Genomic DNA, 57,671 nt, shown 5'->3' with positions numbered 1-57,671 from the left:
TCCTGCTCCAGCCCGACCCCGGCCTCGTGAACAGCCTCCTCGGCGGAATCGGCCTGGAAGCGCTCCAGCACGACTGGCTCGGACAGCCCGGCACCGCCATCTGGGGCGTCATCGGGATGAGCCAGTGGCAGTCGTTCGGCTACACCACACTGCTGCTCACGGTGGCCGTGCAGCGCATCCCGCGCGAACTGTTCGAGGCCGCGTACGTGGACGGGGCCGGCCGCATCCGTACCTTCTTCACGGTCACCGTGCCGATGGTCCGTCAGATGACCACCCTGCTCATCATCCTCACCGTCTCCGGGGCGTTCCTGGTGTTCAACGAGGTGATGGTGATGACCGGCGGCGGCCCCTCCAACTCCAGCCAGGTGCTCGGCACATGGCTCTACACCAGTGCCTTCACCGGCGACGACATGGGCTACGCGGCGGCGGTCGGCACCGTGCTGTTCGTGCTCACCTTCGTCGCGGGTGCGGCACAGCTGTACTACTCGCGGCGGAAGGCGGTCGAAGCATGAGCCTCACTCTCGACGGCGAACGGCACCGGGGCCGGCAGCAGGAGACCGGCGGCACCCGGAAGGTCCCCGCACCCCGTACCGGCGGCCGCCGTGGGAGCGGCGTCTCCTCCGTACGGCAGCGGCCCGGCGTGCTGCTCCGGGTGTTCGCGTACTGCGGGCTCGCCGCGCTCGCGGTGGCCGTCCTCTACCCGCTGTGCTGGATGGCGCTGTCCGGTCTGAAGACCAACGGCGAGCTGTTCTCCGCCCCTTGGTCGCTGCCGTCCGACCCGCACTGGGACACGTACGCGGAGGCCTGGAACCAGGGCGTGCTGCGCTACCTCCTCAACAGCGCGCTGGTGACCAGCGCCAGCGTGCTGGCGGTCGTGCTCATCAGCGCCTGGGCCGCGTACGGGCTGACCCGGCTCGACATCCCGCTCGCGCAGCCCGCGCTGCTGCTGGTGCTCGGCGGCATGATGCTCTCGCCGACGGTCGCCCTCGTCCCGCTCGCGCAACTGCTCCAGGCGCTGCACATCTACGACACGTACTGGGCGCTGATCGTGCTCTACACCGCGTTCAAGGTGCCGTTCACGACGTTCCTGATCCGGGCCCATCTGATGAGCCTGCCCGCCGAGGTGGAGGAGGCGGCGCACCTCGACGGGGCGAGCCGCTGGCAGACCTTCTGGCGGGTCGTCGTGCCCATGTCGCGGCCCATCCTGGTGTCGGCGGCGATGCTGCAGACGCTGTTCTGCTGGAACGAGTACGCCTTCGCGCTGGTCTTCGTGACCGACGACAAGCTGAAGACACTGCCCGTCGGCCTCGCCGACATGGCCGGCCGCCTCAACTCAGACTGGCCCATCCTCTTCGCGGGCCTGACGATAGCGGCCCTCCCGATGATCGCCGTCTTCCTCCTCGGCCAACGCCACTTCATCCGAGGCCTGGCCGAGGGCGTAGGCAAATAAGGGGCGCGGGGAACTGCGCAGAGGGGCGAAGCCCCGAAAAGGGGCGCGGGGAACTGCGCAAACCCCAGCGCAAGCCGCACCCGCGCAGCATCCGCACGCAGGCACAAGAGGCGGCGCTTGTAAGGGGCGCGGGGAACAGCGCGAACAAGGGGCGCGGGGAACGGCGCGGAAAGGGGCGCGGGGAACTGCGCAACCCCGGCATGGGCCGCCCCCGCAAGGGCCCCGTTCACCGCGCGGACGCCAGAAGGATTGAGGGAGGTCACCCCGCGTGGCTACCGTGCTCACGCTTTCACCACATCCCCCACCCCCCACAGGAGCCCCTCATGGCCCCGGACATGACACGCCGTCGAGCCCTCACCCTCGCCGCAGGCGCAACGGGCACCGCCGCAGCCGCCTCGCTGCTGCCACCCTCGCTGCGCCAGGCGATCGCGGCCCAGCCGGACGGGCCGGACGGGCCGGACGGGCCGGACGCGGGCACGGCCGGCGGGCTGGACGGGATACGGCACGTGGTCGTCCTGATGCAGGAGAACCGGTCCTTCGACCACTACCTCGGCATGCTGCGCGGCGTCCGCGGCTTCGGTGACCGCAACGCCGTACAACTGCCCGGCGGCAAGAGCGTGTTCGAGCAGCCGGGCGCGCTCGGCGTCGGCACCGTGCTGCCGTTCTCCGTGCGCGAGGCCGCCGAGAAACAGAAACAGGAGCTGCAGTACATCGGCGCCCTCGACCACTCCTGGGGCGGCGCCGTGAAGGCCTGGAACAAGGGCTGGTCGGACAACTGGGTGACCGCCAAGACCGCGGCCACCATGGCCCATTACGACCGCAAGGACGTCCCGCTGCACTACGAGCTCGCGGACACGTTCACCGTCTGCGACGCGTACCACTCGTCCATCCACAGCTCCACCAGCCCCAACCGCAACCACCTCGTGAGCGGCTGGACCGGCTTCGAGCCCGGCGGCAAGGGCCGGGCGGTCAACAACGACTGCTACGAGGAGGACACCCACCCCGGCTACGACTGGACCACCTACCCGGAGCGGCTGGAGAAGGCCGGCCACAGCTACCGGGTCTACCAGGAGTGGGACAACTTCACCGACAACAACCTGGAGTTCTACGCCACGTACAAGGCGGTGATGAAGAAGGCCCTCGCCAAGGTCGACGGCGTCACCAACATGACCGCGTACTACGGCAAGCTGAAGGACGCGGACGAGGCGGAGCGCAAGGAGCTGGACGGCAGGCTCCAGGAGGGCCTGAAGGCGCTCACCCCGGTGGAGCGGCGCACCTTCGACCGGGCACTGTTCCGCGGCGAACCGGGCAGCACCGCGCGGCAGTTCGCCGCCGACGTGGCCGCGGGCGAGCTGCCCGAGGTGTCGTACATCGTGCCGTCCGAGGCCGACAGCGAGCACCCCGGCGGCTCCTCGCCCATCCAGAGCGCCACGCTCGTCTACAAGATCCTCGACGCGCTCGGCAAGCACCCCGAGGTGTGGCGGCACACCGCGCTGTTCCTCACGTACGACGAGAACGACGGCTTCTTCGACCACGTGCCGCCGCCCGTCCCGCCGGAGGGCACCGAGGACGAGTTCTGGGAGGGCAGCCCGACGGGGCTCGGCATGCGCGTGCCGATGACCGTCATCTCGCCCTGGACCGTGGGCGGTTACGTCTGCTCGCAGGTCTTCGACCACACGTCGATCATCCGGTTCCTGGAGGAGTGGACCGGCGTCCGCGAGCCCAACATCAGCGACTGGCGGCGCACCGTCACCGGCGACCTCACCGCGGCCTTCGACTTCGGCCGCGGCCGGAAGCTCCCCGAGGCCGAACAGCCCGGCCCCGTACCGGAGTTCACCCGCCGCTGGCACCCGCTGCCGCCCGCCGACCAGCGGCTGCCCCGCCAGGAGGAGGGCACCCGGCCGGCTCGCGCACTGCCCTACCAGCCGGACGCCGACGGCACGTTCGACGCCGGCGCCGGGGTGTTCCGGCTCGCCCTGCGCAACGGCGGCGCACAGAGCGTCCACTTCACGCTCTTCCCGTACGCGAAGGAGTACGAGACGCCGCGGCACCACGACGTGACCGGGAGCGCGGGCGCCCGGGTGCCGGTGCGGGACGGCGCGTACGACTTCACGGTGACCGGGCCGAACGGGTTCCGCCGCGAGTTCGCCGGCAGCGCCCGGGGAGCGGCGGCCGGAGCACAGGTGGGCACCCGGCTCGACGCGGAACGGCGCGAGCTCCACCTGACTGTCGCCAACAAGGGGAAGCAGGAGCTCACACTGACCCTGGAGCCCCTCGCGTACAGCGAAGCGAAACCGCGCACCGTCCGTGTCGCCGCGGGCGCCGCCCGTACGGTCGCGCACTCCGCCGACGGTGCGCACGGCTGGTACGACCTGCTGCTCACGGCGCGCGGCGACGACACGTTCCGGCGCCGTCTGATGGGGCACATAGAGAACGGCGACGAGTCCGTTTCGGGCTGATCCGAGGGACGGCGGAGTCCGGTGCGGAGCCCTGCGCAGCGATTTGTGGGTATTGCCACAACACTCACAAAGGATCATTTCGGGCTGTAATTCTGCACCGGACACATCCGCCGCATGACCGCGCTCGGCACCCCCGCACCCCCACTGGGACGGGCCGCTCGACGCCCCCGACCCGGAGGAGGACGGCCGTCATGACCGCCCTTGCCCACTGGTGCCTGCGCCGCCGCAGGCTCGTCGTCGCCCTGTGGCTGGCCGTCCTCGTGGCGGTCGGCACCGCGGCGGGACTGACGGGTTCGGCGTACTCGAACGACTACGAGGTGCCGGGCACCGAATCGGGCCGCGCCACCCAGCTCCTGGAGTCCGGATTCCCCGACAGGGCCGGCGACAGCGACACCGTGGTCTGGCACATCCGCAGCGCCGGAGCGGACGCCGCCACCTCCGTCGTCGAACAGCGGATGGCGGGCACCCTCGACGAGCTGGCGAAGCTGCCCGGCGTCGCCGCGGTGCACAGCCCGTACGAGGCCGGCGGCGCGGGACAGATCAGCGCCGACTCCCGTACCGCCTACGCCTCCCTCACCTTCGACGCGCCCGCCGACGAGCTGGACGAGAAGCAGGTGCAGGCCGTCGTCGACACCGCCAAGCAGGCGGAGGGCGGCCCCGCCGGGCTCGAAGTGGAGCTCGGCGGCGCGGGCATAGCCACCACCGAGGGCATGAGCGGACACCTCAGCGAAGCGGTCGGACTCGCGGTCGCCGCGGTCGTCCTGCTGCTCGCCTTCGGCTCGTTCGCGGCGATGCTGCTGCCGCTGATCACCGCGGTGGTGAGCGTCGGCACGGCCACGCTCTCCATCGGACTGCTCAGCCGGGCCATGACCGTCGCCGACTTCGCGCCCATGCTGGGCACCCTCATCGGGCTCGGCGTCGGCATCGACTACGCGCTCTTCATCGTCACCAGACACCGCGCGGGCCTGAAGGCCGGACTGCCCGTCGCGGAGGCCGCGGGACGGGCCGTCGCCTCCGCGGGACGCGCCGTCGTGTTCGCGGGAGTGACGGTCTGCATCGCGCTCCTCGGCATGCTCGTGCTGCGGCTCGGCTTCCTCAACGGCGTCGCCATCGCCGCCTCGCTCACGGTCGTCCTCACGGTCCTCGCCTCCGTCACCCTGCTCCCCGCCCTGCTCGGAGTGATCGGCCCCCGAGCCCTCAGCCGCCGCGAACGGGCCCGCCTGCTCAAGGGGCGCGGGGAACTGCGCGAAAAAGGGGCGTGGGGAACTGCGCAAACCACAGCGCAAGCCGCACCCTCCCGCGCAGGCCTGGCCGCACGCTGGTCCGCCTTCGTAGAGCGCAGGCCCCGCCTGCTAGGCGCCCTCGCCGCGACCTTGATGGTCGCCCTCGCGCTCCCCCTCGGCGCCCTCCACCTCGGCACCTCCGACCAGGGCAACGGGCCCGCGCAGAGCACCACCCGGCAGGCGTACGACCTGATGGCGGACGGCTTCGGGCCCGGCTCCAACGGCCCGCTCACCCTCGTCGCCGAGATCGACGGCGCCGCCGGCAAGGTCGCCTTCGACGAACTGCCCGACCGGCTGCGCGGCAGCTCCGGCGTGGCACAGGTCTCGGACGCCGAGCTGAACACCTCCGGCACGACCGGCGTCATCACCGTCGTCCCCGACAGCGCCCCGCAGGACGAGAAGACCTCCCAGCTGGTGGAACGGCTGCGCACCGACGTCCTCCCGGAAGCGTCCGAGGGTAGCTCCCTCCAGGTGCGGGTCGGCGGACTCACCGCGAGCTACGACGACTTCGCGTCCGTGATCCTCGGCAAGCTGCCGCTGTTCGTGGGCGTCGTCATCGCCCTCGGCTGTGTGCTGCTGCTCGTCGCCTTCCGCAGCATCGGCATCCCGCTCAAGGCCGCGGCCATGAACGTCCTCGCGGTGGCCGCCTCGTTCGGGATCGTCATCGCCCTCTTCCAGTGGGGCTGGGGCAGCGGCGCGCTGGACGCCGTCGGCCTCGACTCCCTCGCCGGCACCCTCGGCGGCGGCGGGCCCATCGAGCCCTTCCTCCCCGTGATCATGGTGTCGGTGCTCTTCGGGCTGTCCATGGACTACCAGGTCTTCCTGGTCAGCCGGATGTACGAGGAGTGGCGCAGGACCGGCGACAACGCCCGCTCCGTACGGGTCGGCCTCGCCGAGACCGGCCGGGTCATCAACTCGGCGGCCGTCATCATGATCGCGGTGTTCGGCGCGTTCGTCCTCAGCGGCGACCGGGTCATCGCGATGTTCGGCACGGGGCTCGCCGCGGCCGTGGCACTCGACGCGTTCGTCCTGCGTACGCTGCTGGTCCCGGCCCTCATGCACCTGCTCGGCGGCGCCAACTGGTGGCTGCCCGGATGGCTGGAGAAGCGGCTCCCGCGGGTCAGCATCGAACCTCCGGAAACCCCGGACATCACGATTCCGGAACAGCGTCCCGCGGTTCTCATGGGAAATTCAGGTATGGCCCTTACGGTCGGGCCTCATGGCTACCGAGAGCAACACCAAGACCGAGCAGAAGAAGGCGGCGGACTCCGCCGCCGAGCCGAAGACCGATGAGCGCGCCGAGGGCACGGACAAGACCGAGCCGCAGGACGCCGTGAAGGTCACCAAGACGGCCACGGCGGAGAAGTCCGGCAAGGACGAGCCCGCCGCGGAGTCCGAGGCCGTCGCGCACGCCGGGGACGAGGACGACCTGCTCCTCGACGACGCCGACGAGTCCACGGAGCGCCGCGGCGGCATCTTCGCCGGCGCCGCCGCCATCGTCAGCGCCGCCCTCGGCGTCGTCTCGCTGAGCGGCACCTCGCTCGGCGAGATGATGCAGGCGCGCAAGCAGCTCATGGGGCAGATCCAGTCCCAGATGGGCGGCGGTGGCGGCGACCAGATCCAGTCCATGTACGGCGGCCCCTGGCACATGACCGCGGTGTTCAACGGCGGCTTCGCCCTCCTCGCGGTGCTCGTCGGCGGCGTGGTCCTCGCCGCGCTGTCCGGCCGCGGCCGCAGCACCGCCGCCTGGGTCCGGCCCGTGGCGCTGGGCGGCCTGATCATCGGCGTCATCGGCATCGTGGTCTCCGGCGGCATGTTCCTCGACCTCTTCGCCCCCGCCCCCAAGCTCCCCGGCCAGTAAGCACACCGGCCGTCGCGCCCCGGTGAACGGGCCCCGCCCAGGCGGGGCCCGGGGTGTCCCCGTACGGGTCCCGGCCGCCTGTCCGTCCGCGGCCGCGTACCCGTCTAAGGCCCCCGGGGCGCGGGACTAAGGCACCGGGGGCGTGCAGGCGGGGCACGTGGCCGATGTGGCGGGGCCGCCTGGGCGAGCAGTGTGGAGTCATCGCACACAGCGATGACGACACCACCGCCCAGGGAGCCCCTCATGTCGCACAGCCACTTCGCCCACTACAGCCACGAAGCCGCGTTCCTCCGCATCGCCGACCTCCGCCGCGCCGCCGCCGCACACGAGCTCGCGGTCCGCGCGAAGAACACCGGGGCCGAGGACGCCAAGTCCGCGGACGGGACGCACAGTTCCGGCGCCGGGCCCCGCTCCGGTACGGGAACCGGCGGCGCGTCCCGGTCGCACACCTTCCGGCACCGGAAGGGCCGTTCACGGTGGATCAGGGCCGCGTGACCCGCGGATGTCAGTTCCCGCTGTCATTCTGGACAGCGTGACCCCGTACTCCGCACAGGCCGGATTCCCCGCGCTCAGCCCCGTGTTCGTCGGCCGTGAGGCCGAGCTCGCGGCGCTGGACGACGCCCTCGACCGGGCCGGCCGGCCGGATGCCGCCGAGCCGCAGTCGCTGCTGCTCGGCGGCGAGGCCGGGGTCGGCAAGACCCGGCTGCTGGAGGAGTTCCTCGCCCGCGCCCGTGACCGGGGCGCGGTCACCGCCACCGGCGGCTGTCTCGAACTGGGCGCGGACGGCCTCCCGTTCGCGCCCTTCGCGACGGCGCTGCGCGGACTGCACCGCGCGCTCGGCGGCGCGGAGCTGGCCGCCGCAGCGGGCGGCCGGGAGCAGGAGCTGGCCCGGCTGCTGCCCGACCTCACCCGTCCCGAGCCGGCCCCCGGCACGCCCTGGCCCGAGGGGCCGGGCCCCCGCGAGCCCGCCCATGTCTCCGCACACGACGAACAGGAGGCGCGGGCCCGCCTCTTCGAGCTGACCGCTCAGCTGCTGGAGCGCCTCGCCGGGTCGCGTACGGTCGTGCTCGCGATCGAGGACCTGCACTGGGCCGACCGGTCCACCCGCGAACTGCTCGGCTATCTGCACCGGTCGGTCCGCTCAGCCCGGCTCGTGCTCCTCGCCACGTACCGCACGGACGACATCCACCGGCGTCACCCGCTGCGCCCGTTCCTCGCCGAGCTGGACCGGCTGCGCACGGTCGGCCGGATCGAGCTGGCCCGGCTCAGCCGCGCCGGGGTGCGCGCCCAGATAGCCGGCATCCAGGGCGTGCCCGACCCCGAAAACGCCCTGGTGGAGAGGGTGTTCGAGCGCTCCGACGGCAATCCGTTCTTCGTCGAGGAGCTCACCGCGCACCGCGGGGCGCACGCGGAGTGCGGCATCAGCGACTCCCTGCGGGATCTGCTGCTCGTCCGCGTCGAGGCGCTGCCGGACGATGCACAGCACGTGCTGCGCATCGCCGCCCAGGGCGGTTCGCGGGTGGAGCACGCGCTGCTCGCCGCGGTGTGCGAACTGCCGGAGGATGCCCTGCTGTCCGCGCTGCGCGCCGCCGTCGGCGCCAACATCCTGCTGCCCACCGAGGACGACGAGGGATACCGCTTCCGGCACGCGCTGCTGCGCGAGGCCGTCTCCGACGATCTGCTGCCCGGCGAGGGAGCCCGGCTCAGCAGGCGGTACGCGCGGGCGCTGGAGGCCGACCCGTCACTGGTGCGCGCGGAGGAGCACGCGACCCGGCTGGCGCACCACTGGTACCACGGCCGCGACGCGGCGCGCGCCCTCCCCGCGGTGCTCGCCGCCTCCGTCGCGGCCCGCCGCCGGCACGCCTTCGCCGAGCAGCACCACATGCTGGAGCGTGCGATCGAGCTGTGGCACGAGGTGCCCGAGGACGTCAGGGACGCGCTGCGGCCCATCGACGCCGCCGAGGTCTATCCGGCGTGCGCGGCCGAACCGGGCGCGGAATCCCTGGCGTTCACGGACCTGCTCGCGGAAGCCGTCGTCGCCGCGCGCGCCGGCGGCGAGCTGGAACGCGCCCTCGCGCTCACCCGGCGCGCCCTCGACGGCATCGACGGCATCGACGGGCAGGGCGTCGACAGTGACCGCGATCCGCTGCGCGCCGCGTGGTTCTGGATGCAGCGCTCCCGGCTGACCGAGGATCTGGGCCGGGGCGACGGCTGGGACGAGATCGGCCGGGCGCAGGAGCTGGTGCGCGGGCTGCCGCCGTCCGCCGTGCACGCCGAGGTGCTGGCCGGCGCCGCCGGCTGGGGCATGATGCACCATCCCGGCGTCGACGCGATGACCACCGCGGTCCGGGCCGTCGAGCTGGCCCGTACCGTCGGGGCGACCACCACACGGCTCCAGGCCCGCATCACCCTGGGCACGCTCATGGCCGACGCGGGCAACCTCCGCGAGGGCCTCGCCGAGATGGCCGCCGCCCGCGAGGAGGCCCTGGCCGCGCACGAGTTCGGGATCGTCGCGCGCGCCGGCGTCAACATCTCCGCCGAGCTGGAGAACTCCGGCCGCTCCGCAGAGGCGGCGGCAGCCGCGGCCCTGGCCGCCCGGGTGGCGCTGGAGCACGGCCAGCCCAACCACGCCTCGCTGGCCCTCGCCAACCAGGCCGACTCCCTGCTGGAGATGGGGGAGTGGCAGGAGGCGGAGCGGCTCACCGGGCAGGCCACGGTGGAGGCCCGCAGCTCGCTCACCCGGACGTGGGCGGCCCTGATGACGGCCCGGCTGGCGCGGCTGCGCGGGCAGTCGGAGCTGGCCGCTGCGGCGGCGGTGACCGTACGGGAAGCGGCCGGGATGCGGATGCCGCCCCAGTCGGCGGTCCCGCTGCGCCACATCGAGCTGGAACTGGCCTACGGGCGCGGCGACTTCGCCGCCGCCCGGCTGCTGCTGGAGGAACAGCTGGAGCTGGGCTTCCCGCCCGGTACGCACCGGCACGGCTGGCCCCTGCTGCACTCGGCGGCCGTCGGCGAGGCGGAGCTGCGCGGACTGCCCGCGGCGAAAGCGGGCCGGGACGAACTGCTCGGCCGGCTGCGGCAGTCGGCCCGCCGCCTCGCGCACCCGTCACCGGTGTGGGCGGCGTACGCGCTGCTGGTCCGGGCCGAACTGGGCCGCGCCGAGGGCCGGTCCGCGGTGGACGACTGGTCGGAGGCGGCGACGGCGATGGCCGGCGTGGAGCGGCCGTACCTGCTGGCGCTGGTGCGGCACAGGTGGGCCGAGGCGCTGGTGGAGTCCGACGGCGACCGCGCCCGCGCCGGCGAACTGCTGGGCCAGGGCCGGGAGACGGCGGAACGGCTGGGCGCCGCACCGCTGGTGGAGGAGATCGCCGGGCTCGCCGAGCGGGCCCGGCTGTCCCTGCGGGACGACTGCCCCGCGCCGGAGGAGACGCCGGACCCGGAGCCGTTCGGGCTGACCCGGCGCGAGCGGTCCGTGCTGCGGCTGGTCGCGGCGGGCCGCAGCAACCGGCAGATAGCGGAGGAGCTGTTCATCTCACCGAAGACGGCGAGCGTCCACGTCTCCAACATCCTCGCCAAACTGGAGGTCTCCGGCCGCGGCGAAGCAGCAGCCCTGGCCCACCGCCTCGGCCTGCGCTGACGCTCGCGGCGCGGCACCCGGACCTGCGGGGCACTCCACGTGCGCGGCACCGGCAGCCGCCGGGGCACGCGCCGCGCGGGGCACCCGACACCCGTACCGGACGGGCTACTTGACCTTCAGTTTCAGGATGCGGTCGTCGCCCGGTTCGGGCGAACCTCGGGAGTCCGTTTCGTTTGTGACCAGCCACAGCCCGTCGCTTCCGTCGGACACGACGGTCCGCAGCCGTCCGTACTTCCCGCTGAGGAAGGACTGCGGCTCCGCGGCCGGCTCCGCGCCGTTCAGGGGGATGCGCCACAGCCGTTCGCCGCGCAGCCCCGCCATCCACACGGAGCCCTTCGCCACGGCCAGTCCGCTCGGCGAGGAGTCGGCGGTCCGCCACTGCTCCACGGGGTCGGTGAAGCCTTTCCCGCCCTCCTTGCCCTCGGTCTCGGGCCAGCCGTAGTTCCGCCCGGGCTCGACGCGGTTGAGCTCGTCCCAGGTGTCCTGGCCGAACTCCGCGGCCCACAGCCGCTTGTCCGCGTCCCAGTCCAGTCCCTGGACGTTGCGGTGGCCGTACGAGTAGACGACCGAGTCGGGGAAGGGGTTGCCGCGCGGCGGCGGTTCGCCCTCCGGCGTCATCCGGAGGATCTTCCCGCCGGGCGACTTCTTGTCCTGCGCGAGCATCTGGTCCCCGGTCTCCCCGGTGCCGGCGTACAGCATCCGGTCCGGACCGAAGGCGATACGGCCGCCGTTGTGGACCTCGCCCCGGGGAATGCCCTTGAACACCGTGTCGGGGGCACCGAGCTGGCTGCCGGGGTCCTTCTTGTCGTCGTACAGCATCCGCGCGATGCGGTTGTCGGACTCCGTCGTGAAGTACGCGTACACCATCCGGTCGTTGCCGGGCTGTACGGCGATGCCGAGCAGCCCGCCCTCGCCGCCCGCCGAGACGCCGGGCACGGTGCCGAGTTCGGTCTTCTTGCCGTCGTCCCCGCCGATCCGGAAGATCTTGCCGGTGTCGCGGGAGGAGACGAGCAGGTCGCCGCCGGGCAACGGGGCAAGCCCCCAGGGCGACTTGAGCCCCTTCGTGACGGTGCGCTCCACCGTCACGGACCCCTTGGCGGGCGCGGGGGAGCGCTTGCCGGTCGGGGCGGCGGACGAGGAGGGCGGCGCGGAGGAGTCCTCCGCGGGCCCGTCACCGCCCCCGCCCTCCGACGAGCAGCCCGCGCTCAGCAGCAGGGCTGCGGCGATCCCGGTCAGGAGATGTCGTCTTCGCGAGAACGTCCAGGCGGCCATGGACCAACCCGACCGCACCCCTGCCCCGGACGCAACCCCGCCCCCGTACGAAACCGGGCCGCATCGCCGGGCCCCGTCAGTCCCAGGAGCCCTGCGCGGGCGGGAGGGCGGTGAGTTCCGTCATGTCCTCGGCGGTCAGCGTCAGCCGGTCCGCGGCCGCGTTCTCCACGGCCCACCGCGCCTTCTTCGTCCCCGGCACCGGCACCACGTGCCGCCCCTGCGCCAGCACCCACGCCAGCGCCACCTGTGCCTCCGTCACGGCGTCCCCGTGCCGCCGCGCGACCCTCCGCAGGCCCGCCACCAGCGGCTGGTTCGCCGCCATCATCTCGGCCGTGAAACGCGGATGCCGCGCCCGTACGTCGTCCGGCTCGAAGCCGCCGCCCGTCGTGAGCGTGCCCGTCAGATAGCCGTTGCCCAGCGGCATCGCGGCCAGCAGCCCGACGCCGCGGGCCTCGCACCACGGCACCAGGGAGCCCACCGCCTCCCGCGCGCCGAGGGACAGTTCGGCCTGCACGCTGCTCACGGGGAACACCTGCTGTACGCGCTCCAGCGTGCGTATCGTCGCGCTGTGTATGCCCGCCGTTCCCGAGCCCGCCCGCCGGTCGGCCCGCGCGCCCACGGCGCAGAAGCCCAGCGAGCGCACCTTGCCCGCGGCGACGAGTTCGGACATCGCGCCCCACGTCTCCTCGACGGGCACTTCAGGATCGGCGCGGTGCAGCTGGTAGAGGTCGATCACATCGGTCTGCAGCCGCCGCAGCGACGCGTCGCAGGCCCGTTTCACATAGCCGGGGCGGCCGTTGGCGACGATGTGCTGCTCGCCGGCGAGCAGCCCGCACTTCGTCGACACGAAGGCCTCTTCGCGCCGCTCCTTCAACACCCGCCCCACCAGCAGCTCGTTGGTGAAGGGGCCGTACATGTCGGCCGTGTCCAGCAGCGTCGACCCGGAGTCCAGCGCCTCGTGCACCGCGCGCAGCGACTCCTCGCCGTCCTGCTCCGACGTGGAGTACGCCCAGCTCATCGGCATACAGCCGAGGCCGACCGCGCCCACTTCGAGGGCTGCCGCACCGATTGTCCTGCGCTCCACCTGGAAGAGCTCCCTCCTGACCGGCCCCCAAACTAGCGGGTGCCTCCGACGGCCTCCGTACAGCATCTAGCCTGGCGACCATGGTCACACCACGTTCCGCAGACACCGCCCCCGAGGCCCCCGCCGAGGTCTGGCTCCCCGTGCCCGCCGACGAGATCGACGGCCTCCCCGACTCCCTGACCTACCGATTCTGGGACGGCGCCGAGGAGTTCCCCGCCGACCCGGCCCGCTGCGGCTTCTACGTCGTGCCGTACATGAAGGGCCCGGAGATCGCCGTACGGCCCCTGGAGCACATGACAGGGGTGCGGGTCGTGCAGACCCTCACGGCCGGCATCGACCACGTCGCGCCCGCCATTCCGGGTCTGCCCTCCGGCACGGTGCTGTGCAACGCCCGTGGTGTGCACGACGCCAGCACCGCCGAACTCGCCCTCACGCTCACCCTCGCGGCACTGCGCAACCTGCCGGACTTCGTCCGCGCGCAGGACAACGGCAGCTGGGAGCCCGGCATATACGACGCGCTGGCCGACAAGTCCGTGCTGATCGTGGGGTACGGGGCGATCGGCTCGGCCGTCGAGGACCGGCTGCTGCCGTTCGAGGTCGCGGACGTCACCCGCGTCGCCCGTACGGCGCGCGACGCTTCGCGCGGGCCCGTACACGCGCTCGCGCGCCTGCCCGAACTCCTGCCCGCCGCCGACGTGGTGATTCTCTGCACACCGCTCACAGAGGAGACCCGGGGCCTCGCCGGCGCCGACTTCCTGTCCCGGATGAAGGACGGCGCACTGCTCGTGAACGTCGCGCGGGGCGGCGTCGTGGACACCAAGTCCCTGCTGGCCGAGCTGGATTCGGGCAGGCTGCGGGCCGCACTGGACGTCACGGACCCCGAGCCGCTGCCCGCCGACCATCCGCTCTGGCACGCACCCGGCACGCTGATCACACCGCACGTCGGCGGGCCCACGACCGCCTTCCTGCCGCGCGCCAAACGGCTGTTGTCGGCGCAGCTGAACCGCTGGGCCTCAGGAGAACCCCTCGCACACTCCGTTGCCGTGGCAGAGTGACGGGACCGGCCTGGCAGAACGTCAGAAACCGGCCCAGGGACGCCTTTCGGCGCCTCCCGCACCCACAACGCCCCTGGTCGTCACGGTCCGTATCGTAACTATGTCCCTGAGTGACGGATCTGGTGTATCGTCCCGACGGGGGCGTTACCCGGACTCGAGGGGGGCAGCGGGCGAATGCACGGCCACAGGACTAACCTCCGACCCCGGACTAGGCAGCGTGCGCACCGCGCACGGTGCGCGCTGCGGGGCGCGCAGCCACCGAGGGCGAAGAATCCCCCGGCTGCCCGGGCGGCACGATGAGTGCCCACGGCGCGGCCCCGGAGCAGGGCCGGTACTGGACGCAGACCCGGCCGCAGTCGCACCACGCCGCGGAGGACACCGGAGGAGCCGGGCGCTCCTCCGGTGACGCCTGGAGTTCGCGGGGCGACAGCGGGCAGAGCGGACTGACGGGCATGCTCCCGCAGTTGGCGCTCGTCGTGCTGTGCGGCGGATATGCCGTGGGTGCGGCCGTGGGCTGGGGCTCGGCGGAGACCGCCGTGGTGATGGGCGACTTCGGACTGTCCGCGGCGGGGCTCCTCGCCGCGGGCTCCTGCCTGTGGTTCGGGCTGCGCCGCTGCGACCCGCCGACCCGGCCCGCCTGGCTGCTGTTCGGCTTCTCCTCGCTGATGGCGGGCCTCGGCAACGCCGTCTGGGGGTGGTACGAGGTGGTGCTGTCGCGCCCCGTGCCGAGCCCGTCCCTCGCCGACTTCTGCTTCCTGCTGTTCGCGCCGCCGGCCATCGTCGGTTTACTGGTGCTGGCCAAGCGGCCCGTCACCCGGGCCGGCTGGGTCTGCCTGAGCCTCGACGCCTGGCTGATCGGCGGTTCGCTGCTCACCCTCTCCTGGTCCCTCGCGCTCGCGCACACGCCGTACTGGCGCGCCGATTCGGTGCCCCGCGCCGCGCTGGACCTCTCGTATCCGCTGCTGGACATCGTGCTGGTGAGCATGGTGCTGGCGCTGCACTTCCGGCGCTCCTCCGGGCACCGCAGTTCGGTCAACACCGCGATCGGCGCGCTGGCGCTGACGGTGCTGTGCGACGCGCTGTTCACCTCGCCGCTGATGCGTGAGCACTACAGCTCGGGGCAGCTGCTCGACGCCGGCTGGTTCGCCGGATCGCTGCTGCTGGCGTACGCGCCGTGGGCCCCCCTCCGGGAGACCCCGCGCCGGGACGCCGCCCGCCGCGAAGGCACCCTGCGGTACGCCCGCTCGGCGGCCTCGCACGACGCCGCGCTGCGCGCCGGCGACCCGGCGGCGCCCGCCGCCGCGCACCGGCACACCGCGCACCCCGCGCTGCCCAGCCGCCCCATCGCGGGCTCGCTGGCCGCGCTCACCCCGTATCTCGCCGCCGCCGTCTGCACGTTGGGGATCCTCTACAACTCCCTCGACGGCCGGGAGATCGACCGGGTGGTGCTCTTCACCGGCTGCACCGTCGTGCTGGCCCTCGTCGTCCGGCAGGGCATCATGCTGCTGGACAACGTCACGCTCACCCAGGAACTGGCCCAGAAGGAGAACCACTTCCGCTCCCTGGTGCAGGGCTCCAGCGACGTCATCATGATCGCCTCGTCCACCGGCATGCTGCGGTACGTCTCACCGGCCGCCGCCGGGGTGTACGGACGGGACGGCGACGCCCTCGTCGGCTCCGAACTGGCCTCCCTCATCCACCCCGAGGACCTCGGCCGGGTGCTGCACGAGCTGCGCCGGTTTCTTGCCGCCGGGTCGAACAGCCTGGCCGCCGAGCCGGACAGCGAGACGTCGACGCGCATCGAGTGCCGGGTCCGGCACGGCGCGGGGCACTGGCTGAACGTCGAGTCGACGGTCAACCGCTATCAGGGCGGCCTCATCTTCAACAGCCGCGACGTGACGGAACGGGTGCGTCTCCAGGCCCAGTTGCAGCACAACGCCTCGCACGACGCGCTGACCGACCTGCCCAACCGCGCGCTGTTCACCGACCGGGTCCGCAAGGCCCTCTCGGGCCGGCGCGGCGGCGACAGCGAGGCCGCCGTGCTCTACATCGACCTCGACGGCTTCAAGGCCGTCAACGACACCGTCGGCCATCAGGCGGGCGACGAGCTCCTGGTGCACGCCGCCCGCCGGCTGCAGGACTCGGTGCGCGCGGGCGACACCGCCGCGCGGCTCGGCGGCGACGAGTTCGCCGTGCTGATCCTCGGCGACAGCGATCCCAGCAAGCACGCCGGCGCGGAGCGCGAGCTGCGCATCCACGAGATCGCCGACCGGCTGCGGGTCACCCTCTCCGAGCCGTACACGGTCGAGGGCGGCACCGAGGTGCGGGTCGCCGCGTCCATCGGCATCGCCTTCGCCGAGCCGGGCATCACGCCGACCGCGCTGATGCGCAACGCCGACCTGGCGATGTACCGCGCGAAGCAGGCGGGCAAGGGCCGCGTCGAGCTGTACGCGCCGCAGATGCAGGCCGAGGTGGTCAAGCGGGCCGAGCTCGCCACACGGCTGCGCAGCGCGCTGCACGACGGCGAGTTCGCGTTATTGCACCAGCCGGTGGTCGAGCTGGCCAGCGGCAAGGTCACCGCCGTCGCCGCGCAGCCGCGCTGGCGCTCGGCGCAGGGCATTCTCTTCACTCCCGCCGAGTTCCTGAGCTCGGAGAGCGGCGCCCCCCGCGGCACCGCCGACGAGGCGCAGGGCGACAAGGCGGCCGAAGTGTGCCGCTGGCTGCTGGAGGAGGCGGCCGAGCAGGCCGCCGCACGGCAGCGTGCCGGACTCGGCGCCCCGGTGATCGTCCGGCTGCCGGCCCGTCGGCTGACGGACCGCTCCCTGGGCCTGAACACCATCGAGGCCATGCTGCGCAGTCACGAACTGCCGCCCGGCGCCCTGATCCTGGAGCTGTCCGACAGCGACCCGCGGATTCCGCTGGACGAGCTGGAGATGCGGCTGACGGCGCTCCGCAGGATGGGTGTGGCCCTCGCGCTGGACGGCTTCGGGAGCGGCTATCTCGCGCTGTCCGCGCTCCGCAGGCTGCCCGTCGACATCCTGCGGCTGGACCGCGGTCTCGTCGACGGCCTGATCGAGTCCCCGCGCCAGCGGAAGATCACGGCCGGGCTGCTGCGCATAGCCGGCGATCTGGGGCTCACCTCCGTCGCCGACGGGGTCGACCTGCCGGAACAGGTCAACGCGCTCCGCGAGCTGGGCTGTACGCACGGCCAGGGCGCCGTCTTCTCCGGCCCGCTGGACGAGCACCGCCTGCGGTTCGCCCTGTCCCGCGGCGAATACCCGGTCCCGGAGGAACACAAGGGGCGCTCGATCGTGGTCGCCGGCGCCCTGCCGGTGCGCCACAAGGAGCGCCGTGAGCCCCTTCCGCCCTGGGTGGCCGCATGCGACACATGGGAGGCGACGGATCCGGCCACGCTTTCCGGGGAGATGCAGCCCTAGGAGAGCTCGAATGGTGAGACGCCCGTCCCACTCACTTGACACCCGGTACTTGACGGAGGGAAGGTCAATGCCATGCGCACCGGAATTCTCGTACTTGGAAAGCGCGTCGGCTGACCGGGGTCCGATCCTTCGACCCCGCGACACATCAGCGGCGCGCCCCCCTCGCTTGCCTCAGGCACGGGGGGTTTTTTGTTGCACCAGCACTTCTCTCCACCGTCACCCTCACGCTTACTCTCCGGGAAGAGACAGCCGATGACCGAGCAGGCCACCGGGGCCCCCAAACCGCAGCCGCGGGCCCGTAACGGCGGAAATCAGCAGCAGGCCACACCGGCCGGCGTCAGCGCGCAGATGACCGGCGCGCAGGCGCTCATCCGCTCCCTCGAGGCGGTCGGCGCCGACACCGTATTCGGGCTTCCGGGCGGCTGCATCCTCCCGGCGTACGACCCGATGATGGACTCCCTGAAGGTCCGCCACGTGCTGGTGCGGCACGAGCAGGGCGCGGGTCACGCCGCCACCGGCTACGCGCAGGCCACCGGCAAGGTGGGGGTCTGCATGGCGACTTCGGGGCCGGGCGCCACCAACCTGGTCACGCCGCTCGCCGACGCGCACATGGACTCGGTGCCGATGGTCGCCATCACCGGCCAGGTGGCCTCCGCCGCCATCGGCACGGACGCCTTCCAGGAAGCCGACATCTGCGGCATCTCGATGCCCGTGACGAAGCACAACTTCCTCGTGCGGAACCCGGACGACATCCCGCGCACCATCGCGGAGGCGTTCCACATCGCCTCCACGGGCCGCCCCGGCCCGGTGCTGGTGGACATCGCGAAGGACGCGCTCCAGGGGCAGACGACGTTCAACTGGCCCGCCACGACCGACCTTCCGGGCTACCGGCCGGTGACGAAGCCGCACGCCAAGCAGATCCGCGAGGCCGCCAAGCTGATCGCCGAGGCGAAGCGCCCGGTGCTGTACGTCGGCGGCGGCGTCATGAAGTCCGGCGCCACCGGCGAGCTGAAGGTGCTCGCCGAGCAGACCAAGGCCCCGGTCACCACCACTCTGATGGGCCTGGGCTCGTTCCCCGACAGCCACCCGCAGCACCTGGGCATGCCCGGGATGCACGGCACCGTGGCCGCCGTCACCTCGCTGCAGAAGGCCGACCTGATCGTCGCGCTGGGCGCCAGGTTCGACGACCGGGTCACCGGCAAGCTGGACTCCTTCGCCCCGTACGCGAAGATCGTGCACGCCGACATCGACCCGGCCGAGATCGGCAAGAACCGTACGGCGGACGTGCCGATCGTCGGTGACGCCCGCGAGGTGCTGGCCGACCTGATCGTCGCCGTGCAGGCCGAGCAGGAGGCGGGCACCACCGGCGAGGAGGCCAAGGCCGGCTACCCCACCTGGTGGGAGCAGCTGAACCGGTGGCGCGACAGCTACCCGCTGGGCTACGACCTGCCCGAGGACGGCTCGCTCTCCCCGCAGCAGGTCATCCAGCGCATCGGTGAACTCGCCCCGGACGACACCATCTACACCGCGGGCGTCGGCCAGCACCAGATGTGGGCCGCGCACTTCATCGACTACGAGAAGCCGGCGACGTGGCTGAACTCCGGCGGCCTCGGCACCATGGGCTACGCCGTGCCGGCCGCGCTCGGCGCCAAGGTCGGCGAGCCGGGCCGTACGGTCTGGGCCATCGACGGCGACGGCTGCTTCCAGATGACCAATCAGGAGCTCGTCACCGCGGCGCTGAACAACGTGCCGATCAAGGTCGGCATCATCAACAACGGCGCCCTCGGCATGGTCCGCCAGTGGCAGACGCTGTTCTACAACCAGCGTTACTCCAACACCCAGCTGCACGACGGCGAGCAGGGAGCGCCCAGCAAGGGCACCCGCGTCCCGGACTTCGTGAAGCTGGCCGAGGCGATGGGCTGCGTCGGCATCCGCTGCGAGGACCCCGAGCAGCTGGACGCCGTCATCGAGAAGGCCAACTCCATCAACGACCGCCCCGTCGTGGTCGACTTCATCGTCCACGAGGACGCGATGGTCTGGCCGATGGTCGCCGCCGGCACCTCCAACGACGAGGTCATGGCCGCCCGCGGGGTGCGCCCCGACTTCGGCGACAACGAAGACGACTGACCGGCCATCGAGGACAGAACGGAAACGGAGCCCCAACCCCATGTCCAAGCACACGCTCTCCGTCCTCGTGGAGAACACCCCGGGCGTGCTCGCCCGTATCACCGCGCTGTTCTCCCGCCGCGGCTTCAATATCGACTCGCTGGCCGTCGGCGTCACCGAGCACCCCGACATCTCCCGCATCACCATCGTGGTGAATGTCGAGGACCTGCCGCTCGAGCAGGTCACCAAGCAGCTCAACAAGCTGGTCAACGTGCTCAAGATCGTCGAGCTGGAGCCCGGCTCCGCCGTCCAGCGTGAACTCGTTCTGGTGAAGGTCCGTTCGGACAACGAGACCCGCTCCCAGATCGTCGAGATCGTCCAGCTCTTCCGCGCCAAGACCGTGGATGTCTCCCCGGAAGCCGTCACCATCGAGGCGACCGGCAGCAGCGACAAGCTCGACGCCATGCTCAAGATGCTGGAGCCGTACGGCATCAAGGAGCTGGTCCAGTCAGGAACCATCGCCATAGGGCGCGGCGCCCGCTCCATCACCGACCGGAGCCTGCGCGCGCTGGAGCGCTCCGCCTAGGCGGGGCGGGACCGGCGAGCCTGACACCCCCTGACGTCCACGTACCGCCCGACCGGCATAGGTTGGGCCGCACAACCCCCATTCAGTCTGAGGAGAATCCCCAAGTGGCCGAGCTGTTCTACGACGACGACGCCGACCTGTCCATCATCCAGGGCCGCAAGGTCGCGGTTCTCGGCTACGGCAGCCAGGGCCACGCCCACGCGCTGTCCCTCCGCGACTCGGGCGTGGACGTCCGGGTGGGTCTGCACGAGGGCTCCAAGTCCCGCGCCAAGGCCGAGGAGCAGGGCCTGAAGGTCACCACGCCCGCCGAGGCGGTCAAGGAGGCCAGCGTCATCATGGTGCTGGTCCCGGACCCCATCCAGGGCGAGGTGTACGAGAAGGACATCGCCCCCAACCTGAAGGACGGCGACGCGCTGTTCTTCGGCCACGGCTTCAACATCCGCTTCGGCTTCATCAAGCCCCCGGAGACCGTTGACGTCTGCATGGTCGCCCCGAAGGGCCCGGGCCACCTGGTCCGCCGTCAGTACGAGGAGGGCCGCGGCGTGCCGTGCATCGTGGCCGTCGAGCAGAACCCCTCGGGTGGCGCTTTCGACCTGGCCCTCTCGTACGCGAAGGGCATCGGCGGCACCCGCGCCGGCGTCATCAAGACGACCTTCACCGAGGAGACCGAGACCGACCTGTTCGGTGAGCAGGCCGTGCTCTGCGGCGGCACCTCGGCGCTGGTGAAGGCCGGCTACGAGACCCTCGTCGAGGCCGGATACCAGCCGGAGATCGCGTACTTCGAGTGCCTGCACGAGCTGAAGCTCATCGTGGACCTCATGTACGAGGGCGGCCTGGAGAAGATGCGCTGGTCCGTCTCGGAGACCGCCGAGTGGGGCGACTACGTCTCCGGCCCGCGCGTCATCAACGACGGCACCAAGGCCGAGATGAAGAAGATCCTCGGCGACATCCAGGACGGCACGTTCGCCACCAACTGGATGGCCGAGTACAAGGCCGGCCTGCCGAAGTACAACGAGTACAAGAAGCAGGACGCCGACAGCTCGCTGGCGAAGACCGGTGAGAAGCTCCGCGGTCTGATGAGCTGGGTCGACGAAGAGGCCTGACGCCTCGCCCCCGAGGGGCCTTCGCCGACGGGGCCGGGCGCACACATGTGTGCCCGGCCCCGCGCGAGAGTGATCAATTCGTGAGGGCCCCTCTTCAGGAGCGCCGGGCGTATATACACTGCACTGCACAAGCACCAGTAACGAGCGCGTCACCGGCTCACAGCGTCGTGTGCCCGCCCCTGCGCCCGCCTCGCGGGGCCGCCGCGCGGGGATGATGACCCCTCCACCGTTCTCACGGCCGTACGGGACTCGGCCGTTGTGCTCCGTCGCGCCGGCGCGACGGAGATGATCCGCCAGGACTGGAGACCACGTGAGCAAGCCCGTAGTACTGATCGCCGAAGAGCTCTCGCCCGCCACCGTCGACGCCCTGGGGCCGGATTTCGAGATCCGCCAGTGCAACGGCGGGGACCGGGCCGAGCTGCTCTCCGCCATCACCGATGTGGACGCCATCCTCGTGCGCTCCGCCACCAAGGTGGACGCCGAGGCCATCGGAGCCGCCAGCAAGCTCAAGGTCATCGCCCGTGCCGGCGTCGGCCTGGACAACGTCGACGTGCCGTCCGCCACCAAGGCCGGCGTCATGGTGGTCAACGCCCCGACCTCCAACATCGTCACCGCGGCCGAGCTGGCCTGCGGGCTTGTCGTGGCCACCGCGCGGAACATCCCGCAGGCCAACGCCGCGCTCAAGAACGGCGAGTGGAAGCGCAGCAAGTACACCGGTGTCGAGCTCAGCGAGAAGACCCTCGGCGTCGTCGGCCTCGGCCGGATCGGCGTGCTCGTCGCCCAGCGCATGTCCGCGTTCGGCATGAACGTCGTCGCGTACGACCCGTTCGTGCAGCCCGCGCGCGCCGCGCAGATGGGCGTCAAGCTGCTCTCGCTCGACGAGCTGCTCGCCGCCTCCGACTTCATCACCGTGCACCTCCCCAAGACGCCGGAGACGCTCGGCCTGATCGGCGACGAGGCGCTGCACAAGGTGAAGCCCAACGTGCGCGTCATCAACGCCGCGCGCGGCGGCATCGTCGACGAGGAGGCGCTCGCCTCCGCGCTCAAGGAGGGCCGCGTCGCCGGCGCCGGCCTCGACGTGTACGCGAGCGAGCCCTGCACCGACTCGCCGCTCTTCGAGTTCGACCAGGTCGTCTGCACGCCGCACCTGGGCGCCTCCACCGGTGAGGCGCAGGAGAAGGCGGGCATCGCCGTCGCCAAGTCGGTCCGCCTCGCCCTCGCGGGCGAGCTGGTCCCGGACGCGGTGAACGTCCAGGGCGGCGTCATCGCCGAGGACGTGCGCCCCGGTCTGCCGCTCGCCGAGAAGCTCGGCCGGATCTTCACCGCGCTGGCGGGCGAGGTCGCGGTCCGGCTCGACGTCGAGGTGTACGGCGAGATCACCCAGCACGATGTGAAGGTTCTGGAACTCTCCGCGCTCAAGGGCGTCTTCGAGGACGTCGTCGACGAGACGGTCTCCTACGTCAACGCCCCGCTGTTCGCACAGGAGCGCGGTGTCGAGGTCCGCCTCACCACCTCAAGCGAGTCCATCGAGCACCGCAACATGGTCACCGTGCGCGGCACCCTCTCCAACGGCGAAGAGGTCTCCGTCTCCGGCACCCTGGCGGGCCCGAAGAACCACCAGAAGATCGTCGCGGTGGGCGACCACGACGTGGACCTCCAGCTCACCGACCACATGGCCTTCCTGCGCTACGCCGACCGCCCGGGCGTCGTCGGCACGGTCGGCCGGATCCTCGGCGAGACCGACATCAACATCGCGGGCATGCAGGTCTCCCGCGCCACGGTCGGCGGCGAGGCCCTGGTGGCCCTCACGGTCGACGACACCATCCCGGCCCCGGTCCTCACCGAGATCAAGGGCGAGATCGGCGCGACCTTCGCGCGCAGCGTCAACCTCGAGGACTGACGCACCGCCGCGCGGCGGCCACGACCATACGGGCCCGGGCCCGCGGCACCACGCCGCGGCCCCGGGCCCGTCGTCCAAGGGGCGCGGGGAACGGCGCGGAACAAGGGGCGCGGGGAACGGCGCAAACCCCAGCGCGAACCGCACCCGCCCACGAGGCGCAGGGGAAGCCGGGGAAGGGGCGCGGGGAACGGCGCAAACCCGGCGCGAGCCGCACCCGCACGGCGCGGTGCAACCGGCCTACAGGCGGGCCGCCTTGAGGGCCATGTGCAGCAGCAGCCGGTGCTCGCCGTCGTCCAGGTCCAGTCCCGTGAGCTGCTCGACGCGGGAGAGCCGGTAGTAGAGCGTCTGCCGGTGCACACCCAACTCGGCCGCCGTACGGCCCGCCTGGCCCGCGCAGTCGAGGAACACCTCGGCGGTGCGGGCCATTTCGCGGTGTGCGGGGCGCAGCAGCGCCCGGACCGCCGTGTCCGTCCCGTCCTCGCCGTGCGCCCCCGTACGCAGCGCGGTCAGCAGCCGGTACGGGCCGATCGCCGCCCACTCGGCCACCGGGCCCAGCCGCGGCTCGGCCCTTGAGGCGGCCGCGGCGGCCACCGCCTCCCGCCAGGCGGCGGCCAGTTGGCCGAGTCCGGTCCGTACGCCGCTCACACCGGCGCCCGGTGCGGGGCCCGCGCCCGTTCCGGTGCCGCCGTCCACCTGGGGCGACCGCAGCAGCCGCTCGGCCGCCGTGACCGCGGGCCCCGTGGTGTCGGCCGAGCGCAGCCGCACCAGCGCCGCGTACGCGGGCGCCCCGCCGCCGGGCAGGTCCCCGTCGTCCCCGTCCGCCGGAATCGCGCTGCCCGCGGCCACGTTGGGCACGCCCGCCACTCCCGTGTGCTCCTCGCCGTCGGCCGGTTCCCACGGCAGCACCGCCACCAGCGCGACGGGCCCCGCGTTGGACGGGCCCAGCGCGCCCCGGAGTTCGGCCGTCGCCGCCTCCCGCTCCGTACGGGAACCGGTCAGCGCCTCCCGCAGCAGCTCACCGCGGCGCGCCCCCACCCGGGCCTCGCCCGCCAGCAGCGAGCCGATCCGCGCCGCGGTCACCATGGCGGCGCCCAGGCGCGGGTCGGCGGGCTCCAGCTCCCCGTCGTCCAGCAGCCAGATGTAGCCGTACACGGTGCCGCCGTGCCGTACCGGCAGACAGAGCCGACCGTGCACCCCGGCCGCCGGATCGGCCGGCACCCGCACCGGCGCGGTGGCCCGCGCGATGCCGAAACTCTCGAAGAACTCCCGCACTTCGGCCGTCGACCGGCGCTGCAGGATGGTGCGCGTACGGACCGTGTCGAGGCTCAGCGCGGGATCGGAGTCCCCCTCGCCGCCGCCCTCGTGCGCACCGAAGGCGATCAGTCCGAAGTCCCGCCCCTCCAGCGTCGCGGGCTTCTCCAGCAGCGTGCTGACCTCGTCGATCAGTGCCTGGTAGTCCTCGCGCATGCCGCCTCTGCCGCCTCACGTGTCGCGTCTTCCTCCGTACTCACCGACCATTCTCATACAGTTGTCTGAGATGCGGGACACGGATGCGTGACAGCTGTCGATGGCCCGGGAACAGCGCAATCCTTAACTTCAGGGTGGCTTCTCTCGCCAAGACAAGAACATCTGAGGAGGTGCCCGTGCTGGGTCCCGTGCTTCTCGCCGCCGCCCGCAGCGAGACCATCAAACGGGCCGTCGCTGCCGCGCCGGTCACCCGTCCCGTCGTGAACCGATTCGTGGCGGGCGAAGAGCTCGAACCGTGCCTGGCGGCGGTGCGCCCGCTGACCGCCCGCGGGCTGGACCTCACCTTCGACCACCTGGGCGAGGACATCACCGACCGCGCCGAGGCCCTCCGCAACCGCGACGCCTACCTGGCGCTCGCCGAGGCGCTGGCCGCCGAAGGGCTCGGCCCGCGCGCCGAGATGTCCGTGAAGCTCTCCGCCTTCGGGCAGACGCTGCCCGGCGGCGACGACCTCGCGTACGAGAACGTGCTGCCGGTCGTCGAGGCCGCGGCCGCCGGCGGCACCACCGTCACCCTCGACGCCGAGGACCACACCACCATCGACTCCACGCTCGGCATCCTCGGGAAGCTCCGGGAGCGCTTCCCGCAGACCGGCGCGGTCGTGCAGTCGTACCTGTTCCGCACGGAGGACGACTGCCACGCGCTCGCCGGGGAGGGCTCGCGCGTACGGCTGGTGAAGGGCGCGTACAAGGAGCCCGCCGACGTCGCGTTCCAGGAGAAGCGCGAGGTCGACCTCGCGTACGTGCGCTGTCTGAAGATCCTGATGGCCGGCAAGGGCTACCCGATGGTCGGCTCGCACGACCCGCGCATGGTCGCCATCGCGCAGGAGCTCGCGCACCGCGCCGGGCGCAAGCCCGACGAGTACGAGTTCCAGATGCTGTACGGCATCCGCGAGGCCGAGCAGAACCGGCTCGCCGCCGAGGGCCACCGCGTGCGCGCCTACGTCCCCTACGGCACCGACTGGTACGGCTACTTCATGCGCCGCCTCGCCGAGCGCCCCGCCAACCTGGCGTTTTTCCTGCGCTCGCTGGCAACCCGCGGCTGAGCACCCCCGCGGCCGGCCCCGCGGCCGCACAGCAGACCTCGAACGACCCCTCACCGACCCCGACACGCAAAGGAGCACAGCAGACATGGACGCTGTGACCCAGGTTCCCGCCCCGTACAACGAGCCGGTGCACACCTACGCGCCGGGCAGCCCCGAGCGGGCCCGCCTCGAGCAGCAGCTCAAGGAGCTCGCCGAGAACCCGATCGAGCTGCCGATGACCATCGGCGGCGAGAAGCGCATGGGCGGCGGCGCGCGCGTCGACGTCGTACAGCCGCACAACCACAAGGCCGTCATCGGCACCTACGGCACCGCCACCAAGCAGGACGCGCAGGACGCCATCGACGCCGCGCTGGCCGCGGCCCCGGCCTGGCGCGCGATGTCCTTCGACGACCGCGCCGCGATCATCCTGAAGGCCGCGGAGCTGCTGTCGGGCCCGTGGCGCGAGCGGATCGCCGCCTCCACGATGCTCGGCCAGTCGAAGACCGTGCAGCAGGCCGAGATCGACGCGCCCTGTGAGCTCATCGACTTCTGGCGGTTCAACGTCCACTTCGGCCGCCAGATCCTGGAGGAGCAGCCGCCCATCCAGCCCAAGGGCGTCTGGAACCGGATGGACCACCGTCCGCTGGAGGGCTTCGTCTACGCGGTGACGCCCTTCAACTTCACCGCCATCGCGGGCAACCTCCCCACCGCGCCGGCCCTGATGGGCAACGTCGTGATCTGGAAGCCCTCCCCGACGCAGACCCACTCGGCGATCCTGCTGATGGAGCTGCTGGAGGAGGCCGGGATGCCCAAGGGCGTCATCAACCTGGTCACCGGCGACGGCAAGGACGTCTCCGAGGTCGCCCTGCCGCACCCGGACCTGGCGGGCGTGCACTTCACCGGCTCGACGAAGACCTTCCAGTACCTGTGGAGGACGGTCGGCGAGAACATCGAGCGCTACAAGTCCTACCCGCGCATCGTCGGCGAGACCGGCGGCAAGGACTTCATCGTCGCCCACCCGACCGCCGACCCGGCGATCCTGAAGACCGCCATCACCCGCGGCGCCTTCGAGTTCCAGGGCCAGAAGTGCTCGGCCGCCTCCCGCGCCTACGTCCCGCGCTCCATCTGGGACAGCGGCTTCAAGGAGGAGCTGGCCGCCGAGGTCGACGGCCTCTCCATGGGCGACCCGACCGACCTGTCGAACTTCATGTCGGCCGTCATCGACGACCGCTCGTTCGCCAAGAACAAGGCCGCCATCGACCGTGCCAAGGCCAACGACAACTGCGAGATCGTCGCGGGCGGCACGTACGACGACAGCGTCGGCTACTTCGTCCGCCCGACCGTCATCGCCTGCTCGGACCCGGAGGACGAGGTGTTCCACACCGAGTACTTCGGCCCGTTCATCGCCGTGCACGTCTACGAGGACGGCGACTTCGACGCGGTCGTCGACCAGATGGAGTCCGTCTCCTCGTACGCGCTGACCGGCGCGATCCTCGCCGCCGACCGTGAGGTCGTCAACGAGGTCTCCGAGAAGCTGCGCTTCGCCGCGGGCAACTTCTACGTCAACGACAAGCCCACCGGCTCCATCGTCGGCCAGCAGCCCTTCGGCGGCGCGCGTGCCTCCGGCACGAACGACAAGGCGGGCTCGAAGTTCAACCTCCTGCGCTGGGCCTCCCCCCGCGCCATCAAGGAAACCGCGGTAGCCCCCACGGACTACCACTACCCGCACATGGGCTGACGGTTCCTGGCCGGACCGGCTGATCCCCCTGAGCGCGCGGCGCCCCTCCCCTGGGAGGGGCGCCGCCGTTGTGGGCGGCTGGTCCGCCCGAGGGGCGGAACGGGCGGGCACACAGGACCGCACCCCGCAGCGGGAAGCGCCCCCGCACGCACCCGGCCGGTACGCGCGACGCACGCTGAAACCGCCGACCAGCAACGCTCCCCGCACCCTCCGCCGCGGCGGAGAAGAACGCGCACCATCCGCCGTGCCCGAATGGATCCGGGCCCTCCCGGCCGAGGGGCCCGGGGCGCTCCCCGGAAGAAACGGGAAGGGGCGGGACAGGGGCCGAACACCGGGCCGGGGCGCAGCCCCGAAAGGGCCCGGCTACCAGCCGTTGACGTGCATGACCTCCTTCACGGGGAGCCGCCGGACCGGCCCGAACCGCCCCCTCGGCCACCCCACCGGAATCACCCCGAACGTGTTGAAGTCCGCCGGAATCCCCAACTCCCGCTTCCACTCCCGCTCCAGCATCAGATGCCACACGGTGAGCGTCGCCCCCAGCCCCAGCCCCCGAGCGGCGAGCAGGAGGTTCTGCACGCCCGGATACACGCTGGACGCCTCCGCGACCGACCCGAACACGTTGCCCCGCATCAGCCGCAGCAGCGCCCCCGTGCCCAGCGCGTCCTTCATGGCGCGCAGCCCCTCCAGGCTGCCGCGCGGCTGCTCGTACCGGTAGCAGGGGATGATCAGCGCCGGGGTCTCGGCGAAGTGGTCGCGCTGGTACTCGATCGCGGCCACCATCCGCCGGTACGCCTCCGCGTCCATCGTGGGCGGCACGGCCTTCCCGGCCGAGCCCAGGTACGCGTCGACGCACCGCTTCCACAGCGGCGCCAGCCGCGTCATCACGTCCCGGTCGGTGACCACGACGTACCGGAACTGCTGGAGGTTGGACCCGCTCGGCGCCCAGACGGCCGCCTGCACCAGCTGTTCCAGCAGCTCGTCCGGTACGGGGTCGGGCTTGAGCCGGCGCATCGCGCGCATGGTGGACATCGTCTCGAACAGCCCCGCGTGGGCTGCCTGTTGGTCTTCAGCCATGGCCGCGCAGTGTAGACACCGCCATGATCACCGCGCCCGCCGGTACGTGGCGTTCGTCTCAGATAGTAGGAAGGCCAAGTAATTGGGGAGACAGCACGGCTCATGGCTTCTACCTTTGTAGGAAGCCGAACGTCTCGCTAGGACCAGCGAGTGGCGGTAGAGACGGGTGCCACGACGCAGGTGATCCCTGCCGCATCCAAGTCCCCGCCCCCTCCGGCGCGTTGCACTCCCTTCTGCACGCAGTGCGTTGCCACGCGGTGCGTGCCGGCAGTAAGGAGACCCGCCATGCCTGCGACCACGACCCGCCGTGCCCGTCCCTCCTCCGCGGCCCGTACGGCCCGTGAGGCCCGCGAGAGCGACCGCCGGAACGCGGCGGCCGCCCTCCAGCGCGCCCTCGACCGCCGCGACAACGGCGGCGAAACGGGCCACTGAGCGCGCCCGGACACGAGACAAGGGGCGCGTGGAGCGGCGCAAAAAGGGGCGCGGGGAACTGCGCAAACCACACGCGAACCGCACCGTTCCACGCAAACCGCACCCCTCAGCTCGAACGCCGCTTGACCACGAAGTGGTCAACACGTTCGCCGGTCTCGGCGATCGCGGAAACAGTCAGGGCCGGCGCCCGCCCCCGCGCTCCGGGGTCGGACTCCACCGCGATGAACGAGAAGCCCGTGTAGCGGACGCGTGACCACTCCACCCGGTCCGGCTTCTGGACCTTGTGCTCCGTCCAGTGGAAGCTGAGCACGCTGTCCTGGTCCTTCACGTGCCCCTCGTAGCTGTCCGGCGCGGGGAAGTCGTACAGCTCCTTGCCCGCGCCGCCCGCGGTGACGTACACCGTGCCGTCCCGTACGGGGTCGGCCGTGCCGCCGACGGGGAGCTTCTTCGCGGGCTTGCCGCCGCGGACCGGGTCGGTGCGCTCGTACACGTGGTTGTGCCCGTTCACCACGAGATCCACCTGGTGCTTCTCGAACAGGCTCACCCACGCGTCCCGTACGCCCCCGTCGGAGGCGTGCGTGCTGGTCGAGTAGGCGCAGTGGTGGAAGAAGACCACCACGAAGTCCACCGTGTCCGAAGCGCGCATCTCCTTGAGCCGGCGCTCCAGCCAGCGGGTCTGCGCGCCCTCCGTGTAGCCCTTGTTGGCGGGGATCTCGTACGAGACGTCGTTGGCGTCGAGCGCGATGACGCCGACGTTGCCGTACTCGAACGAGTAGATGCCGGGCGCCTTCTTCTCGTCCGGGCCGTTCCCGGGCAGGCTCCAGCGCGCGGACTGGCCGCCGTAGCCGTTCGGCGAGTACCAGGCCTCCATGTCGTGGTTGCCGGTCGTCACCATCCACGGCACCCGCGCGGCCACCGACTCGGTCTGCGCGAGGAACTGGTCCCACACGCGCGCGTCGTACGTGTCCGACTCCTTGCCCTGGCCCGACTCGTCCGCATAGCAGATGTCGCCGGCGTGCAGGTGGAAGGACGGGTTCTGGCCCATGATCAGCTGGTCGTTGGCGAGCGCGTCGTAGCTGACGCCCTGATCACCGAAGGCGGTGAAGACGAACCGTTCGTCCGCGCCGGCCGGCGCCGTCGTGAACGAGCCGATGGTGGCGAGGCGTTCGGCGGACGCGGGGTCGAAGCCCTCGTGCCCGACGCCGTAGTAGTACGTGGTGCCGGGCCGCAGCCCGTCCAGCGCGACGTGCAGATAGAACTGGTCGACCTCCGGCAGCTTCTTCGACAGCGCGGGCGTGTGCAGCTCCCGCACCTCCGCGTCGACCTTCCGGCCCAGGTCCCAGGGCCGCAGCCCCACCCGTACGTACGGCTTGCGCACCGCGAACGGCACCTGCCACGAGATCCGCATCTGCGACTTCGGGTCCGCGCCGAACGCCAGATGCCGGCCGAACGGGGCGACCAGCGAACCGTCCACCTCGCTCGCCGAGGGCATCAGCACGGGCCCCGGGTCGGGGGAGCCCAGCGCCGAGTCGCCCGCCGCGACCAGTCCCGCGCCGGCCAGTGCGCCCGCCGTGACGACGCCACCGCCCCGCAGTACGCCACGCCGCGTCAACTTGCTGCGCAGGTAAGCGTGTTGTTCCGGCATGCTCATCTTGTCCGCCAGCCGGGCGGGAATCCCCATGTTCGGCAGGTCGCGCGGTGTCGTCATGCGGAGCAAGGTCCCAGCGGGCACCGACAAGGGGAAGTCCCCTCGGCGGACGGCGGGTTAACTCAGATTGTCTGTGCGGTTTCCCCTCCGCCCGGCCCGCCGGGCCGTATCTCCGGCCAGGAGAGCGGGAGTTGACCGCGCGGGAGCACCGCGTCGGCGCATCGCCCTCCCCTCGTCCGGAATGTGGACGACATGTGCTCAGGCGGTGGGACGAGGAGTAGGGTCCCGTCCATGTCTCGCAGCATCAGCCTCGCAGTGATCCCCGGCGACGGAATCGGCTCGGAAGTCGTGGCCCAGGGCTTGAAAGTCCTGTCCGCCGCCCTGCCGCAGGACGTGAAGCTGGAGACCGAGCAGTTCGACCTCGGCGCCCGGCGCTGGCACGACACGGGGGAGACCCTCCCGGACGCGGAGATGGAGAAGCTCGCGTCGCACGACGCGATTCTGCTCGGCGCCATCGGCGACCCGAGCGTGCCGTCCGGCGTGCTGGAGCGCGGGCTGCTGCTGAAGCTGCGCTTCGCCTTCGACCACTTCGTCAACCTCCGCCCCTCCAAGCTGTTCCCGAACACCGGGACCCCGCTGGAGGGCCGTCCGGACATCGACTTCGTCGTCGTCCGTGAGGGCACCGAGGGCCCGTACGTGGGCAACGGCGGCTCCATCCGCACCGGCACGCCGCACGAGGTCGCCAACGAGGTCAGCGTCAACACCGCGTACGGCGTCGAGCGCGTCGTCCGCGACGCCTTCGAGCGCGCGAACAACCGCCCGCGCAAGAAGCTGACCCTCGTGCACAAGAACAACGTGCTCGTGCACGCCGGCCACCTGTGGAAGAACCTCTTCGACAAGGTCGGCCAGGAGTACCCCGAGGTCACCACCGACTACCTGCACGTCGACGCGGCCACCATCTTCATGGTCACCGACCCGGCGCGGTTCGACGTGATCGTCACCGACAACCTCTTCGGCGACATCCTCACCGACCTCGCCGCCGCCGTCTCCGGCGGTATCGGCCTCGCCGCCTCCGGGAACATCAACCCGAGCCGCGAGTTCCCCTCCATGTTCGAGCCGGTGCACGGCTCGGCGCCGGACATCGCCGGCACCGGCAAGGCCGACCCGACGGCGACGGTGCTCTCCGTCGCGCTGCTGCTCCGCCACCTCGGCCACGAGACCGAGGCCGCCCGTATCGAGGACGCCGTCACCGCGGACCTCACGGAGAACGCGGGTGCGACCCGTACGACCGACGAGATCGGCGACGCCCTGGCGGTACGAGTAGCCGGCTAGATCCAGGCTTGACCACCAGTGGCCGGGCCTCGTGCCCGGCCACTGTGCTGTACGGCGGTCGGGTGCGACCATCAGAATCGGGACCGCCGACCCCGTGCAGAATCCCGCGCGCGATAATCGAACGCGGGACCGCGATATGAGGTAACGCTCGGACGTCCACATACCAGCGGGCACACGGGAGCGCGGTCCGTCACCACACTCAGCGAAGGACGCGCTCACATGACCGGAATCGACTTCGACCTCAAGCCCTCGGCACAGCCGCTGCCCGCCGCGGAGCGAGAGGCGGTGCTGGCCAGCCCGGGCTTCGGACGCCACTTCACGGACCACATGGTCACGATCAAGTGGACCGAGGGCCGCGGCTGGCACGACGCGCAGCTGCAGCCGTACGCGCCGCTCCAGATGGACCCGGCGAACATGACGCTGCACTACGCCCAGTCGATCTTCGAAGGGCTGAAGGCCTACCGTCAGCCGGACGGTTCCGTGGCCGTCTTCCGCCCGGACGCCAACGCCGCCCGCTTCCAGCGCAGCGCCCGCCGCCTGGCCATGCCCGAGCTGCCCGTCGAGACCTTCATCGAGGCCTGCGACCTGCTCGTCGCGCAGGACAAGGACTGGGTGCCCGGCGTCGGCGAGGAGTCCCTCTACCTCCGCCCCTTCATGTTCGCCAGCGAGGTCGGCCTCGGCGTGAAGCCGGCCAACGAGTACACCTTCATGGTCATCGCCTCCCCGGCGGGCCCGTACTTCTCCGGCGGCATCCAGCCCGTCTCCGTCTGGCTCTCCGAGGAGTACGTGCGCGCCGCGCCCGGCGGCACCGGCGAGGCCAAGTGCGCGGGCAACTACGCCGCTTCGCTGGTCGCCCAGAAGGAGGCCGCGGCACAGGGCTGCGACCAGGTGGTGTGGCTGGACGCGATCGAGCGCCGCTGGATCGAGGAGATGGGCGGCATGAACCTGTACTTCGTGTACGGGACCGGCGCCGACGCGCGGATCGTCACCCCGGAGCTGACCGGCACGCTGCTTCCCGGCATCACCCGCGACTCCCTCCTCCGCATCGCCGAGGACCTCGGCTACGCCACGGAGGAGTCCCGCATCTCCACCGACGACTGGCGCGAGGGCAACGCGGACGGCTCCATCAGCGAGGTCTTCGCCTGCGGCACCGCCGCGGTGATCACCCCGGTCGGCGCGGTCAAGTCGGCCCGCGGCGAGTGGACGGTCGGCGACGGCACCCCCGGCCCCATCACCCTCCAGCTCCGCGAGGCCCTCCTCTCCGTCCAGAACGGCAAGTCCGAAGACACCCACACCTGGATGCACAAACTCACCCACTGAAGCCCTGAGCTCGGCCCCGCCGCACCGGCCCCCTCCCCGGACCACCGGGCGGGGGCCGGTTCCAGAGCGACTTTCCAGGTGGCAAGTGGACTACGGGAACGGCATGAGCCGGCAGAGAAACCGAGAAGCGAACCTCGTGTCCCCACTGGCCGCTCTGCTGCTACTCGCGGGAGCCGGTGCGGTCTATACGTCGGTGACAATCGCAGTGGCCGGAAACTCCACTTCCCAGGCCGGTGCCTTGCTCCTGATCGCTTTCGTCCTGATCGTGACCGGGCTGATCTACAACCAGCGATGGCGTCGGCGGCGTTGGTTCTACCGCCAGTTCCGCACCTACGAGCGGTTCCGTGCGGAGAACATCGAAGAGGCGCGCCGTGTGTGGCACGACGTCGGCAGCAAGGGCGCCGTGCGACATCTGAAGACCCTGTACCCGAAGCTGCCGAATCAGGAGCTTCTGCGGCTGGTACGGGAACTGCAAGACGGCTGAGATACCCGTGAGTCGCCCGTCGCTGCCGACTGGCGATCCGAAGTTCCGGAACCTGGACGGTTGTTGAGCCGCCTGGGGCGCGTTCGTCGGTGAGATCAAGGGCGGGGAGTTCGGGTCCTGCTGACCGGAATGGGCCGCCTGTCGTGAAGCTCACATCCGTATTGTGAGACAGCTGTCACGGTGTGTGCGCCGATTGTGCAAGACTCGCCATCGTGCCCTCGTACGCCATGATTATCGGCAGCAGGCGCGCCGGTCCGCAGTGACCGTCTGTCCGCAGGAAATCCCCCGCGGCAGCGGCCACCGTGCCCCAGACCCGCGCGCAGACCTCTCGCACCCGCGAGAGGTTTTTTCGTTTTCTGGCCCCACCTCGGCCGGGGACGGAGTCGCGCGGGAAGATGGGGGCAAGTGGAACGCTTCCTTCCGGAACCACTGACCCAGGAGAGCCAGGAGACATGACCACCGACGCCTTTCACGTCTTTGACACCACGCTGCGCGATGGCGCACAGCGTGAAGGCATCAATCTCTCCGTAGCGGACAAGCTGACCATCGCCCGCCACCTCGTCGACTACGGTGTCGGCTTCATCGAGGGCGGCTGGCCCGGCGCCAACCCGCGCGACACCGAGTTCTTCGAGCGCGCACAGCAGGAGATCGACTTCCGGCACTCGCAGCTGGTCGCCTTCGGCTCCACCCGTCGCGCGGGCGTTCCCGCGCAGACGGACCCGCAGGTGCGGGCGCTGCTGGACTCGGGTGCCCCGGTCGTGACGCTGGTCGCCAAGTCCCACGACAAGCACGTCGAACTGGCCCTGCGCACCACCCTGGAAGAGAACCTGGCCATGGTCGCGGACACCGTGGCGTTCCTGCGGGAGCAGGGGCGGCGCGTGTTCGTGGACTGCGAGCACTTCTTCGACGGCTACCAGGCCAACCCCACGTACGCGAAGCAGGTGGTGAGCGCCGCGCACGAGGCCGGCGCCGACGTGGTGATCCTCTGCGACACCAACGGCGGGATGCTGCCCGCGCAGGTGCAGGCCGTCGTTCGGACCGTGCTCTCCGACACCGGCGCGCGGATCGGCATCCACGCGCAGGACGACACCGGCTGCGCCGTCGCCAACACCCTTGCCGCCGTGGACGCCGGCGCCACCCACGTGCAGTGCACCGCGAACGGCTACGGCGAACGCGTCGGCAACGCCAACCTGTTCCCCGTTGTCGCCGCGCTGGAGCTGAAGTACGGGAAACACGTACTGCCCGAGGGCGCGCTGAGCGAGACCACCCGGATCTCGCACGCCATCGCCGAGGTCGTGAACCTGACGCCGTCCACCCACCAGCCGTACGTGGGGACTTCGGCGTTCGCCCACAAGGCCGGGCTGCACGCCTCCGCGATCAAGGTCGACCCCGACCTGTACCAGCACATCGACCCCGAACTCGTCGGCAACACCATGCGGATGCTCGTCTCCGACATGGCGGGCCGCGCGACGGTCGAGCTCAAGGGCAAGGAGCTGGGGTACGACCTGGCGGGCGACCGCGAGCTGATCGGCCGCATCGTGGACCGGGTCAAGGAGCAGGAGCTCAAGGGCTACACGTACGAGGCGGCCGACGCCTCCTTCGAACTGCTGCTCCGCGACGAGGTGCAGGGCGGTGCCAAGCGGTTCTTCGCGGTGGAGTCCTGGCGTTCCATCGTCGAGCAGCGGCCGGACGGGGCGCAGGCCAACGAGGCGACCGTGAAGCTGTGGGCGAAGGGCGAGCGGCAGGTGTCCACCGGCGAGGGCAACGGCCCCGTCAACGCCCTGGACCGCGCGCTGCGTTCGGGCCTGGAAAGCATCTACCCGGAGCTGGCCCGGATGGCCCTGGTCGACTACAAGGTGCGCATCCTGGAGGGCACCGGCGGCACCCACTCGACGACGCGCGTACTGGTGTCGATGAGCGACGGCGCCTCGGAGTGGTCCACGGTCGGTGTGGGGGACAACGTCATCGCCGCGTCCTGGCACGCCCTGGACGACGGCTACACGTACGGCCTCCTCCGGGCCGGGGTCACCCCGCAGGAGTGACTCCGCAGGTGTGACCCTGTAGGGCCCTGTACTACGTGCAACTCCCCGGTGCCGCCCGTACGTTCACCCCGTACGGGCGGCACCGCCGGACTCCCGGGGCCGCCCTCAGGGGTGCGCGGTCAGGGTCTCCGCGAAGAACTCCCGTACGTGGGCGAGCACCTGCTCCCTGTCGCTGCCGGGCAGCCCCACCACCAGGTGCGTGCCGAAGCCGTCGAGCAGCGCCCGTACCCGCGTCGCGTAGCGGTCGGCGTCGACCGGGCGGAACTCGCCCCGCGCCGCGCCCTCGACCAGCAGCGCCACCAGGTCCCGGTGCCAGGCCAGCTCCAGCTCCAGCTGCCGTGCGCGGACCTCGCCGTCGGCGTTCTGCGAGCGGTTCCACACCTCCAGCCAGAGCGCCCACGCGGGGTCGCGGTGGCCGTCCGGGAGATAGAGGTCGACGAAGGTGGCGAGCCGTTCCGCGGCGGGGATCTGGCGGGCGAGCTCGGCGCGGCGCTCCGCGCCGAGCTGCTCCTCGCTCCACTGCAGGGTCTGCAGCAGCAGCTCGTCCTTGGTCTTGAAGTAGTAGAGGAGATGGCCGCTGCTCATGCCGACTATCCGGCCGAGGCCGGCCATCGTCAGCCGGTCCAGGCCGTGTTCGGCGATGGTGGACATGGCCGTCGCCAGCAGCGTTTCCCTGGGCTGGGCGGGGCGGCGTTGCCCGCGGGGGCGTGGGGGCACGCCGTCGTCTCCTTCGCGGTGGGTGCGGCGGGGGTCGCCGCGGGGCCCCGATCGTATCGGGGGCGCGTAGCGCCCCTGCGGGGCGCGGGGCTGTGCGGGTGGGGACAGACCTCGCGGGTGCGGTCCGGTGTGCCCACCCGTTCCGCCCCTTGGCGGACCGCGTGCCCACACCGGGGGGGCGGGGCGGGCCCCGCACCCGGCTAGAGCTTTCGTAGGGCCGGCAGCAGTGTGTTTTCGGCCCAGTCGAAGAACGGGTCCTGGTGGGCGCCGCCGATCTGGACCAGTGCGACGTCGGTGAAGCCCGCGTCCACGAAGGGCTTGATCTTGTCGACGAACTCGCCCACGTCGTCGCCGCAGGCCAGCGCCTCGGAGATGTCGTCCTCGCGGACGAAGCTGGTGGCGCCGGCGAAGGACGAGGGCTTCGGCAGCTCCGAGTTGACCTTCCAGCCCAGCCCGAACCAGCGGAACTGGTCGTGCGCGCGGGACACCGCGGCCGCCCGGTCCGGGTCGTAGCAGACCGGGATCTGCCCGATCCGCGCGCCGTCCCCGCCGGCCTTGCCGTACGCCTGCACGAGCTCTTCCTTCGGCTCGGTGGCGATGAGCATGTCGCCCTTCTCGGCGGCGAGTTCGCAGGACTCGCCGCCGGAGACGGCGATGCCGATGGGCGGCGCCGTCTCCGGGAGGTCCCAGAGCCGGGCGGCCTCGACCTCGTAGTGCGTGCCGTGGTGGGTGACGTAACCGCCCGCCCACAGCGCGCGGATGATGTCGACGGCCTCGGCGAGCATGTCGACCCGCAGCGCGGATGTCGGCCAGTCGCCGCCCACCACATGCTCGTTGAGCTTCTCGCCCGTGCCGAGCCCGAGCCGGAAGCGGCCCTCGGACAGCAGTTGCAGCGTGGCGGCCTTCTGCGCCACGACCGCCGGGTGGTACCGGAAGGTCGGGCAGGTGACGAAGGTCGTCAGCGGGATGCTGCGGGTGGCCTGCGCGGCGGCGCCGAGCACGGACCAGGCGTACGGGGAGTGGCCCTGGCTGTCGAGCCAGGGGAAGTAGTGGTCGGAGGTCACCGAGAAGTCGAACCCCGCCTGCTCGGCGCGGACGACGTCGTCCACGAGCTGTCGGGGTCCGGCCTGCTCGGTCATCATCGTGTAGCCCCAGAGAGTCATATGTCCCGATTGCCCCAGTGACCCGCTGGGATAACCCCTAGATCTTCGGCTGCTGCTGGGTGATGCAGTGGATGCCGCCGCCCGCCGCGAAGACGGTGCGGGCGTCGACCAGGGTGACCGTGCGCTGCGGGAAGAGGCGGCGGAAGATGCCCGCGTTGTGCTCGTCCATCGGGTCGGCGAAGCCGCAGAGCACGACGCCGCCGTTGCAGAGGTAGTGGTTGACGTACGAGTAGTCGACGGGTTCGCCGTCCACCTCGGTGACGGTCGGTGCCGGAAGCTCCACCACCTCCAGCGGGCGGCCGCGCGCGTCGGTGGAGGCGCGCAGCAGCTTCACGTTGTCCGCGCAGATCTCGTGGTCCGGGTGGGTGGGGTCGGGCTGGGTGTGCGCGACGACCACGCCCGGCCGGGCGAAGGCGGCGACGATGTCGATGTGACCGCGGGTGCCGAACTCGCCGTAGTCCGCGGCGAGTCCGCGCGGCAGCCATATCGCCTTCCGCGTGCCGAGGTGGGCGTGGATCTCCGCCTCCACCTCCTCGCGGGTCCAGTCCGGGTTGCGTTCCGGGCCGAGCTGCACGGTCTCGGTGAGCAGCACGGTGCCCTCGCCGTCCACGTGGATGCCGCCGCCCTCGTTCACCAGGCGCGAGGCGTACGTACGGGCGCCGGCGCGCTCCGCGACGTACGCGCCGGCCTGCGCGTCGCGGTCCCAGCGGGCCCACTCCTGGGCGCCCCAGCCGTTGAACGTCCAGTCCACGGCGCCGAGCCGGCCGTCGTCGGAGGTGACGAAGGTCGGGCCGATGTCCCGCATCCACGCGTCGTCCAGCGGCCGCTGCACGACGTCGATGTCCGGGCCGAGCAGCTTGCGGGCCGAGGCGGCACCGTCGGGCGAGGCGACGACGGTGACGGGCTCGAACCGGCGTACGGCGCGGGCGACTTCGGCCCAGGACTCCCGCGCGCCGGTGAGCGCGACGGGGCTGTCGAAGGTGGGGTTCGGGCCCGGCCACGCCATCCAGGTCCGCTCGTGCGGCGCCCACTCGGGCGGCATCCGGAACCCGTGCTCGGCGGGGGTGGTCGTCATGGTGTACGGCTCCTTGGAAGGAACGGGCAAAAAGGCTGCTCGGGATCAGAGGCTGTGTCGATCAGAGGCTGTGTCGATCAAAGGCTGTGTTGGTCAAAGGAAGTACAGCCGGTTCAGGGAGACGGAGTCGGCGGGCTCCGAGCGCACCGGGGCGCCGTCGAGGGTGACGAGCCCGGTGCGTTCGTCGACCCGCACCTCGCCGGTCCGCGAGTTGTGCACGAGGTCGGCGGGGCCGATGCCGCGCGTGCCCCGTACGGCGACCCTGCGGCGGCGGGTCGGCATGCCGTCCCCGCCCTGTTCGGCGGCGGCCGCCGCGGTGAAGGCCACGGACAGTTCGGCAGGAGCCGCGCCGTGCGCGCCGAACTGCGGCCCGTACACGAGGGGTTCGCTGGTGTCCGTCGCCGCGTTCGGGTCGCCGGTCACCCCGTACGCCGGGAAGCCGGACTTCAGCACCAGCTGCGGCTTCGCGCCGAAGTACGCGGGGTCCCACAGCACCAGGTCGGCCATCTTGCCCACCTCGACGGAGCCCACCTCGTGCGAAAGGCCGTGCGCGATGGCCGGGTTGAGGGTGAGCTTCGCGAGGTACCGCAGCACGCGCGCGTTGTCGTCGCCGTCCCCGTCGCCCTCCAGGGGGCCGAGGTCGGCCTTCTGCTTCCCCGCCATCTGGAAGGTCCGGCGCACGGTCTCGCCCGCGCGCCCCATGCCCTGCGCGTCGGAGGAGGTGATGCCGATCGCGCCCAGGTCGTGCAGTACGTCCTCGGCGCCCATCGTCCCGGCCCGGATCCGGTCCCTGGCCATCGCCGCGTCACCGGGCAGATCCGGCTTCAGATCGTGGACGGAGACGATCATCCCGTAGTGCTCGGCGACCGCGTCCCGGCCGAACGGCAGCGTCGGATTGGTGGACGAGCCGATGACGTTGGGCACGCCCGCCATCTTCAGGACGTTCGGCACGTGCCCGCCGCCGCAGCCCTCGATGTGGAAGGCGTGGATCGTCCGCCCCTCCAGCACCGCGAGGGTGTCCTCGACCTGCAGGCACTCGTTCAGCCCGTCGCTGTGCAGCGCCACCTGTACGTCGTGCTCCTCGGCCACGCGCAGCGCCGTGTCCAGGGCGCGGGTGTGCGCGCCCATGTCCTCGTGCACCTTGAAGCCGCAGGCCCCGCCCTCCGCGAGGGCCTCCACCAGCGGAGCGGGGGAGGAGGACGAACCCCGCCCGAGGAAGCCGATGTTGACCGGCCAGGCGTCGAAGGCGCCGAACGCGTGCCGCAGCGCCCAGGGCGAGTTGACCCCGACGCCCCACACCGGGCCGAACTCCTGGCCGATGATCGTGGTCACGCCGGAGGCCAGCGACGCCTCCATGATCCGCGGCGAGAGCAGATGGACGTGGGTGTCGATGGCGCCCGCCGTGGCGATCATGCCCTCGCCGGACACGATCGACGTACCGGTGCCGACGACCACGTCCACACCGTCCAGCGTGTCCGGGTTGCCGGCCCGGCCCACGGCGTGGATGCGGCCCTCCCGGATGCCGATGGAGACCTTGCGGATGCCCTGGACGGGGTCCAGGAGCAGCACGTTGCTGACGACGACATCGCAGGTCTCGCGGACCGCCGCCGCCTTGAGGTGCAGCCCGTCCCGCGCGGTCTTGCCGAAGCCGGCGAGGAACTCGTCCCCGGGCCGCTGCGCGTCGGACTCCACGCGGACGACGAGCCCCGTGTCGCCCAGCCGCACCCGGTCGCCGGTGCGCGGGCCGTGCACGCCCGCGTACTCCCGCGGGTCCTGGTGTCCTCCGTACGGCGCGCTCATCGCTCCACCCCCAGATATCCGCACGCGGCGGCGCGCCGCAGTGCCTCGTCCCGTGCGCCCGGCGCGTCCAGCGGCCCGTCGACGAGCCCGGCGAAGCCGATCGCGATCCGGTCGCCGCCGATCGGCACCAGCGTGACCTCGCGCTCCTCGTCCGGGCCGAAGCGCACGGAGGAGCCGGCCGGCACGGCGAGACGCATGCCGTACGCGGCCGCGCGGCTGAAGTCCAGCCGCGGGTTGGCCTCGAAGAAGTGGAAGTGCGAGGTGACGCTGACCGGCACGGTGGCGGTGTTGCGCACGCTCAGCGTGACGGCTCCGGCCGGGAGCTCCGGCTCCGCTTCCGGCCCCGGCAGGACGCTGCCCGGCCCTTCGGCCCCGGCCTCGCCCAGCGGGGCCTCGACCACGGCCAGCCGTGAGCCGTCCTCGAAGACGGCCTCCACCATCACCTCGGTGACCACGTCGGCCACCCCGGGCAGCACGTCGTCCGGGCCCAGCACCGACCGTCCCGCCTCGATGGCCTCCGCGAGCCGCAGTCCGTCCCGTGCGGCCTCGCACACGGTGTCGGCGATCAGCGCCGTCGCCTCCGGCACGTTCAGCCGCAGACCGCGCGCCCGTCTCGCCCGGGCGAGCTCGGCCGTGCCGAAGATCAGCAGCCGGTCGCGCTCCGTCGGGGTCAGCCGCATCCGGGTCCACCCGCCTTCCGTCGGTTCAGTCCCGCTCATGCTTTAGATCGACGCTCGAAGAGTCAAGTCAGATGCGTCACGTATTGACGTGTCAGCGAGGCTGAGTCACATTGAGCGCTGCTCTAAGTCCACCCCCCTCCAGGACCCCGGCACAAGGGAGTGCAGCGCATGCACATCGAGCAACACGGCGTCGACACCATTCCGGAGGCGGAACGCACCGGCAGACCGCGCGACGTGGTCACCTTCCTGCTCGGCTCCAACCTCGCCCTCGGCGTCGTCGTCTTCGGATGGCTGCCGGTCTCCTTCGGGCTCGGCTTCTGGGCCTCCGTCACCTCGCTCGTGCTCGGCACCGTGCTGGGCACGCTTCTGGTGGCGCCCCTCGCACTGGTCTCGCTGCGCACCGGCACCAACCTGTCGACCAGCAGCGGCGCCCAGTTCGGCGTACGCGGCCGGCTCCTCGGCTCCGTGATCGGCCTGCTGCTCTCGCTCGGCTACACCGCGCTGACCCTGTGGGTCGGCGGCGACGTCATGGTCGCCACCGTCGCCCGGCTCACCGGCCTCGACTCGATCCCCGACTCCGGGCTCTGCACCGCCGTGACCTACGCCGTCCTGGCGGGCACCACCGCGCTCAGCGCCGTGTACGGCTACAGGCTGCTGCTGCGGCTGTCCAAGGTGCTCGCCATCGGCATGACCGTGCTGCTGCTGATCGGACTCCTCGCCTACGCCCCGGACTTCGGCACCGCACCGCTGCCCGACACCCCGTACCTGCTGGGCAGCTTCCGGCCCACCTTCCTGCTGGCCGTCGTCGCGGGCGGGCTCAGCGGGCCGATGGCCTTCATCACGCTGCTCGGCGACTACACCCGCTACATCTCGCCGCTGCGCCACTCCTCCCGGAAGGTGCACCTGGCCACCTGCCTCGGCCTGGTCGTGGGGCTGCTGGTGCCGCAGCTGTTCGGCACCTTCACCGCCTTCGCAGCCAAGGCGAGTACCGACTACGCGGGGCCGCTGGTCGAGCAGGCGCCCTTCTGGTTCCTGGCGCCGCTGCTGCTCGCCGCCTCCGCCGGCTCGGTGGGCAACGCCGGCCTGATGCTCTACTCGATGGGCCTCGACCTGGACGCGATCGTCCCCAGGACGACCCGTACGCGGTGCACCTACGCCGTCGCGGCGATCTCCACGGCGCTGGTCTTCACCGGGCACTTCGTCTGGGACGCGCAGGACGCGATGACGTCCTTCGTGCTGCTGCTCACCGCCGTGGGCACCCCCTGGTCCGTGATCGTGCTGATCGGGCACGCGCGCTGCCGCGGGACGTACGACGCGGAGGCGCTGCAGGTCCTCAACCGCCGCTCGCACGGCGGCGCGTACTGGTACCGCGCGGGCTGGAACCCGCGGGCCGCGCTCGCCTGGGCGGTGGGTTCCGCGCTGGGACTGCTGGCCGTGGACACCCCGCTCTACACCGGGCCCTTCGTGGACCGGTTCGGCGGTCTGGACTTCAGCTTCCTGCTCTCCGCCGCCGTGACCGCCGTACTGTTCCTCGTGATCACCCCGCGGGAAACGGTCCTGGGCGAGTCCGTACGCGAGGAGAAAGCGGTTGCCGAATCCGTGAAATGAGCATTGTCGCGGGGCGGCCGGGGTGCTAGACAACGCTCAACTCGTGAGAGGTCTAAGCCACTTCGAGAAGCGAGAGGGAGCATCCCGTGCCGCCACTGCCCCGCCGTACGTTCCTCGCCGCAGCCTCCATCGCCTCCGCCGCGTCCGCGGCCGGAGCCTTCGGCCCCGGCGCCCCGGGAGCCCGGGCGGCCTCCGCCGCCGAGGACTTCCCCGCCCTGCGCCGCCGCTGGCGGGAGCTGATGCTCGGCACCGGCTTCGACCCCGCGGCCGAGCCGTACGCGGGCCGCCTCCGCGAACTCGGCGACCGCGCCCGCACGTTGCGCGGCCAGATGAGCCCCGCCGACGGCTCGCTCTTCCCGGGCTATCCCTTCGACCCGCCGTCCGGCATCACGCAGTCGTACCAGCGGCTCGCCACGATGGCCGAGGCCTGGGCCCAGCCCGGCACCGGCCTCACCGGCGACGCCGGCCTCGCGGAAGCGCTCCGTACGGGCCTCGCCCACGTGCACGAGCGGGTCTACCACCGGGGCACCGAGCGCTACGGCAACTGGTGGGAGTGGCAGATCGGCAGCCCCCGGCTGCTGCTCGACATCCTGACCCTGCTGCACGACGAGGTGCCCGCCGCCGCACGCGCCGAATACCTCGCCGCCGTCGACCACTTCCTCCCGCCGTCCGTCTTCGACGAGTACACCGGCACCTCCACGGGCGCGAACCGCGTCGACTTCTGCCGGGTGTACGCCGTGCGCGGGGTGCTCGGCGAGGACGGCGACAAGATCGCGCTGGCGAGCCGCGCGCTCTCCCCGGTCTTCCCGTACGTCACGAAGGGGGACGGGCTGTACGCCGACGGCTCGTTCATCCAGCACACCTGGGTCGCCTACTCCGGCACGTACGGCTATGTCCTGCTCGACGGACTCGGCCGGCTCTTCGCCCTGCTCGACGGGACGTCCTGGGAAGTCACCGACCCCAATCGGCAGATCGTCTACGACAGCGTGCAGAAGGCCTACGCGCCGCTGCTGTTCGACGGGCTGATGATGGACAGCGTCAGCGGACGCGCCATCTCCCGCGGCATACTCCGGCAGGACCCCGAGGCCATACACCAGAGCGACCACCAGCGCGGGCACCAACTGGCCGCGGCCGTCGCCCTGCTGGCGAAGGCCGCGACGCCCGCCGAACGGGCCGCCTGGCACGCGAAGGTGCGCGGCTGGATCGAACGGGACACGGCGCTGCCGGTGCTGACGGACCGCCAGTTCAAGGTCGCCGACCTGGCGCGGCTGCACGCCGTCGCCGACGAGGCGGGCCCTGTCGCGCCCGAGCCGGTGGGGCACACCCTGTTCCCCGCCATGGCCCGCGCCGTGCACCGCCGCCCCGGCTGGTGCGCGAACATCGCGATGGCTTCCGACCGCATCGCCTACTACGAGTGCGGCAACGGCGAGAACCCGCGCGGCTGGCACACCGGCGCCGGCATGCTCTCCTGGTGGGGCCCCGATGAGACCCTCGGCCAGTACACCGACGACTTCTGGCCCACCGTCGACTGGTACCGGCTGCCCGGCACCACCGTCTCCACCAAGAAGCTCGCCGACAACGCCGGCGGCGAATGGGGCGAGTCCAGACCGGACGCCGCCTGGGTGGGCGGCACCACGGACGGCGAGTTCGCCGCCGTCGGCCAGCACCTGCGCGGCCTCCAGTCCACGCTCACCGCGCGCAAGTCCTGGTTCTGCGCCGCCGACACGGTCGTCTGCCTCGGCGCGGGGATCAGCGCCCGCGACGGGGTCCCCGTCGAGACGGTCTACGACAACCGCAACCTCGGCGCGGACGGTACGGCAGTCCTCACCGTCGACGGCACCGACCGGTCCCGGCTCACCGGCCTCGGCCGCACCCACACCGCGCGCGGCGCACGCTGGGCCCACCTCGCGGGACACGGCGGCTGGGTCTGGCCCGGCGGCACCGAGCTGTCGGTACGGCGTGAAGTCCGCACGGGCGCCTGGTCGGACATCAACAAGGGCAGCGCCACCGACCGGATCAGCCGCCGCTGGCTCACCCTGTGGACCGACCACGGCACCGACCCGTCCGCCGCCCGGTACGCGTACCTGCTGATGCCCGGCGCCGGGCCCCGTACGCTCGCGGCCCGCGCGGCGGACGACGACTGGCTCGCCGTCGACGCCAACACCGCAGATCAGCAGGGCGTCACCATCCGCTCGCTCGGCCTGACCGCGGTCAACTTCTGGGAGGCAGGCCGCGTCCGGCAGCTCTCCAGCAGCGCCCCCGCGAGCGTGCTGATCCGGCAGCGGGGCCGCACCGCGGCCCTCTGCCTCGCCGAGCCCTCGCGCACGGGTCACTCGTTCGAGGTGACCTGGCACCGCCGCGTGCACCACGTACTGGAGACGGGGGAGGGGATCGAGGTACTGGAGAGCGGCGCCCGGCTGCGGCTGCGCGTCACGCCCGGAACCGCGGGGGCCACACTGCGCTGTAAGGTCCTGACCAGCTGACCTGTGGAAGGGACCGCAGGTGGGAGAGCTGTCGGGACCCGACAGCTCCCGGCGCCAGGGGTGAGAGGGTTCCGTCCTAGGCACACGGTGAGGACGCTGGTTCTGTCCAGCGCAGCCATGAAACCGGCCCGGAGACTGTGCGAATCTGACGACGGCGGGGACCTGGTCCGTTTCGTAGGGTCTATACATGACCGATCTGTCCCAGCAGTCGCCCCAGGAGACCGAGGCCGCCGAGGCGCCCGACGCGCACGGACGTGTGGCCGAGCTGACCGCGATCCGCGAGGAGGCGTACCGCGGCCCGAGCGACCGGGCGACCGAGGCGCAGCACGCGAAGGGCAAGCTGACCGCGCGGGAGCGGATCGAACTGCTGCTGGACGAGGGCTCCTTCCGTGAGCTGGAGACCCTGCGCCGGCACCGGGCCACCGGATTCGGCCTGGAGGAGAAGAAGCCCTACACGGACGGTGTGATCACCGGCTGGGGCACGGTGCACGGGCGGACGGTGTTCGTCTACGCGCACGACTTCCGGATCTTCGGCGGCGCGCTCGGCGAGGCGCACGCCACGAAGATCCACAAGATCATGGACAAGGCCATAGCGGCCGGCGCTCCGCTCATCTCGCTGAACGACGGCGCGGGCGCGCGTATCCAGGAGGGTGTGGCGGCTCTCGCCGGCTACGGCGGGATCTTCCAGCGGAACACCAAGGCCTCGGGCGTGATCCCGCAGATCTCGGTGATGCTCGGCCCGTGTGCGGGCGGCGCGGCCTACTCGCCGGCGCTGACGGACTTCGTGTTCATGGTCCGGGAGACCTCGCAGATGTTCATCACCGGACCCGACGTGGTCCAGGCGGTGACCGGCGCGGAGGTGTCGCAGAACGGTCTCGGCGGCGCGGACGTGCACGCCGGCACCTCGGGCGTCTCGCACTTCGCGTACGACGACGAGCAGACCTGCCTGGAGGACGTGCGCTACCTGCTCTCGCTGCTGCCCTCCAACAACCGGGAGAACCCGCCGCGCGAGCCGTCGGGCGACCCGGTCGAGCGGCGCAGCGAGGCGCTGCTGGACCTGGTGCCCGCGGACGGCAACCGGCCGTACGACATGCGCCGCGTCATCGAGGAGATCGTCGACGACGGCGAGGTGCTGGAGATCCACGAGCGCTGGGCGACGAACCTGATCGTCGCGCTGGCGCGGATGGACGGACGGGTGGTCGGCATCGTGGCCAACCAGCCGCAGTCCCTGGCAGGGGTGCTGGACATCGAGGCGTCCGAGAAGGGCGCCCGCTTTGTGCAGATGTGCGATGCGTTCAACATCCCGATCGTGACGCTGCTGGACGTGCCGGGCTTCCTGCCCGGTGTCGACCAGGAGCACGGCGGCATCATCCGGCACGGCGCCAAGCTGCTGTACGCGTACTGCAACGCGACGGTGCCGCGGATCTCGGTGGTGCTGCGCAAGGCGTACGGCGGCGCGTACATCGTGATGGACAGCCAGTCCATCGGCGCCGACCTCACGTACGCGTGGCCCACGAACGAGATCGCGGTCATGGGCGCCGAGGGTGCCGCCAACGTGATCTTCCGCAAGCAGATCGCGACCGCCGACGACCCCGAAGCGATGCGGGCGCGGATGGTCAAGGAGTACAAGGCCGAGCTGATGCACCCCTACTACGCGGCCGAACGCGGTCTGGTCGATGACGTCATCGACCCGACCGAGACCCGCGAAGTACTGGTCAGGGGACTGGACATGCTCGGCAACAAGCACGCCGACCTGCCCGAACGCAAGCACGGCAATCCGCCGCAGTGAGGAAGGAACTGGTGAACTCCACCGAAGCGCAGAGCCTGGTCCGAGTCGAGAAGGGCGAGGCCAACGAGGAAGAACTGGCAGCGGTCACCGCACTGCTGCTGGCCCGCGCCGCGGCCACCCAGCGGCACGCGCAGATCCCCGCCGCCAATCGCCGCACCACGCGCGCCGGATGGCGCCGCCTGGAGCGCGAGCAGGGCTTCCGCGCCCCCACCAGCTGGCACGCGTAACCGCACCCCGCATTAGGGGGCGCGGGGAACTGCGCAAACCCGCAGCGCGAGCCGCACCCGTACGACGAAGGCCCCCGGAACCCTCAACAGGTCCGGGGGCCTTACGCTGTCCGAAATGGACGCCGTACGCGACTAGTTCGCGACCGGCGCGTCCATGAGCGTCGTGCGCTGCGGGTTCGCCGTGCTCGCCGGGAGCTCCTCCGCCTGCTCCGGCAGCGCCTCCACGGGCGAGGTCGCGAGCTCGCCCGCGTCCTCCAGGTGGGCCAGCGTGGTGCGGCGGGGGTTGGCTATGTTCTGCATGATCATCGTCGTCTTCACTCTCGGCCGATCCTCGCTCGCGGCTTGTCGATTCCGTGCAGGGTGTAAACCCCGAGGGTAGGCCCGCTATTCCCGTCCACGGAGCGGGACAGTCGGCACACGGCATGTGAGTTTCCTCACCAGACACCCGGCAAAAGAGACATAACTCCCAGTCAACTCGTAGCCGTGAAGCGGACATCGCGCCCGAATGCGAAGTTCCGCGCAGTCCGCCTGCTGCGTCGGGTGCATGATCAACTGAAGGAACCGTACGGATAAGTCCGTTATCTCCAGGGCGGTTTCGCACGTCACGTAACAAGGCGTCTCCACAGCGTCACCAGCGTCACAGTTCCCTCGCCGCCCTTGTTGGAGATCCGCCTCTGTGCTGGAATTCCACGGACCGCCGCAGGACATCAGCCGGCGCGCAGGGGGCGCAGAGCAGCGCCGCGCGGCGGAGGTGAGGGGGGCGACGGTCACTCACGACCGCCATTGGGGGGCCTGGGACCCCCACGACTCGATACCGTCCCGCCGTCATTGGCGGCAGGGGCGCCTGGTCCAGAGGTTGCGACGCTAGTGCAGGGACGTTTCAAGAGGGATGGCAGCGCTGCGGGGGCTGCGAACGGTCCGGCCGGAGAGCCGCACGGTACGACCGAACGCAGCTCCAACCCGCAGCGCGCCCACGAAAGCGGTCCCACGGCCGCCGTGCGGGAAGGAGGCGGCGCGGGACCGGAGTATCCGACCGGCGATCCGTCCGGTGGCAGCGAGGCTGCCGCCGCCCGGGCCGCGGCCGCGGCGACCCCCGGTTCGCGCACAGCCCTGCGCAACTGGCGCATCAGCACCCGGCTCGTGTCCCTGCTCGCCCTCCCGGTGGTCGCCGCGACGACCCTGGGTGCGCTGCGTATTCAGGATTCGCTGGCCAACGTCGACCAGCTCGACAACATGAAGCTCCTCACCGAGATGACGGAGCAGGCCACCGACCTGGCCGCCGCGCTCCAGGAGGAGCGGGACCGTTCGGCGGGTCCGCTGGTCGGCACGGGCAACGAGAAGGACGACACGGTCGTCGCGCCCCGCGAGAAGACCGACCAGTCCTTCGCGGCCTTCAAGTCCGCGACCGCCGACATCGACGGCGACAACGACAAGGTGATGGCCGGCGTCCAGTCGACGGTGCTGGACATCACCCGCCAGCTGACCGCGATCCGCGACGTCCGCGAGCGCGCGTACGAGAACCCGAGCTACGTCTCCCAGACGGTCAACAGCTACAACACCCTCATCGAGTCGCTGCTTTCGCTGTCCCAGGACATGGCGCAGGCGACCAGCAACTCCGAGATGATCCAGAGCACGCGTGCGCTGGCGTCCTTCTCCTCCGCCAAGGAGTACGCGTCCATCCAGCGCGCCATCATCTCGGCCGGCCTCGCCCGCAAGGGCGGCCCCAGCCTCTCCGAGAGCGACCGGCTGTACGCCAAGACGGCGAGCGAGAGCGAGCGCGCCTCGCTCAACAGCTTCGGCCAGATCTACGGCGAGGAGCAGGCGGCCCAGCTCACCAAGCCGCTGGACGGCGGCATCGTCGACATCACCTCCGCGGACAAGTACCGCGACCGCGTCCTGCAGAACGCGGACGGGATCAAGCGCGAGAACCGCTCGTACATGGACTGGTACGACCAGGACCGTACGAAGATCGACGAGATGGGGAAGATCGAGTCGACGCTGCTCTCCCAGATGGAGCAGCAGGCCCGTGAACTCCGGTCCGAGGCACAGCGCGACGCCTTCATCAACGGTGCCGTCATCCTGCTCGTGCTCGGCATCTCCCTCGTCGGCGCCTTCGTCGTCGCCCGCTCCATGGTCCGCTCGCTGCGCAGGCTGCAGGACACCGCTCAGGACGTCGCCCGCAAGCGGCTGCCCGAGCTGGTCAAGCAGATGTCCGAGTCCGAGCCGCAGGACGTCGACACCTCCGTCGAGTCCGTCGGTGTGCACAGCCGGGACGAAATCGGCCGGGTGGCCGCGGCGTTCGACGACGTGCACCGCGAGGCCGTCCGGCTCGCCGGCGAACAGGCGCTGCTGCGGGGCAACGTCAACGCGATGTTCACCAACCTCTCGCGCCGCAGCCAGGGCCTCATCCAGCGGCAGCTGTCGCTGATCTCGGAACTGGAGTCCCGCGAGGCCGACCCGGACCAGCTGTCCTCCCTCTTCAAGCTGGACCACCTCGCGACCCGCATGCGCCGGAACGGCGAGAACCTCCTCGTCCTCGCCGGCGAGGAGCCGGGCCGCCGCTGGACCCGCCCCGTCCCGCTGGTCGACGTGCTCCGCGCCGCGGCCTCCGAGGTGGAGCAGTACGAGCGGATCGAGCTCAACTCCGTACCCACGACCGAGGTCACGGGCCGCGTCGTCAACGACCTCGTGCACCTGCTCGCCGAGCTGCTGGAGAACGCCACCTCGTTCTCCTCGCCGCAGACCAAGGTCAAGGTCACGGGTCACGCGCTGCCCGACGGCCGTGTGCTGGTCGAGATCCACGACACCGGCATCGGGCTCTCCCCGGAGGACCTCTCCTCCATCAACGAGCGCCTCGCCAACCCGCCGACGGTGGACGTCTCCGTCTCCCGCCGCATGGGCCTCTTCGTGGTCGGCCGCCTGTCGCTGCGGCACGGCATCCGCATCCAGCTCCGCCCGTCCGACTCCGGCGGTACGACCGCGCTGGTCATGCTCCCCGTGGACGTCGCCCAGGGCGGCGGCGCCAACAAGGGCGGCCAGGGCGCGCAGGGCCAGGGCGGCCAGGCCGCCGGTTCCGGCCCGGCCAAGAACGCCCCCGCCGGCAGCAGGCTCGCGGGCCTCACCCCGCGCGGCCAGGTGAGCGGCGGCCAGCGCGCCGCGCTGCCGGGCAACGGCGGCGCGGGTGCGCCCGCCGGGGCCGGCGCGCCCACGATGGACTTCTTCGGCGGGGGCGGCAACGCCCGTTCGGGCGGCGGCAACACGGCCCCGCCCGCCCCGCCGCACCCCGGTACGCCGGGGGAGGCCCCGGCACCCGCGGGTGCGTCCGGCCGTCCCGGCGACGGCCGGCAGGGCCCGCCGTCGCTTCCGGCCCGCAACCCCGCGGGCGAACTGCCCGGCGGCCGCGGCGACTCCGGCGGGTTCCCCCGCCCGCAGGCCGAAGACACCGGCGACACCGCGCAGTTCCGCCGGCCCGACACCGGCGCCCGCCCGGCGATCGGCGGCCCGGCGGCCGGCGGTCCCGGTGACACGGCCGAGTTCGCGCGCCCCGACTTCGACGCCCCGCCGCCGGCCGCTCCCGCGGCTCCGGCCCCGGCGTCCGGTGACCGTTCCGGCCGGCCCGAACAGCCGGGCTGGCGCGACGGGATACCCGTGGGGGAGTTCCCCCGCCCCGAGATCAAGGGTCCGGTCGCCGGCGAACAGCCGCCGGCGGACGACGGGCAGCAGGTGCCGCTGCCGCGGCCCAGCTGGGTCGACGACCCGGCACGGGCCGCCGAGGACACCCCGCGCGGCCACGAGGAGCCGGAGTCCACGGGCGAGTACGCCCGCCCCGGATTCACCAGCGCCTCCAGTGGCGGCCAGGGCGCGGACACGGCGCCCCGGCAGCAGGCCGGACAGCAGGAGGGCCCCGCCAACCCGGCGGCGGACGAGCTGCGTCAGGCGCTGCGCGAGGACCGGGCGCAGGCCCCGCAGAACGACCCGCAGCTCGCCTCTCCGGAGCCCCCGGCACCGCAGGAGCAGCAGCCGCAGCAGCCCGTGGCCCGTACGCCGCAGGACACCGGCGAGTTCACGGCGCCGCCCGCGGACGAGTCCCCGCTGACCGACCCGAACTTCCGGATACCCGAGGCCCCGGCCGCCGGTGACGCACCGACGCCGATCTTCGCGTCGATGGAGTCCAACTGGTTCCGGGAGGACGGGAGTCAGGACCCGCAGGCCCCGCAGGCTCCGCAGTTCGAGGAGTCCGGGCAGCCCGGGCAGTACGCCGACCACGGCGCCGCGTCCCAGCAGCACGCCCGTGCCGACCTGCGCCCCGAGGAGCCGTCCGCGGCCCCGGCGCCGCGTCCCGGCCAGGCGGCCTCCGCCGTACCGCCGATGCCGCAGCGCCGGCCGGCCCGCGGCACCGAGGAGGGCGGCCGGGAGGCCGACCCCGCGGCGCAGTGGGGCGCCTCGCCGAACGACGAGACGTGGCGCAGGGCGGAGCAGGTACGCCAGCCCGCCGCCGGCGGAGTCACCACATCCGGCCTCCCCCGGAGGGTTCCCCGTGCCAACCTGGTGGCGGGTACCGCACAAGAGCAGTCATCCGCCCAGTCCGGTCCGCAGGTCTCGCGTGCGCCTGACGACGTACGCGGCCGGCTCACCAACCTCCGCCGGGGCATCCAGCAGGGCCGGCAGGCCGGCAGCACCGAGGGCCGCGGTCTGGGCCCCACTTATCAGCAGGAGCGTTAGTTGAGTCCGATGAGCCAGGCGGCGCAGAACCTGAACTGGTTGATCACCAACTTCGTGGACAACACCCCGGGTGTGTCGCACACGGTGGTGGTCTCCGCGGACGGTCTGTTGCTGGCCATGTCCGAGGGCTTCCCGCGGGACCGCGCCGACCAGTTGGCGGCGGTCGCGTCCGGACTGACCTCCCTCACCGCAGGCGCCTCCCGCATTTTCGAGGGCGGTGCCGTGAACCAGACGGTGGTCGAGATGGAGCGGGGTTTCCTCTTCATCATGACCATCTCCGACGGCTCCTCCCTCGCCGTTCTCGCCCACCCCGAGGCCGACATCGGCCTCATCGGGTACGAGATGGCACTCCTGGTGGACCGCGCGGGCACCGTCCTCACCCCGGACGTGCGCGCAGAGCTCCAGGGCAGCATTCTCAACTGATCGTTTGCTCCCCCCGCACGAGCACCACAGTCCGCCCAGCCCATCGCATGCCCCGACCGGAGGAGCCATGAACCCGCCCGCCTCGCCCGGCCCGTACGACGCCTATCCCGACGCGTCGTACGGGGACGACGAGGGCGACCAGCCGCTGGTCCGCCCCTACGCCATGACGGGCGGCCGTACCCGGCCGCGCTACCAGCTCGCCATCGAGGCGCTGGTGAGCAGCACCGCGGACCCGGCACAGCTGCAGGGACTGCTCCCCGAACACCAGCGGATCTGTGGGCTCTGCCGCGAGGTCAAGTCGGTGGCGGAGGTCTCGGCACTCCTCGCCATCCCGCTGGGGGTGGCCAGGATCCTCGTCGCCGACCTGGCCGAGGCCGGCATGGTGGCCATCCACCAGCCCGGCTCGAGCACGGATCCCGGCGGCGCTCCCGACGTGACCTTGCTGGAAAGGGTGCTCAGTGGACTTCGCAAGCTCTAGCCCGCAGCCAGGGGGCCAGATGACCGGATATGCGGGAGGCGGGGCGCCGGCCGGCGGCGCCTCGACGACCTCCGCGAAGATCGTGGTGGCCGGCGGATTCGGTGTGGGCAAGACGACCTTCGTGGGCGCCGTGTCGGAGATCAATCCGCTGCGCACCGAGGCCGTGATGACCTCCGCCTCGGCGGGCATCGACGACCTGACCCACACCGGGGACAAGACGACCACGACGGTCGCCATGGACTTCGGCCGGATCACCCTCGACGACGATCTGATCCTGTACCTGTTCGGTACGCCGGGCCAGGACCGGTTCTGGTTCATGTGGGACGACCTGGTGCGCGGCGCGATCGGCGCCGTCGTGCTGGTGGACACCCGCCGGCTGGCGGACTGCTTCCCGGCGGTGGACTACTTCGAGAATTCGGGCCTCCCGTTCGTGATCGCGCTGAACGGTTTCGACGGGCACCAGCCGTACGGTCCCGAAGAGGTCCGCGAGGCACTGCAGATCGGCCCGGACACTCCGATCATCACCACCGACGCACGGCACCGCGCGGACGCGAAGAGCGGTTTGATCACGCTCGTCGAGCACGCCCTGCTCGCCCGTCTGAAGTGAATTCCCGGTGAGCCACCGGTAACGAAGATCGGGTCAACTCCCCGGTCTTCAGGGCGAGTTGTGAAGCGGACGCGCGGCGTCCCCGGCTGCCCGGATGTGTTCTGCGTCATGTCCCGCACCGCCTTCATAACGTTTCGACAGGCAATGGGGCGGCCGTGAACACTGGTGGCGAGCAGAGGGTTTCACTCTGCACACAATTCTCAGGTCTTTTGCCGTAACACGGCCGCAATGCCCGTTTTCCGGGGGCTGATTTCCGGCCCCGCACTCCCTCCGGCGGTGTTTGGAAAGGGCGGCCCTGACGTGCTGAAATTCGTGAACTCAGCAGTAGCGAACGGCGCGTCGCCGACGAAGGGGCGCCGACCGCCGAAAGGTGAGGAGTCGAGTGAGCCGAAGCAAGACGGGCTCTGCGCCGCAGGCTCGTGGCCAGGAGCGGGGTAACTTCACCCCGCCGTCGCGCGCGGCCGCCGCGGCATCCGCGGGGGGAGCGCCCCCGGGCGGTGGCCGCAAGGGCCGGCTGTCCGCACGCCATTGGCGGGTTCCCACCCGTCTGAACGCGATCCTGCTGATCCCGGTACTGGTCGCGCTGGTGCTCGGTGGTTTCCGCGTCCAGGACGCCATCTCCACCTGGAACGAGGCGGAGGACGCGCAGGCGACCGCCGAACTCGTGGAGGCGGCCTCGGCGTACGGCAACGCCCTCATCGACGAGCGGGACCGTACCGCCGCGCCGCTGCTCGGCGGCCACCGGCACGACCCGGAGGTCGACAAGGCGCGCGCCGCCACCGACCAGGCCAAGCAGAAGTTCGACACCGCGGCGGACAACATGCCGGACAAGCCGGGGCTGAAGCGCCGGCTCGACACCTTCCGCGAGCAGGAGCCGAAGCTGGCCGCGCTGCGGCAGGCCGCGTACACCAAGAAGCTCGGCGGGGTGAAGACCGAAGAGGGCTACGTCACGGTCCAGCACCCGCTGATGGAGTTCGCCAACGAACTCGGCTTCGGCACCGGCAACGTGACCTCGTACGGCCGGACCGTCTACTCCGTCTCGCTGGCCAAGGCCGCCGAGTCGCTGCAGCGGTCCATCGGCACCCACCTGCTGGTGAAGCCGGGCCCGACGGCCGCCGACAAGAAGAAGCAGCTCACCGCCTTCGGCTCGTACGCCTACCTGGAGCGCATCGCGCTCGAGGAGTACGTCGGCGGCGGCCGTCCCGAGGACGTGAAGCTGCTCAAGAGCGAGCTGGCCGCCGCACAGACCGAGGGCAAGAAGAAGACCGCGGCCGCCAAGGCGCAGGCCCGCGCGAAGGGCCTCCCCTTCGTCACCCCGCCCTCCATGACCAAGATGGTCACCGCCATCGGCAGCGGTGCCCGGCCCTCCACGCTGCAGGCCAAGGGCGTCACCGAGGACAGCTGGAACGCCACCGCCACCGGCAAGTTCGACGCGTACACCGACGTCGAGAAGAACCTGACCAGTCACGCGGTGGATGAGACCGAGACGATCGCCGCGGACGCCCGCACGGACGCGATCCTCAACTCCGTGCTCGTACTCGCGGCCCTGCTGCTCGCCTTCCTCATCGCGGGCCGGATGGCCCGCGCGATGAGCCGCAGCATGCTGAGTCTGCGCACCGCCGCCTTCGACGTCGCCGAACAGCGGCTGCCGAACATCGTCGACCAGCTCTCGCGCACCGACCCCGGCCGGGTCGACACCCGCGTGCAGCCGATGCCGATCGACAGCCGCGACGAGATCGGCGAAGTCGCCCGCGCCTTCGACCAGGTGCACAGGGAAGCCGTACGGCTCGCCGCCGAACAGGCGCTGCTGCGCGGCAACGTCAACGCGATCTTCACCAACCTCTCGCGCCGCAACCAGGGCCTGATCGAGCGCCAACTCGGCCTCATCACCGACCTGGAGAACAACGAGGCCGACCCGGACCAGCTGGAGAGCCTCTTCCGGCTCGACCACCTGGCCACCCGCATGCGCCGGAACGGCGAGAACCTCCTCGTCCTCGCCGGCGAGGAGCCGGGGCGCCGCTGGGTGCAGCCGGTCCCGCTGGTGGACATCCTGCGGGCCGCCTCCTCCGAGGTGGAGGAGTACGAGCGCATCGAGCTGTCCGGCGTGCCGGAGAGCGAGATCCACGGCCAGGTCGTCAACGACCTCGTGCACCTGCTCGCCGAGCTGCTGGAGAACGCCACCTCGTTCTCCTCGCCGCAGACCAAGGTGCACGTCACCGCGACGCGGCTGCCCGACGGCCGGGTGATGATCGAGATCCACGACAAGGGCATCGGCCTCACCGCCGAGGACTTCGCGGACATCAACCACAAGCTGGCCAACCCGCCGGTGGTGGACGCCACCGTGTCGCAGCGCATGGGCCTGTTCGTGGTCGGCCGGCTCGCCGGCCGGCACGACATCCGCGTCCAGCTGCGCCCCGCGGGCAAGTCGACCGGCACCACCTCGCTGGTCATGCTCCCCGAGGCGATCACCCACGGCGGTGGCGGCGAGGACGAGGGATTCGAGGAGGACTTCACGGTCTCCCGGATCATGCCGGAGCGTCCGCAGAACCCCGTGGAGCTCGGCCAGCGGTCCGCCGCCGAACTCGGCTTCGACGACTCCCGGTACGGGACCCCCGAGGTGCCCGACGACCTGTCCTCGCTGGACCCCGTCGGCCGCTCCCTGCTCCGGGAGGGGCGGCGTGCGGCCCTGGAGGCCCAGCAGGGCGAACAGGGCCCGCAGCAGGGCGAGTTCGCCCCGCAGTGGCCACAGGAGCCGCAGAGCGGCCCGCAGGCGCAGCAGCACCCCGAGGAGCCGCGGCAGCAGCTTCCCGGCCCGCGTCAGGACCCGGGTCCGGGCGCGGCCCCGCAGGACCCCCTGGCCCCGCAGGATCCGCAGTACGGGCAGCAGGCGTACGACACGCGCGAGCAGCCCGCGTTCGGCGGCCAGGATCTGTTCGGCGAGCAGCTGTCCCCCTTCAACGGGCAGCAGAACTACGGCCGGCAGGACTCGTACGAGCACCAGGCGTACGAGCAGAACGAGCAGCAGTACCAGCACTACGATCAGCCCCAAGAGGCCCTGTACGAACGGCAGTACACCTCTCGGTGGCCGTCGCAGACGACCGAAGCGGAATCCGCGCCCGGCGTTCCCGACGGCGAGGCGGACCGCGTAGGCTTCGACCGTCCGGGGCCCACCCCGAGCGATTTCGGCGCCACGACCGGCGCGGGGCTTCCCCGTCGCGAGTCGGCCCGACCGCAGGGGGACGGGGCGCCGGAAGCGCAGCAGCAGACCCAACCGGAACCTGCGGCACAGCAGTCGGCGCCGCAGCGGGACACCGGGGACGGCGCCGGGGCACCCGGCACGGACCGGGGAACCGGCTGGCGTTCGGCGAACGACGAGCGCTGGGACCGTGCGGGCAGGCTGCGTGACCCGGAGGCCGGTGGGGTCACATCCTCCGGACTTCCACGGCGGGTGCCGAAGGCCAACCTGGTCGAGGGCACCGCGGAGCAGAGCCCGCAGGGCGGACCATCGGTCTCCCGCGCCCCCGAGGACGTCCGCGGCAGGCTGAGCAATCTGCACCGCGGAGTCCGCCGAGGGCGCAGTGCGGGCGACGCCCACCAGAATGACCAACAGGGCTTCGGCCCCGGCAGCACCTACGATCAGGAGCGTTAGTGTGAGCCCGATGAGCCAGGCGGCGCAGAACCTGAACTGGTTGATCACCAACTTCGTGGAGAACACCCCAGGGGTTTCCCACACCGTGGTGGTCTCCGCCGACGGACTTCTGCTCGCGATGTCCGAGGGCTTCCCGCGGGACCGCGCCGACCAGTTGGCGGCGGTCGCGTCAGGGCTGACCTCGCTCACCGCCGGAGCCTCGCGGATCTTCGAAGGAGGCGGGGTGAACCAGACGGTTGTGGAGATGGAGCGGGGATTCCTCTTCATCATGTCCATCTCCGACGGTTCCTCCCTCGCCGTTCTCGCCCACCCGGAGGCCGACATCGGCCTCGTGGGGTACGAAATGGCGTTGCTGGTGGACCGCGCGGGCAACGTGCTGACCCCGGACCTCCGGGCCG

Annotated in this window: 41 protein-coding genes (2 of these 41 cut by a window edge); 30 read left to right on the top strand and 11 right to left on the bottom strand. The window is 71.6% G+C overall.

The window, feature by feature from the left end; translation table 11 throughout:
• The 7 genes from AC3AGO_RS11835 to AC3AGO_RS11805 form a co-directional block, all read left to right on the top strand.
• Nucleotides 1-512, top strand: partial view of a carbohydrate ABC transporter permease gene (locus tag AC3AGO_RS11835; protein ID WP_487820123.1) — the 3' portion only. Its footprint begins 433 nt before the window's first position; only the last 512 of its 945 coding nucleotides appear in the window; its start codon lies off the left edge, out of view; the stop codon is at nucleotides 510-512.
• A complete protein-coding gene (locus AC3AGO_RS11830) occupies nucleotides 509-1,450 on the top strand; it encodes a carbohydrate ABC transporter permease (RefSeq protein ID WP_487820122.1) in 942 nt (313 codons plus the stop codon). The genes AC3AGO_RS11835 and AC3AGO_RS11830 overlap by 4 nt, the downstream gene beginning before the upstream one ends.
• A 323-nt stretch (nucleotides 1,451-1,773) precedes the next feature.
• Nucleotides 1,774-3,909: a phosphocholine-specific phospholipase C gene (locus AC3AGO_RS11825; RefSeq protein WP_487820121.1), complete on the top strand. Its 2,136-nt coding sequence runs from the start codon at nucleotides 1,774-1,776 to the stop codon at nucleotides 3,907-3,909.
• A 191-nt stretch (nucleotides 3,910-4,100) separates the two neighbouring features.
• Complete coding sequence (locus tag AC3AGO_RS11820) at nucleotides 4,101-6,485, top strand: MMPL family transporter (RefSeq protein ID WP_487820120.1); 2,385 nt, start codon at nucleotides 4,101-4,103, stop codon at nucleotides 6,483-6,485.
• Nucleotides 6,412-7,053, top strand: a complete 642-nt coding sequence (locus AC3AGO_RS11815) for a hypothetical protein (protein ID WP_487820119.1) — start codon at nucleotides 6,412-6,414, stop codon at nucleotides 7,051-7,053. The genes AC3AGO_RS11820 and AC3AGO_RS11815 overlap by 74 nt, the downstream gene beginning before the upstream one ends.
• Before the next feature lie 243 nt (nucleotides 7,054-7,296).
• Entirely contained in the window at nucleotides 7,297-7,548 is a 252-nt protein-coding gene (locus AC3AGO_RS11810; protein WP_487820118.1) for a hypothetical protein, read from the top strand.
• A gap of 7 nt (nucleotides 7,549-7,555) precedes the next feature.
• A complete protein-coding gene (locus AC3AGO_RS11805) occupies nucleotides 7,556-10,690 on the top strand; it encodes a helix-turn-helix transcriptional regulator (protein ID WP_487820117.1) in 3,135 nt (1,044 codons plus the stop codon).
• Between the two features lie 105 nt (nucleotides 10,691-10,795).
• Here the strand turns inward: AC3AGO_RS11805 and AC3AGO_RS11800 are convergent, their stop codons facing one another.
• Together AC3AGO_RS11800 and AC3AGO_RS11795 are read right to left on the bottom strand one after the other, a co-directional pair.
• Nucleotides 10,796-11,962 (bottom strand): PQQ-dependent sugar dehydrogenase, encoded by a 1,167-nt coding sequence (locus AC3AGO_RS11800; RefSeq protein WP_487820116.1) that lies wholly within the window; start codon nucleotides 11,960-11,962, stop codon nucleotides 10,796-10,798.
• Nucleotides 11,963-12,038: 76 nt separating this feature from the next.
• Nucleotides 12,039-13,046, bottom strand: a complete 1,008-nt coding sequence (locus AC3AGO_RS11795) for an aldo/keto reductase (protein ID WP_487820115.1) — start codon at nucleotides 13,044-13,046, stop codon at nucleotides 12,039-12,041.
• A gap of 80 nt (nucleotides 13,047-13,126) precedes the next feature.
• Here AC3AGO_RS11795 and AC3AGO_RS11790 point away from each other — a divergent pair, with 80 nt between their 5' ends.
• From AC3AGO_RS11790 to serA, 6 genes are all read left to right on the top strand, one after another.
• On the top strand, nucleotides 13,127-14,101 hold the full coding sequence (locus AC3AGO_RS11790) for a 2-hydroxyacid dehydrogenase (RefSeq protein WP_487820114.1): 975 nt from the start codon (nucleotides 13,127-13,129) through the stop codon (nucleotides 14,099-14,101).
• A gap of 452 nt (nucleotides 14,102-14,553) precedes the next feature.
• Nucleotides 14,554-17,538 carry a putative bifunctional diguanylate cyclase/phosphodiesterase gene (locus tag AC3AGO_RS11785; protein ID WP_487824623.1) on the top strand — a complete coding sequence of 995 codons (2,985 nt, stop codon included), beginning with the start codon at nucleotides 14,554-14,556 and terminating at the stop codon, nucleotides 17,536-17,538.
• Between the two features lie 252 nt (nucleotides 17,539-17,790).
• Complete coding sequence (locus AC3AGO_RS11780) at nucleotides 17,791-19,665, top strand: acetolactate synthase large subunit (RefSeq protein WP_487820113.1); 1,875 nt, start codon at nucleotides 17,791-17,793, stop codon at nucleotides 19,663-19,665.
• Between the two features lie 40 nt (nucleotides 19,666-19,705).
• Entirely contained in the window at nucleotides 19,706-20,230 is a 525-nt protein-coding gene (gene ilvN, locus AC3AGO_RS11775) for an acetolactate synthase small subunit (protein ID WP_487820112.1), read from the top strand.
• A 104-nt stretch (nucleotides 20,231-20,334) separates the two neighbouring features.
• Entirely contained in the window at nucleotides 20,335-21,333 is a 999-nt protein-coding gene (gene ilvC / locus AC3AGO_RS11770) for a ketol-acid reductoisomerase (protein WP_487820111.1), read from the top strand.
• 310 nt (nucleotides 21,334-21,643) lie between these two features.
• Nucleotides 21,644-23,233, top strand: a complete 1,590-nt coding sequence (gene serA, locus AC3AGO_RS11765; RefSeq protein WP_487820110.1) for a phosphoglycerate dehydrogenase — start codon at nucleotides 21,644-21,646, stop codon at nucleotides 23,231-23,233.
• Between the two features lie 237 nt (nucleotides 23,234-23,470).
• On the opposite strand, the gene AC3AGO_RS11760 is transcribed toward serA, so the two are convergent.
• The gene (locus AC3AGO_RS11760) at nucleotides 23,471-24,700 is read right to left on the bottom strand and encodes a PucR family transcriptional regulator (RefSeq protein ID WP_487820109.1); all 1,230 of its coding nucleotides are present in this window, start codon (nucleotides 24,698-24,700) and stop codon (nucleotides 23,471-23,473) included.
• A 176-nt stretch (nucleotides 24,701-24,876) separates the two neighbouring features.
• Between AC3AGO_RS11760 and AC3AGO_RS11755 the strand changes: the two genes are divergently transcribed.
• Together AC3AGO_RS11755 and pruA are read left to right on the top strand one after the other, a co-directional pair.
• On the top strand, nucleotides 24,877-25,803 hold the full coding sequence (locus AC3AGO_RS11755; protein ID WP_487820108.1) for a proline dehydrogenase family protein: 927 nt from the start codon (nucleotides 24,877-24,879) through the stop codon (nucleotides 25,801-25,803).
• A gap of 85 nt (nucleotides 25,804-25,888) precedes the next feature.
• On the top strand, nucleotides 25,889-27,520 hold the full coding sequence (gene pruA, locus AC3AGO_RS11750) for an L-glutamate gamma-semialdehyde dehydrogenase (protein ID WP_487820107.1): 1,632 nt from the start codon (nucleotides 25,889-25,891) through the stop codon (nucleotides 27,518-27,520).
• 363 nt (nucleotides 27,521-27,883) lie between these two features.
• Here the strand turns inward: pruA and AC3AGO_RS11745 are convergent, their stop codons facing one another.
• A complete protein-coding gene (locus AC3AGO_RS11745) occupies nucleotides 27,884-28,594 on the bottom strand; it encodes a nitroreductase family protein (protein ID WP_487820106.1) in 711 nt (236 codons plus the stop codon).
• A gap of 285 nt (nucleotides 28,595-28,879) precedes the next feature.
• Between AC3AGO_RS11745 and AC3AGO_RS11740 the strand changes: the two genes are divergently transcribed.
• Entirely contained in the window at nucleotides 28,880-29,026 is a 147-nt protein-coding gene (locus AC3AGO_RS11740; RefSeq protein ID WP_487820105.1) for a hypothetical protein, read from the top strand.
• 106 nt (nucleotides 29,027-29,132) lie between these two features.
• On the opposite strand, the gene AC3AGO_RS11735 is transcribed toward AC3AGO_RS11740, so the two are convergent.
• Nucleotides 29,133-30,734, bottom strand: a complete 1,602-nt coding sequence (locus AC3AGO_RS11735) for a purple acid phosphatase family protein (RefSeq protein ID WP_487820104.1) — start codon at nucleotides 30,732-30,734, stop codon at nucleotides 29,133-29,135.
• Between the two features lie 231 nt (nucleotides 30,735-30,965).
• On the opposite strand from AC3AGO_RS11735, the gene AC3AGO_RS11730 reads away from it, so the two are divergent.
• From AC3AGO_RS11730 to cimA, 4 genes are all read left to right on the top strand, one after another.
• A complete protein-coding gene (locus tag AC3AGO_RS11730; RefSeq protein ID WP_487820103.1) occupies nucleotides 30,966-32,006 on the top strand; it encodes a 3-isopropylmalate dehydrogenase in 1,041 nt (346 codons plus the stop codon).
• Nucleotides 32,007-32,225: 219 nt separating this feature from the next.
• Nucleotides 32,226-33,326, top strand: a complete 1,101-nt coding sequence (locus AC3AGO_RS11725; RefSeq protein WP_487820102.1) for a branched-chain amino acid aminotransferase — start codon at nucleotides 32,226-32,228, stop codon at nucleotides 33,324-33,326.
• Nucleotides 33,327-33,411: 85 nt separating this feature from the next.
• Nucleotides 33,412-33,810 (top strand): hypothetical protein, encoded by a 399-nt coding sequence (locus tag AC3AGO_RS11720; protein ID WP_487820101.1) that lies wholly within the window; start codon nucleotides 33,412-33,414, stop codon nucleotides 33,808-33,810.
• A gap of 452 nt (nucleotides 33,811-34,262) precedes the next feature.
• Nucleotides 34,263-35,852, top strand: a complete 1,590-nt coding sequence (gene cimA / locus AC3AGO_RS11715) for a citramalate synthase (protein ID WP_487820100.1) — start codon at nucleotides 34,263-34,265, stop codon at nucleotides 35,850-35,852.
• Between the two features lie 105 nt (nucleotides 35,853-35,957).
• On the opposite strand, the gene AC3AGO_RS11710 is transcribed toward cimA, so the two are convergent.
• The 5 genes from AC3AGO_RS11710 to ureA form a co-directional block, all read right to left on the bottom strand.
• Nucleotides 35,958-36,569 carry a TetR/AcrR family transcriptional regulator gene (locus AC3AGO_RS11710; protein WP_487820099.1) on the bottom strand — a complete coding sequence of 204 codons (612 nt, stop codon included), beginning with the start codon at nucleotides 36,567-36,569 and terminating at the stop codon, nucleotides 35,958-35,960.
• 200 nt (nucleotides 36,570-36,769) lie between these two features.
• On the bottom strand, nucleotides 36,770-37,732 hold the full coding sequence (locus AC3AGO_RS11705; protein WP_487820098.1) for an LLM class F420-dependent oxidoreductase: 963 nt from the start codon (nucleotides 37,730-37,732) through the stop codon (nucleotides 36,770-36,772).
• A 37-nt stretch (nucleotides 37,733-37,769) separates the two neighbouring features.
• On the bottom strand, nucleotides 37,770-38,807 hold the full coding sequence (locus AC3AGO_RS11700; protein WP_487820097.1) for an agmatine deiminase family protein: 1,038 nt from the start codon (nucleotides 38,805-38,807) through the stop codon (nucleotides 37,770-37,772).
• Between the two features lie 93 nt (nucleotides 38,808-38,900).
• Nucleotides 38,901-40,607 carry an urease subunit alpha gene (locus tag AC3AGO_RS11695; protein ID WP_487820096.1) on the bottom strand — a complete coding sequence of 569 codons (1,707 nt, stop codon included), beginning with the start codon at nucleotides 40,605-40,607 and terminating at the stop codon, nucleotides 38,901-38,903.
• Entirely contained in the window at nucleotides 40,604-41,287 is a 684-nt protein-coding gene (gene ureA / locus AC3AGO_RS11690; RefSeq protein ID WP_487824622.1) for an urease subunit gamma, read from the bottom strand. Before ureA ends, AC3AGO_RS11695 begins: the two co-directional genes overlap by 4 nt.
• Nucleotides 41,288-41,455: 168 nt before the next feature.
• On the opposite strand from ureA, the gene AC3AGO_RS11685 reads away from it, so the two are divergent.
• The 4 genes from AC3AGO_RS11685 (at nucleotide 41,456) to AC3AGO_RS11670 (ending at nucleotide 47,394) form a co-directional block, all read left to right on the top strand.
• A complete protein-coding gene (locus tag AC3AGO_RS11685) occupies nucleotides 41,456-42,895 on the top strand; it encodes a cytosine permease (protein ID WP_487820095.1) in 1,440 nt (479 codons plus the stop codon).
• An 86-nt stretch (nucleotides 42,896-42,981) separates the two neighbouring features.
• Nucleotides 42,982-45,378, top strand: coding sequence for a polysaccharide lyase 8 family protein (locus AC3AGO_RS11680; protein ID WP_487820094.1), 2,397 nt, complete (start codon nucleotides 42,982-42,984; stop codon nucleotides 45,376-45,378).
• A gap of 187 nt (nucleotides 45,379-45,565) precedes the next feature.
• Nucleotides 45,566-47,167: an acyl-CoA carboxylase subunit beta gene (locus tag AC3AGO_RS11675; protein WP_487820093.1), complete on the top strand. Its 1,602-nt coding sequence runs from the start codon at nucleotides 45,566-45,568 to the stop codon at nucleotides 47,165-47,167.
• Nucleotides 47,168-47,178: 11 nt separating this feature from the next.
• Nucleotides 47,179-47,394: an acyl-CoA carboxylase epsilon subunit gene (locus tag AC3AGO_RS11670; RefSeq protein ID WP_487820092.1), complete on the top strand. Its 216-nt coding sequence runs from the start codon at nucleotides 47,179-47,181 to the stop codon at nucleotides 47,392-47,394.
• A 132-nt stretch (nucleotides 47,395-47,526) separates the two neighbouring features.
• Here the strand turns inward: AC3AGO_RS11670 and AC3AGO_RS11665 are convergent, their stop codons facing one another.
• The gene (locus AC3AGO_RS11665) at nucleotides 47,527-47,712 is read right to left on the bottom strand and encodes a hypothetical protein (RefSeq protein WP_487820091.1); all 186 of its coding nucleotides are present in this window, start codon (nucleotides 47,710-47,712) and stop codon (nucleotides 47,527-47,529) included.
• 549 nt (nucleotides 47,713-48,261) lie between these two features.
• Here AC3AGO_RS11665 and AC3AGO_RS11660 point away from each other — a divergent pair.
• The 6 genes from AC3AGO_RS11660 to AC3AGO_RS11635 all read left to right on the top strand — a co-directional run.
• Complete coding sequence (locus AC3AGO_RS11660) at nucleotides 48,262-52,116, top strand: sensor histidine kinase (RefSeq protein ID WP_487820090.1); 3,855 nt, start codon at nucleotides 48,262-48,264, stop codon at nucleotides 52,114-52,116.
• A 9-nt stretch (nucleotides 52,117-52,125) separates the two neighbouring features.
• Nucleotides 52,126-52,539 carry a roadblock/LC7 domain-containing protein gene (locus AC3AGO_RS11655; RefSeq protein WP_487824621.1) on the top strand — a complete coding sequence of 138 codons (414 nt, stop codon included), beginning with the start codon at nucleotides 52,126-52,128 and terminating at the stop codon, nucleotides 52,537-52,539.
• 67 nt (nucleotides 52,540-52,606) lie between these two features.
• Nucleotides 52,607-53,017 carry a DUF742 domain-containing protein gene (locus AC3AGO_RS11650; protein WP_487820089.1) on the top strand — a complete coding sequence of 137 codons (411 nt, stop codon included), beginning with the start codon at nucleotides 52,607-52,609 and terminating at the stop codon, nucleotides 53,015-53,017.
• On the top strand, nucleotides 52,998-53,624 hold the full coding sequence (locus AC3AGO_RS11645; protein WP_487820088.1) for a GTP-binding protein: 627 nt from the start codon (nucleotides 52,998-53,000) through the stop codon (nucleotides 53,622-53,624). The genes AC3AGO_RS11650 and AC3AGO_RS11645 overlap by 20 nt, the downstream gene beginning before the upstream one ends.
• Nucleotides 53,625-54,006: 382 nt before the next feature.
• Nucleotides 54,007-57,273 carry a sensor histidine kinase gene (locus tag AC3AGO_RS11640; protein WP_487820087.1) on the top strand — a complete coding sequence of 1,089 codons (3,267 nt, stop codon included), beginning with the start codon at nucleotides 54,007-54,009 and terminating at the stop codon, nucleotides 57,271-57,273.
• A gap of 10 nt (nucleotides 57,274-57,283) precedes the next feature.
• A protein-coding gene (locus tag AC3AGO_RS11635; protein WP_345749626.1) for a roadblock/LC7 domain-containing protein crosses the window boundary here: on the top strand, nucleotides 57,284-57,671 show its 5' portion. The gene runs 26 nt beyond the window's last position; only the first 388 of its 414 coding nucleotides appear in the window; it begins with the start codon at nucleotides 57,284-57,286; its stop codon lies beyond the right edge, outside the window.

Source organism: Streptomyces sp. BL1 (assembly GCF_057628045.1).
The sequence above is the reverse complement of the archived record's forward strand: the minus strand, read 5'-3'. Positions and strand labels throughout refer to the sequence as shown.

Bases quoted from the DNA above. Each gene is read 5' to 3' on its own strand.
- AC3AGO_RS11650 (WP_487820089.1), top strand. From the start codon at position 52,607: ATGAACCCGCCCGCCTCGCCCGGCCCGTACGACGCCTATCCCGACGCG.
- AC3AGO_RS11695 (WP_487820096.1), bottom strand. From the start codon at position 40,607: ATGAGCGCGCCGTACGGAGGACACCAGGACCCGCGGGAGTACGCGGGC.
- AC3AGO_RS11675 (WP_487820093.1), top strand. From the start codon at position 45,566: ATGACCGATCTGTCCCAGCAGTCGCCCCAGGAGACCGAGGCCGCCGAG.
- AC3AGO_RS11730 (WP_487820103.1), top strand. From the start codon at position 30,966: ATGTCTCGCAGCATCAGCCTCGCAGTGATCCCCGGCGACGGAATCGGC.
- AC3AGO_RS11790 (WP_487820114.1), top strand. From the start codon at position 13,127: ATGGTCACACCACGTTCCGCAGACACCGCCCCCGAGGCCCCCGCCGAG.
- AC3AGO_RS11760 (WP_487820109.1), bottom strand. From the start codon at position 24,700: ATGCGCGAGGACTACCAGGCACTGATCGACGAGGTCAGCACGCTGCTG.
- AC3AGO_RS11780 (WP_487820113.1), top strand. From the start codon at position 17,791: ATGACCGAGCAGGCCACCGGGGCCCCCAAACCGCAGCCGCGGGCCCGT.
- AC3AGO_RS11655 (WP_487824621.1), top strand. From the start codon at position 52,126: ATGAGCCAGGCGGCGCAGAACCTGAACTGGTTGATCACCAACTTCGTG.
- AC3AGO_RS11740 (WP_487820105.1), top strand. From the start codon at position 28,880: ATGCCTGCGACCACGACCCGCCGTGCCCGTCCCTCCTCCGCGGCCCGT.
- AC3AGO_RS11815 (WP_487820119.1), top strand. From the start codon at position 6,412: ATGGCTACCGAGAGCAACACCAAGACCGAGCAGAAGAAGGCGGCGGAC.
- AC3AGO_RS11825 (WP_487820121.1), top strand. From the start codon at position 1,774: ATGGCCCCGGACATGACACGCCGTCGAGCCCTCACCCTCGCCGCAGGC.
- AC3AGO_RS11830 (WP_487820122.1), top strand. From the start codon at position 509: ATGAGCCTCACTCTCGACGGCGAACGGCACCGGGGCCGGCAGCAGGAG.
- AC3AGO_RS11700 (WP_487820097.1), bottom strand. From the start codon at position 38,807: ATGACGACCACCCCCGCCGAGCACGGGTTCCGGATGCCGCCCGAGTGG.
- cimA (WP_487820100.1), top strand. From the start codon at position 34,263: ATGACCACCGACGCCTTTCACGTCTTTGACACCACGCTGCGCGATGGC.
- AC3AGO_RS11735 (WP_487820104.1), bottom strand. From the start codon at position 30,734: ATGACGACACCGCGCGACCTGCCGAACATGGGGATTCCCGCCCGGCTG.
- AC3AGO_RS11800 (WP_487820116.1), bottom strand. From the start codon at position 11,962: ATGGCCGCCTGGACGTTCTCGCGAAGACGACATCTCCTGACCGGGATC.
- AC3AGO_RS11725 (WP_487820102.1), top strand. From the start codon at position 32,226: ATGACCGGAATCGACTTCGACCTCAAGCCCTCGGCACAGCCGCTGCCC.
- AC3AGO_RS11805 (WP_487820117.1), top strand. From the start codon at position 7,556: ATGTCAGTTCCCGCTGTCATTCTGGACAGCGTGACCCCGTACTCCGCA.
- AC3AGO_RS11685 (WP_487820095.1), top strand. From the start codon at position 41,456: ATGCACATCGAGCAACACGGCGTCGACACCATTCCGGAGGCGGAACGC.
- ilvN (WP_487820112.1), top strand. From the start codon at position 19,706: ATGTCCAAGCACACGCTCTCCGTCCTCGTGGAGAACACCCCGGGCGTG.
- AC3AGO_RS11820 (WP_487820120.1), top strand. From the start codon at position 4,101: ATGACCGCCCTTGCCCACTGGTGCCTGCGCCGCCGCAGGCTCGTCGTC.
- AC3AGO_RS11745 (WP_487820106.1), bottom strand. From the start codon at position 28,594: ATGGCTGAAGACCAACAGGCAGCCCACGCGGGGCTGTTCGAGACGATG.
- AC3AGO_RS11810 (WP_487820118.1), top strand. From the start codon at position 7,297: ATGTCGCACAGCCACTTCGCCCACTACAGCCACGAAGCCGCGTTCCTC.
- pruA (WP_487820107.1), top strand. From the start codon at position 25,889: ATGGACGCTGTGACCCAGGTTCCCGCCCCGTACAACGAGCCGGTGCAC.
- ureA (WP_487824622.1), bottom strand. From the start codon at position 41,287: ATGCGGCTGACCCCGACGGAGCGCGACCGGCTGCTGATCTTCGGCACG.
- AC3AGO_RS11705 (WP_487820098.1), bottom strand. From the start codon at position 37,732: ATGACTCTCTGGGGCTACACGATGATGACCGAGCAGGCCGGACCCCGA.
- AC3AGO_RS11785 (WP_487824623.1), top strand. From the start codon at position 14,554: ATGCTCCCGCAGTTGGCGCTCGTCGTGCTGTGCGGCGGATATGCCGTG.